Origin of the sequence: Bradyrhizobium cajani (assembly GCF_009759665.1) — a bacterium.
GTDB classification, from domain to species: Bacteria; Pseudomonadota; Alphaproteobacteria; order Rhizobiales; family Xanthobacteraceae; genus Bradyrhizobium; species Bradyrhizobium cajani.
On record NZ_WQNE01000028.1, the window covers coordinates 1 to 54788 of the forward strand.

58 protein-coding genes and 1 pseudogene (1 of these 59 running past the window's edge) are annotated in these 54788 nt (G+C 65.0%); 34 read left to right on the plus strand and 25 right to left on the minus strand.

Features of this window, described 5'->3' with window-relative positions; genetic code table 11:
• The first annotated feature begins 20 nt into the window (after nucleotides 1-20).
• Genes GPL20_RS27605 through GPL20_RS27620 form a run of 4 tightly spaced genes read left to right on the plus strand, consistent with a single transcriptional unit; the run spans nucleotide 21 to nucleotide 5190 of the window.
• Nucleotides 21-797 (plus strand): hypothetical protein, encoded by a 777-nt coding sequence (locus tag GPL20_RS27605; RefSeq protein ID WP_157333588.1) that lies wholly within the window; start codon nucleotides 21-23, stop codon nucleotides 795-797.
• Complete coding sequence (locus GPL20_RS27610) at nucleotides 787-2436, plus strand: hypothetical protein (RefSeq protein ID WP_167533243.1); 1650 nt, start codon at nucleotides 787-789, stop codon at nucleotides 2434-2436. Before GPL20_RS27605 ends, GPL20_RS27610 begins: the two co-directional genes overlap by 11 nt.
• Before the next feature lies 1 nt (nucleotide 2437).
• Complete coding sequence (locus GPL20_RS27615) at nucleotides 2438-3694, plus strand: ATP-grasp domain-containing protein (RefSeq protein ID WP_157333590.1); 1257 nt, start codon at nucleotides 2438-2440, stop codon at nucleotides 3692-3694.
• Nucleotides 3691-5190, plus strand: coding sequence for a pyridoxal phosphate-dependent decarboxylase family protein (locus tag GPL20_RS27620; protein WP_254125993.1), 1500 nt, complete (start codon nucleotides 3691-3693; stop codon nucleotides 5188-5190). Before GPL20_RS27615 ends, GPL20_RS27620 begins: the two co-directional genes overlap by 4 nt.
• An 87-nt stretch (nucleotides 5191-5277) precedes the next feature.
• On the opposite strand, the gene flbT is transcribed toward GPL20_RS27620, so the two are convergent.
• The gene (flbT, locus tag GPL20_RS27625) at nucleotides 5278-5703 is read right to left on the minus strand and encodes a flagellar biosynthesis repressor FlbT (protein WP_157333592.1); all 426 of its coding nucleotides are present in this window, start codon (nucleotides 5701-5703) and stop codon (nucleotides 5278-5280) included.
• A 328-nt stretch (nucleotides 5704-6031) separates the two neighbouring features.
• On the opposite strand from flbT, the gene GPL20_RS27630 reads away from it, so the two are divergent.
• The 4 genes from GPL20_RS27630 (at nucleotide 6032) to GPL20_RS27645 (ending at nucleotide 10494) form a co-directional block, all read left to right on the plus strand.
• Nucleotides 6032-7600 carry a flagellin N-terminal helical domain-containing protein gene (locus GPL20_RS27630; protein ID WP_157333594.1) on the plus strand — a complete coding sequence of 523 codons (1569 nt, stop codon included), beginning with the start codon at nucleotides 6032-6034 and terminating at the stop codon, nucleotides 7598-7600.
• A gap of 245 nt (nucleotides 7601-7845) precedes the next feature.
• Nucleotides 7846-9456, plus strand: coding sequence for a flagellin N-terminal helical domain-containing protein (locus GPL20_RS27635; protein ID WP_157333596.1), 1611 nt, complete (start codon nucleotides 7846-7848; stop codon nucleotides 9454-9456).
• Nucleotides 9457-9746: 290 nt separating this feature from the next.
• The gene (gene flaF / locus GPL20_RS27640; RefSeq protein WP_157333598.1) at nucleotides 9747-10115 is read left to right on the plus strand and encodes a flagellar biosynthesis regulator FlaF; all 369 of its coding nucleotides are present in this window, start codon (nucleotides 9747-9749) and stop codon (nucleotides 10113-10115) included.
• 13 nt (nucleotides 10116-10128) lie between these two features.
• A complete protein-coding gene (locus GPL20_RS27645; protein WP_254125995.1) occupies nucleotides 10129-10494 on the plus strand; it encodes a hypothetical protein in 366 nt (121 codons plus the stop codon).
• A 3-nt stretch (nucleotides 10495-10497) separates the two neighbouring features.
• Here the strand turns inward: GPL20_RS27645 and GPL20_RS27650 are convergent, their stop codons facing one another.
• The 4 genes from GPL20_RS27650 to GPL20_RS27665 all read right to left on the minus strand — a co-directional run bounded on the left by GPL20_RS27650 (nucleotide 10498) and on the right by GPL20_RS27665 (nucleotide 13019).
• On the minus strand, nucleotides 10498-10857 hold the full coding sequence (locus GPL20_RS27650) for a hypothetical protein (protein WP_157333600.1): 360 nt from the start codon (nucleotides 10855-10857) through the stop codon (nucleotides 10498-10500).
• Nucleotides 10858-11017: 160 nt separating this feature from the next.
• Nucleotides 11018-11515 carry a hypothetical protein gene (locus GPL20_RS27655; protein ID WP_157333602.1) on the minus strand — a complete coding sequence of 166 codons (498 nt, stop codon included), beginning with the start codon at nucleotides 11513-11515 and terminating at the stop codon, nucleotides 11018-11020.
• Between the two features lie 11 nt (nucleotides 11516-11526).
• Nucleotides 11527-11895: a flagellar assembly peptidoglycan hydrolase FlgJ gene (flgJ, locus tag GPL20_RS27660; RefSeq protein ID WP_157333604.1), complete on the minus strand. Its 369-nt coding sequence runs from the start codon at nucleotides 11893-11895 to the stop codon at nucleotides 11527-11529.
• A complete protein-coding gene (locus GPL20_RS27665; protein WP_157333606.1) occupies nucleotides 11895-13019 on the minus strand; it encodes a flagellar basal body P-ring protein FlgI in 1125 nt (374 codons plus the stop codon). The genes flgJ and GPL20_RS27665 overlap by 1 nt, the downstream gene beginning before the upstream one ends.
• A 269-nt stretch (nucleotides 13020-13288) precedes the next feature.
• Between GPL20_RS27665 and GPL20_RS27670 the strand changes: the two genes are divergently transcribed.
• Nucleotides 13289-13702 carry a flagellar assembly protein FliX gene (locus tag GPL20_RS27670; RefSeq protein WP_157333608.1) on the plus strand — a complete coding sequence of 138 codons (414 nt, stop codon included), beginning with the start codon at nucleotides 13289-13291 and terminating at the stop codon, nucleotides 13700-13702.
• Nucleotides 13703-13739: 37 nt separating this feature from the next.
• On the opposite strand, the gene GPL20_RS27675 is transcribed toward GPL20_RS27670, so the two are convergent.
• Nucleotides 13740-14111: a winged helix-turn-helix transcriptional regulator gene (locus GPL20_RS27675; protein WP_157333610.1), complete on the minus strand. Its 372-nt coding sequence runs from the start codon at nucleotides 14109-14111 to the stop codon at nucleotides 13740-13742.
• A 149-nt stretch (nucleotides 14112-14260) separates the two neighbouring features.
• On the opposite strand from GPL20_RS27675, the gene GPL20_RS27680 reads away from it, so the two are divergent.
• Nucleotides 14261-14872 (plus strand): NAD(P)-dependent oxidoreductase, encoded by a 612-nt coding sequence (locus tag GPL20_RS27680; RefSeq protein WP_157333612.1) that lies wholly within the window; start codon nucleotides 14261-14263, stop codon nucleotides 14870-14872.
• A 213-nt stretch (nucleotides 14873-15085) separates the two neighbouring features.
• On the plus strand, nucleotides 15086-15451 hold the full coding sequence (dksA, locus tag GPL20_RS27685) for an RNA polymerase-binding protein DksA (protein ID WP_085966600.1): 366 nt from the start codon (nucleotides 15086-15088) through the stop codon (nucleotides 15449-15451).
• 280 nt (nucleotides 15452-15731) lie between these two features.
• On the opposite strand, the pseudogene GPL20_RS27690 reads toward dksA, so the two are convergent.
• A pseudogene (locus GPL20_RS27690) lies at nucleotides 15732-16119 on the minus strand (winged helix-turn-helix transcriptional regulator).
• A 90-nt stretch (nucleotides 16120-16209) separates the two neighbouring features.
• On the opposite strand from GPL20_RS27690, the gene GPL20_RS27695 reads away from it, so the two are divergent.
• Together GPL20_RS27695 and GPL20_RS27700 are read left to right on the plus strand one after the other, a co-directional pair.
• On the plus strand, nucleotides 16210-17238 hold the full coding sequence (locus tag GPL20_RS27695) for an SDR family oxidoreductase (protein WP_157333614.1): 1029 nt from the start codon (nucleotides 16210-16212) through the stop codon (nucleotides 17236-17238).
• 78 nt (nucleotides 17239-17316) lie between these two features.
• Nucleotides 17317-18096: a 2-keto-4-pentenoate hydratase gene (locus tag GPL20_RS27700; RefSeq protein ID WP_157333616.1), complete on the plus strand. Its 780-nt coding sequence runs from the start codon at nucleotides 17317-17319 to the stop codon at nucleotides 18094-18096.
• Nucleotides 18097-18395: 299 nt separating this feature from the next.
• Here GPL20_RS27700 and flgH read toward each other — a convergent pair whose 3' ends face one another.
• The 4 genes from flgH to flgF are packed head-to-tail and all read right to left on the minus strand — an operon-like array spanning nucleotide 18396 to nucleotide 21871.
• Nucleotides 18396-19160: a flagellar basal body L-ring protein FlgH gene (gene flgH / locus GPL20_RS27705; protein WP_157333618.1), complete on the minus strand. Its 765-nt coding sequence runs from the start codon at nucleotides 19158-19160 to the stop codon at nucleotides 18396-18398.
• 3 nt (nucleotides 19161-19163) lie between these two features.
• Complete coding sequence (gene flgA, locus GPL20_RS27710; protein ID WP_167533244.1) at nucleotides 19164-20294, minus strand: flagellar basal body P-ring formation chaperone FlgA; 1131 nt, start codon at nucleotides 20292-20294, stop codon at nucleotides 19164-19166.
• A gap of 10 nt (nucleotides 20295-20304) precedes the next feature.
• Complete coding sequence (gene flgG, locus GPL20_RS27715; protein WP_157333620.1) at nucleotides 20305-21093, minus strand: flagellar basal-body rod protein FlgG; 789 nt, start codon at nucleotides 21091-21093, stop codon at nucleotides 20305-20307.
• A 16-nt stretch (nucleotides 21094-21109) separates the two neighbouring features.
• Nucleotides 21110-21871 (minus strand): flagellar basal-body rod protein FlgF, encoded by a 762-nt coding sequence (flgF, locus tag GPL20_RS27720; protein ID WP_157333622.1) that lies wholly within the window; start codon nucleotides 21869-21871, stop codon nucleotides 21110-21112.
• A 377-nt stretch (nucleotides 21872-22248) separates the two neighbouring features.
• Here flgF and fliL point away from each other — a divergent pair, with 377 nt between their 5' ends.
• From fliL to GPL20_RS27755, 6 genes are all read left to right on the plus strand, one after another.
• Complete coding sequence (fliL, locus tag GPL20_RS27725; protein ID WP_157333624.1) at nucleotides 22249-22749, plus strand: flagellar basal body-associated protein FliL; 501 nt, start codon at nucleotides 22249-22251, stop codon at nucleotides 22747-22749.
• An 18-nt stretch (nucleotides 22750-22767) separates the two neighbouring features.
• A complete protein-coding gene (gene fliM / locus GPL20_RS27730; protein ID WP_157333626.1) occupies nucleotides 22768-23970 on the plus strand; it encodes a flagellar motor switch protein FliM in 1203 nt (400 codons plus the stop codon).
• A complete protein-coding gene (locus GPL20_RS27735) occupies nucleotides 23967-24413 on the plus strand; it encodes a DUF6468 domain-containing protein (RefSeq protein WP_157333628.1) in 447 nt (148 codons plus the stop codon). The genes fliM and GPL20_RS27735 overlap by 4 nt, the downstream gene beginning before the upstream one ends.
• 9 nt (nucleotides 24414-24422) lie before the next feature.
• Nucleotides 24423-25184, plus strand: coding sequence for a MotE family protein (locus GPL20_RS27740; RefSeq protein ID WP_157333630.1), 762 nt, complete (start codon nucleotides 24423-24425; stop codon nucleotides 25182-25184).
• A gap of 102 nt (nucleotides 25185-25286) precedes the next feature.
• Nucleotides 25287-28889: a tetratricopeptide repeat protein gene (locus GPL20_RS27745; RefSeq protein ID WP_167533245.1), complete on the plus strand. Its 3603-nt coding sequence runs from the start codon at nucleotides 25287-25289 to the stop codon at nucleotides 28887-28889.
• A 381-nt stretch (nucleotides 28890-29270) separates the two neighbouring features.
• The gene (locus GPL20_RS27755) at nucleotides 29271-29558 is read left to right on the plus strand and encodes a GIY-YIG nuclease family protein (RefSeq protein ID WP_157333636.1); all 288 of its coding nucleotides are present in this window, start codon (nucleotides 29271-29273) and stop codon (nucleotides 29556-29558) included.
• A gap of 626 nt (nucleotides 29559-30184) precedes the next feature.
• Here the strand turns inward: GPL20_RS27755 and fliP are convergent.
• Together fliP and GPL20_RS27770 are read right to left on the minus strand one after the other, a co-directional pair.
• Nucleotides 30185-30946 (minus strand): flagellar type III secretion system pore protein FliP, encoded by a 762-nt coding sequence (gene fliP, locus GPL20_RS27765; RefSeq protein ID WP_254126547.1) that lies wholly within the window; start codon nucleotides 30944-30946, stop codon nucleotides 30185-30187.
• Entirely contained in the window at nucleotides 30943-31920 is a 978-nt protein-coding gene (locus tag GPL20_RS27770) for a flagellar biosynthetic protein FliO (RefSeq protein ID WP_157333640.1), read from the minus strand. The genes fliP and GPL20_RS27770 overlap by 4 nt, the downstream gene beginning before the upstream one ends.
• A 348-nt stretch (nucleotides 31921-32268) precedes the next feature.
• Between GPL20_RS27770 and flgB the strand changes: the two genes are divergently transcribed.
• From flgB to GPL20_RS27820, 10 genes are all read left to right on the plus strand, one after another.
• Nucleotides 32269-32673, plus strand: coding sequence for a flagellar basal body rod protein FlgB (gene flgB / locus GPL20_RS27775; protein ID WP_157333642.1), 405 nt, complete (start codon nucleotides 32269-32271; stop codon nucleotides 32671-32673).
• 39 nt (nucleotides 32674-32712) lie between these two features.
• A complete protein-coding gene (gene flgC, locus GPL20_RS27780; protein ID WP_157333644.1) occupies nucleotides 32713-33138 on the plus strand; it encodes a flagellar basal body rod protein FlgC in 426 nt (141 codons plus the stop codon).
• A 16-nt stretch (nucleotides 33139-33154) separates the two neighbouring features.
• On the plus strand, nucleotides 33155-33463 hold the full coding sequence (fliE, locus tag GPL20_RS27785) for a flagellar hook-basal body complex protein FliE (protein WP_157333647.1): 309 nt from the start codon (nucleotides 33155-33157) through the stop codon (nucleotides 33461-33463).
• A gap of 112 nt (nucleotides 33464-33575) precedes the next feature.
• The gene (gene fliQ / locus GPL20_RS27790; protein ID WP_011088555.1) at nucleotides 33576-33839 is read left to right on the plus strand and encodes a flagellar biosynthesis protein FliQ; all 264 of its coding nucleotides are present in this window, start codon (nucleotides 33576-33578) and stop codon (nucleotides 33837-33839) included.
• A 180-nt stretch (nucleotides 33840-34019) separates the two neighbouring features.
• Nucleotides 34020-34790 carry a flagellar biosynthetic protein FliR gene (gene fliR / locus GPL20_RS27795; RefSeq protein ID WP_157333648.1) on the plus strand — a complete coding sequence of 257 codons (771 nt, stop codon included), beginning with the start codon at nucleotides 34020-34022 and terminating at the stop codon, nucleotides 34788-34790.
• Nucleotides 34791-34801: 11 nt separating this feature from the next.
• Nucleotides 34802-35881, plus strand: a complete 1080-nt coding sequence (gene flhB, locus GPL20_RS27800) for a flagellar biosynthesis protein FlhB (RefSeq protein WP_157333650.1) — start codon at nucleotides 34802-34804, stop codon at nucleotides 35879-35881.
• Nucleotides 35882-36035: 154 nt separating this feature from the next.
• On the plus strand, nucleotides 36036-38618 hold the full coding sequence (gene cckA / locus GPL20_RS27805) for a cell cycle histidine kinase CckA (RefSeq protein WP_157333652.1): 2583 nt from the start codon (nucleotides 36036-36038) through the stop codon (nucleotides 38616-38618).
• Nucleotides 38619-38948: 330 nt separating this feature from the next.
• Nucleotides 38949-39947 (plus strand): Tim44 domain-containing protein, encoded by a 999-nt coding sequence (locus GPL20_RS27810; protein ID WP_157333654.1) that lies wholly within the window; start codon nucleotides 38949-38951, stop codon nucleotides 39945-39947.
• Between the two features lie 148 nt (nucleotides 39948-40095).
• Nucleotides 40096-40791 (plus strand): lectin, encoded by a 696-nt coding sequence (locus GPL20_RS27815; RefSeq protein ID WP_157333656.1) that lies wholly within the window; start codon nucleotides 40096-40098, stop codon nucleotides 40789-40791.
• Between the two features lie 185 nt (nucleotides 40792-40976).
• Complete coding sequence (locus tag GPL20_RS27820; RefSeq protein WP_157333657.1) at nucleotides 40977-41684, plus strand: glutathione S-transferase; 708 nt, start codon at nucleotides 40977-40979, stop codon at nucleotides 41682-41684.
• A 53-nt stretch (nucleotides 41685-41737) separates the two neighbouring features.
• Here the strand turns inward: GPL20_RS27820 and GPL20_RS27825 are convergent, their stop codons facing one another.
• The 3 genes from GPL20_RS27825 to GPL20_RS27835 all read right to left on the minus strand — a co-directional run bounded on the left by GPL20_RS27825 (nucleotide 41738) and on the right by GPL20_RS27835 (nucleotide 43517).
• On the minus strand, nucleotides 41738-42412 hold the full coding sequence (locus GPL20_RS27825) for a methyltransferase family protein (RefSeq protein WP_157333659.1): 675 nt from the start codon (nucleotides 42410-42412) through the stop codon (nucleotides 41738-41740).
• Nucleotides 42413-42530: 118 nt separating this feature from the next.
• Nucleotides 42531-42704: a hypothetical protein gene (locus tag GPL20_RS39010; protein ID WP_167533246.1), complete on the minus strand. Its 174-nt coding sequence runs from the start codon at nucleotides 42702-42704 to the stop codon at nucleotides 42531-42533.
• Nucleotides 42705-43043: 339 nt separating this feature from the next.
• Nucleotides 43044-43517 (minus strand): hypothetical protein, encoded by a 474-nt coding sequence (locus GPL20_RS27835; RefSeq protein ID WP_157333663.1) that lies wholly within the window; start codon nucleotides 43515-43517, stop codon nucleotides 43044-43046.
• A 203-nt stretch (nucleotides 43518-43720) separates the two neighbouring features.
• On the opposite strand from GPL20_RS27835, the gene GPL20_RS27840 reads away from it, so the two are divergent.
• Together GPL20_RS27840 and GPL20_RS27845 are read left to right on the plus strand one after the other, a co-directional pair.
• Nucleotides 43721-45376 carry a fumarate hydratase gene (locus GPL20_RS27840; RefSeq protein WP_157333665.1) on the plus strand — a complete coding sequence of 552 codons (1656 nt, stop codon included), beginning with the start codon at nucleotides 43721-43723 and terminating at the stop codon, nucleotides 45374-45376.
• 195 nt (nucleotides 45377-45571) lie between these two features.
• Complete coding sequence (locus GPL20_RS27845; RefSeq protein ID WP_157333667.1) at nucleotides 45572-46366, plus strand: hypothetical protein; 795 nt, start codon at nucleotides 45572-45574, stop codon at nucleotides 46364-46366.
• A 15-nt stretch (nucleotides 46367-46381) separates the two neighbouring features.
• Here the strand turns inward: GPL20_RS27845 and GPL20_RS27850 are convergent, their stop codons facing one another.
• The 6 genes from GPL20_RS27850 to GPL20_RS27875 all read right to left on the minus strand — a co-directional run bounded on the left by GPL20_RS27850 (nucleotide 46382) and on the right by GPL20_RS27875 (nucleotide 50784).
• Nucleotides 46382-47302: an SH3 domain-containing protein gene (locus GPL20_RS27850; RefSeq protein ID WP_254125954.1), complete on the minus strand. Its 921-nt coding sequence runs from the start codon at nucleotides 47300-47302 to the stop codon at nucleotides 46382-46384.
• A gap of 16 nt (nucleotides 47303-47318) precedes the next feature.
• On the minus strand, nucleotides 47319-47615 hold the full coding sequence (locus tag GPL20_RS27855) for a hypothetical protein (protein ID WP_157333669.1): 297 nt from the start codon (nucleotides 47613-47615) through the stop codon (nucleotides 47319-47321).
• A 214-nt stretch (nucleotides 47616-47829) separates the two neighbouring features.
• Entirely contained in the window at nucleotides 47830-48384 is a 555-nt protein-coding gene (locus tag GPL20_RS27860; RefSeq protein WP_157333671.1) for an inner membrane-spanning protein YciB, read from the minus strand.
• 14 nt (nucleotides 48385-48398) lie between these two features.
• Nucleotides 48399-48974: a hypothetical protein gene (locus GPL20_RS27865; protein ID WP_157333673.1), complete on the minus strand. Its 576-nt coding sequence runs from the start codon at nucleotides 48972-48974 to the stop codon at nucleotides 48399-48401.
• A 76-nt stretch (nucleotides 48975-49050) separates the two neighbouring features.
• Nucleotides 49051-49314, minus strand: coding sequence for a hypothetical protein (locus GPL20_RS27870; protein ID WP_157333675.1), 264 nt, complete (start codon nucleotides 49312-49314; stop codon nucleotides 49051-49053).
• A gap of 72 nt (nucleotides 49315-49386) precedes the next feature.
• A complete protein-coding gene (locus GPL20_RS27875; RefSeq protein WP_254125958.1) occupies nucleotides 49387-50784 on the minus strand; it encodes a carotenoid oxygenase family protein in 1398 nt (465 codons plus the stop codon).
• Between the two features lie 106 nt (nucleotides 50785-50890).
• Between GPL20_RS27875 and GPL20_RS27880 the strand changes: the two genes are divergently transcribed.
• On the plus strand, nucleotides 50891-51628 hold the full coding sequence (locus GPL20_RS27880; RefSeq protein ID WP_157333679.1) for a TetR/AcrR family transcriptional regulator: 738 nt from the start codon (nucleotides 50891-50893) through the stop codon (nucleotides 51626-51628).
• Between the two features lie 116 nt (nucleotides 51629-51744).
• Here the strand turns inward: GPL20_RS27880 and GPL20_RS27885 are convergent, their stop codons facing one another.
• Nucleotides 51745-52353, minus strand: a complete 609-nt coding sequence (locus tag GPL20_RS27885; protein WP_167533254.1) for a hypothetical protein — start codon at nucleotides 52351-52353, stop codon at nucleotides 51745-51747.
• Nucleotides 52354-52511: 158 nt separating this feature from the next.
• Here GPL20_RS27885 and GPL20_RS27890 point away from each other — a divergent pair, with 158 nt between their 5' ends.
• Nucleotides 52512-53087: an SET domain-containing protein gene (locus tag GPL20_RS27890; protein WP_157333683.1), complete on the plus strand. Its 576-nt coding sequence runs from the start codon at nucleotides 52512-52514 to the stop codon at nucleotides 53085-53087.
• Nucleotides 53088-53243: 156 nt separating this feature from the next.
• Here GPL20_RS27890 and GPL20_RS27895 read toward each other — a convergent pair whose 3' ends face one another.
• Entirely contained in the window at nucleotides 53244-53642 is a 399-nt protein-coding gene (locus tag GPL20_RS27895; protein ID WP_157333685.1) for a hypothetical protein, read from the minus strand.
• Between the two features lie 36 nt (nucleotides 53643-53678).
• Nucleotides 53679-53909: a hypothetical protein gene (locus tag GPL20_RS27900; protein WP_157333687.1), complete on the minus strand. Its 231-nt coding sequence runs from the start codon at nucleotides 53907-53909 to the stop codon at nucleotides 53679-53681.
• Between the two features lie 100 nt (nucleotides 53910-54009).
• Between GPL20_RS27900 and GPL20_RS27905 the strand changes: the two genes are divergently transcribed.
• Nucleotides 54010-54788, plus strand: the 5' portion of a protein-coding gene (locus GPL20_RS27905; RefSeq protein ID WP_157333689.1) for a helix-turn-helix domain-containing protein. 49 nt of this gene lie beyond the right edge of the window; the window shows 779 of its 828 coding nt (coding positions 1-779); the start codon lies at nucleotides 54010-54012; its stop codon lies off the right edge, out of view.

The window sequence follows — 54788 nt, forward strand, 5'->3', positions numbered from 1 at the left end:
GCCTTGGGGGGGGGGCGGAGATGTCGGACAAGATGCAGCTGGTGGTGGCCACACCGTGTTTCGGCGGGCAGGTATCGAGCATCTATGCGAGCTCGATCTTCGCGCTCCAGCGCGCGGTGCACGGCATGTCCAATCTCGATCTCAAGGTGCATTTGCGCGACGGCGACGCGCTGATCACGCGGGCGCGGGCCAATCTGGTCGCGATGTTCCTGGACGATCCCAAGGCAACGCACTTCCTGTTCATCGATGCCGACATCGGCTTCAAGCCGGAGCAGGTGTTCCGGCTGATCGAGTGCGGTGCCGACGTCGTAGCGGGCTGCTATCCGATCAAGCGGGTCAACTGGGACAAGGCGAAGCGGGCGATCCAGTCCGGCCGGGCCGACGTGCCGGCCGCCTCGCTCGACTACGTGCTCGAGATCGAGGATCCCGACCGCATCGTGGTGGTCAACGGCTTCACCCGCGTGCGTTATGCCGGCACCGGCTTTCTGATGATCCGGCGTCACGTGCTGGAGGCGATGTGCCGCCATCCCGATTACGCGGCCTTGCAATTCTTCCGCGAGCACTCGCACGATACGCTGGCGGCGAGCCAGAACCGGTTCGCATTGTTCGAATGCATGATCGACCCTGCGACGGGCACCTATCTCTCGGAAGATTTCGCCTTCTGCAAGCGCTGGACCGATATCGGCGGCGAGATCTGGGCCGACATCCAGAGTTCGCTCGACCACGTCGGGCCGTCGGTATTCCACGGCGATATCGCCTCGCAATTCGCGCCGTCGCCTGCGGCCGATGCGGCGTGAGGCTTTCGGGATGAGCACTGGCGCATCCCGTCGCCCGACCATGGAACGGGCCGTCGACGGCGGTTCGCGCTACCGCCTGCGCGATCTCTTCACGCCTCTCGATACGCTGCTCGTCTCAGGCGGAGATCCTCGGCTGGCGCTCGATCCGCGAACCCGGCTGAATGCATATGGCTGCGCGCCGTCGCCGGAGCCGGAGGTCTGGAATTTCGCCTCCTCGACCGCATCGACAATCTCGCAGGCCGCCTATGACCGTGCCGCGCTGGCGCGGGAGGAACTCGTGCACAAGTGCCTGTTCGACGAGGTCGAGATCGCCTTCGATGCGCGCTGCGAGGACATGCGCGACGAGCTGCGTGGTCATCTCCAGCTTTCGCCGCGCATCGACGTCGTGTTCTCGCCGTCCGGGACCGATTCCCAGCTCCACGCGCTATTCCTGGCGCGCGCAGTGCTCGGCGCGCCGCCCGTGACGATCGTAGTCGGTGCCGATCAGACCGGAAGCGGCGCCGCGCAGACCGCGCGCGGACATCACTTCAGTTCGATGACGGCAAGCGGCTCCGCGGTCCGCAAGGACAGCGCGGTCGCAGGACTCGCCGGCGACAGCATCGCGGTGCCGCTGCTCGAGGCCGCCAGCGAGATCGCAATGCGCGCGGATGCGGACGCCGCGGTGCTGCGCGCGGTCGAGACCAGCCTCGCGCAAGGTCGCCGCGTTCTGCTCCAGATCATGGATTCATCAAAACTGGGCTGGCGCGCGCCGAGTGCGGCCTGCCTTGACGAAATCGGGAGGCGCTGGCCGGGGAGGGTGCAGGTTGTCGTCGATGCGTGCCAGGCGCGGCTCGGACGGCGGCGGCTGCGCTCGTATCTCGACCGTGGCTACATGGTTCTGATCACCGGCTCGAAATTCTTCGGAGGTCCCGCTTTCAGCGGTGCGCTGCTGGTGCCGAAAGGGCTGTCCCGCGCGCTCGACCGGGTCGGCGAGATCGCACCCGGTTTCTTCGACTATGCCGGCCGCAGCGACTGGCCGAAGGCCTGGACGACGCTGCGATCGCGCTTCGAGCGGCGGCCGAATTTTGGTCAATGGCTGCGCTGGGAGGCTGCGCTCGCCGAGATCGGCAGCTACTACGCCGTGCCGGGCGCTTTCCGCGCGAGGGCGCTCGCCGAACTTCGGATCGGCATCGAGAGCATGATAGCGCTGACGCCGTCGTTCCGCGCCATTCGACCTGCATGCGACTCCATCGGTACCGATGACGAGGAGTTCGTCCACACGACGATCTTTCCCTTCACGCTTCATCGCGGCGGCAAGCCCGTCACGATCGCCGACACCAGCGCGGCCCATCGGGCGCTGGCGCGGGACATGAACGACGACGTCGCCGGCAGCGCGGCCGACCGGCAGGTCGCGGCCCAACGCGGCCTGGTCGGCCAGCCGGTCCGGCTGGAGCGATCGGACGTCACATCTCAGGCCGTGCTGCGCCTGTGCGTCGGTGCCCGGCTCGTGACCGATGCCTGGTCGGCGGATGTCGCGCAATCGCAGAGAAATCTACAGAACACACTCGATCGGATCGCCGATATCCTGGTGAAGATCGAACTGCTGCTTGACCGCGCCGCCGGCGCGGCGGAGCCGCATGCCCACGCCGTTGAGGTTTGAAATGCAACATCCAGCTCTATCGCCGATCGGCACGACTGCGTCGGCGCAATTTGCCGAGCGCATCGGCTTTGCGCAGTTGACGCGCCAGGCCTTCGAGGGCGTGGATCTGCACCCGTTGCGCGACCAGCTCCTCGCCAGGATTTCCGAAGGTACGGCGCAGGCGGGCGAGGGGCTCGATCTGTCGCTGATTGCCCAGCTTCTCGGCGAGAAGCAGGCGGGCCTCGCGATCCAGGCCGAGGTGCTCACCTTTCATCGTCTGTTTCGTTCGCCCTGCGCGGTCGAAAAGCCGCGCCTGCGCGTGCTCGCGCTTGCGGCCGCGATCGACATGGGCGGCAATACGCCGATCGAATTTCTGCTCGAGGACACCGACATCGAGCTGTTGACGCTCTATGTGATCGACGGCGTGGGTCTGCCCGAGCAACTGCCCGATCACGACGTCGCCATCGTCGTCGCGTCCGATTCGGAGGAGTGCCGCGAGGCACTCGCCGTCATCGAGCGCGCCGCGCCGCGCTGGCCACGGCCCTTGCTCAATCGGCCGAACCTCATCGCCAATCTCGACCGCGACAAGCTTTACCGACTGATCTCGGGTATCGCCGGTCTCGACATCCCCGCAACGGTCGGCGCGACGCGCGCGCAACTGACGGATCTGTCGCACGGTCGGATCGAATGCGCGGAGATCGTCGGCGAGCTGCGCTATCCAATGATCGTGCGGCCGCGCGGCACCCATGCCGGCGTCGGGCTCGCGAAGATCGACGACGCCGGCGCACTCGCCGCCTACCTAGCGGAGCGGGAGGAGCAGGAGTTCTTCGTCGCGCGCTTCGTCGACTATGTGAGCCCCGACGGGCTCTATCGCAAATATCGCCTCGCGATGGTCGACGGCAAACCTTACGCCTGCCACATGGCCATCGCCGATCGTTGGGACATCTGGTATCTCAACGCCAACATGGCGTTCAACGTGGAAAAGCGCGCTGAAGAAGCCGTCTTCATGCTCGACTTCGACCACGCTTTCGCGGCGCGCCACAAGAGCGCGCTCGACGAGATGAGCAGGCGCGTCGGCCTCGACTACTTCATCGTCGATTGCGCCGAGAACCAGCAGGGAGAGCTTCTGGTCTTCGAGGCCGACAACACCGCCGTCGTGCACAACATGGATTCGCCGGCCGTGTTTCCATACAAGCCGCCGCAGATGCGCAAGATCTTCGCCGCGTTCACGGCGATGCTGTCACGGCGTGCGGAAGCGGGTGCGAGGAGCGCGTCGTGAACGAGATGATCCGCAAGGCGCAGGCCGCCGTTCTTCACACGTCGCTCGATCCGCAGGACTGGAGCGAGTTTCGCGCGCTCGCCCATCGCATGCTGGACGAGACGATCGACGGCATCGCCAATGTTCGTGCGCGCCCGGTATGGCAGCCTATTCCCGATGACGTCCGCGCCGCGTTCAAGGCGGACCTGCCGCGCGAGGGAGATGATCTCGCCGAAGTCTACCGCGAATTCGTCGAGCACGTCGCGCCCTATGCGACCGGCAACGTCCATCCCGGCTTCATGGGCTGGGTGCACGGCGGTGGCACCGCGGTCGGCATGCTTGCGGAAATGCTGGCGGCGGGTCTCAACGCCAATCTCGGCGGGCGCGACCACATGCCGATCGAGGTCGAACGCCAGATCGTCGACTGGATGCGCCGCCTGTTCGCCTTTCCGGAAAGCGCGAGCGGTATCTTCGTCACGGGCACGTCGATGGCCAATCTGATGGCGGTGCTGGTGGCCCGCACCAGCGCGCTTGGCACGCTTGCGCGACAGCACGGCATCGGCAATGACGGTGCGTTGCTCACTGCTTATACGTCGCAGGCCGCGCATGGCTGCGTCTCCAGGGCGATGGACATTGCGGGGCTCGGCACCGATGCGCTGCGCAAGATCGACGTCGATTCCGATCATCGCATCGACGTCGCCGCACTGCGCGCGCAGATCGCGACCGATCGCGAGGTCGGCTTCAAGCCGTTCCTGGTTGTCGCCTCCGCCGGCACGGTCGATATCGGAGCGATCGACGACCTCGAGGCGCTCGCCCGGTTGTGCCGCGAGGAAGGAATCTGGTTTCACGTCGACGGCGCCTTCGGTGCGCTCGCGATCCTGTCACCCGAGCTCGCGCCGCTGCTCGGCGGCATCGAGCTTGCGGACTCGATTGCGCTCGACTTCCACAAATGGGGACAGGTCCCTTACGATGCCGGCTTCCTCCTGGTGCGAGACGGCGAGCAACATCGGCAGGCCTTTGCGCAGCCGGCCGCCTATCTGCGCCGCGAGGCGAGGGGGCTTGCGGCGGGCGCGGTCTGGCCCTGCGATCTCGGCCCGGATCTGTCGCGCGGCTTCCGCGCGCTGAAGACCTGGTTCACGCTGAAGACGTTCGGCACCGACCGGCTGGGGGCGGTGATCGCGCGAAGCTGTGCGCTGGCGAAATACCTCGAAGCGCGCGTCCTGGCCGAACCGCGGCTGGAGCTGCTGGCGCCGGTCAACCTCAACATCGTCTGCTTCCGTTATCGCGCCGATGATGCGGTCAATCGCGAGATCGTCGCCGACATCCAGGAGTCCGGCGTCGCGGCGCCGTCGAGCACCACGCTGGACGGCAGGTTCGCGATCCGCGCCGCGATCGTCAATCACCGCACCGAGGAGACGGACATCGATGCGCTGGTCGCGGCCGTGCTCGAGTTCGGTGGGCGGCGAAGCAGCGACAGGTTGATCGAGATCGAGGCGCCGCCGCTCGCGGCGCAGTGAGCGCGAAACGCAAGGAACGGAAACGGCCCCGGAGATGATCCGGGGCCGTTTCGTTTGGGCAAGAACGTGCCGATTGAGCGGTGGTGATCAGGCCGCTGAGCTGACGTCACCCTTGGGATGCGTGGCGGCGTACTGGTCGCGCAGCTTCTCCTCATAGGCGATCAACTTGCGGGCATCCTTCAGCGCGCGATAGAGATCGCCGCTCATGATGTTGTTGTTGATGTCCTCGATGATCGGCCAGGCGCTCGGCACGGCGGTGACGATGTCGCGCACCAGGTTGAAATAGGTGCCGTGCTGGGTCTGCGGGTCCGGCGAGATGTACATGAGCTGGACCGCCAGGTAGACCAGCTTGGCCGGCGTGTCCGCGGTCTCGGGCGTGAGGATGTCGCGCTCGCGCAGGATCGGGACGTTGTCGCCTTCGATCAGGAAACGGGCGCGCTGATCCGTGTTGGTGATCACGCAGTTGCCGACGATAATGCGTTCGTGGGGTCTGAGCTCGACCTTGAGGGCCATGCCTGTTCTCCATCAACTCTTGTTCTGATGAGCGACGGTCGCGCCCCGGCAGATAACGGTGCCGACCCTGATTTGGCGGTAATCCTTGCTGAATACGGTTAACAGCACGTAAACGCGTCCAGGGGCGCAGGAAATCACAAGCAATCTCAACGATGTGCGATCTGCCGCGCGGCCTGGCCCAGAGGCCGAAGTCGATTCAGCGGCCGTATTCCCCGGAAAGTGCTGCTTTCATTTCATCCTTTCTTAGAGCCTTGGCGGCACGGTTCCGCGGTCGCTTGGGTCAAGAAGAGCCAGGCAAGACGCGTAGCTACCAGAAAGGTAACATCATATGTCCGTCGTTCTCTCCGCATCGGTTCGTCAGAACCTGCTCTCCCTCCAGTCCACCGCCGACCTGCTCGCCACCACCCAGTCACGTCTGTCGACGGGCCGGAAGGTGAACTCGGCTCTCGACAATCCGACCAACTTCTTCACCGCCCAGGGCCTCGACAACCGCGCCAGCGACATCGGCAACCTTCTGGACGGCATCGGTAACGGCGTGCAGGTTCTGCAGTCCGCCAACACCGGCATCACCTCGCTGCAGAAGCTGGTCGACAGCGCCAAGTCGATCGCCAACCAGGCGCTGCAGCAGCCGTCGGGCTACTCCTCCAAGTCGACCTTCACCTCGGCGGTGATCACGGGTGCGACCGCCACGAACCTGCTCGGCGACCCCACCACCGCCGCCACGCTGACCGGCACTGCGACCGGCACTCTTGCGGCGGCTTCGGGCCTGACGACCGCGGCTGGCGGTAGCTTTACTGCTGGCGACACGATCATCGTCAACGGCACGACGATCAAGGTCACGGCTGCCGGCGCTGGTACTGCCACCGTTACCACGGATCCGGACGGCACCATCAATCTGAACACCACCGCGACCACGGCTGCAACCACGGACGACTTGACCAATGCGATCAAGACGGCTCTTGGCACCGGCTCCGCGGCGGCCATCGCCGGCAACCAGCTGACGATCACTGCCGGCAACACCTCCAGCAGCATCACGCTCGGCGGTACAGCGCTCGCCAAGGTCGGCCTCACCGCCGGCACAACGGCGCCGACGTCGACCTTCAGCGGTCAGACGCTGACGATCGGTGCGATCGACGGCAGCGCCGCCCAGACCATCACGATCGGCACGGGCGCCGGCCAGGTCAATACGCTCGACGCACTCAACACCAAGCTCGCCTCAAGCAACCTGACCGCCTCGCTGAGCACGGATGGCAAGCTGACCATCACCACCACGAACGATGAAGCCTCGCAGAATCTGACGAGCTCCATCATCGGCGGCACGGCGATCGGTTCCGGCAAGCTGTTCGGCGCAGGAGCCTTCGCCGCCGCGGTGAAGGATACCAACTCGCAGAACGCCCGCGCCAGCCTGATCGCTCAGTACAACAACGTGATTGATCAGATCAAAACCACCGCGCAGGATTCGTCTTTCAACGGCGTCAACCTGCTGAACGGCGACACGCTGAAGCTGACGTTCAATGAAACCGGCAAGTCGACGCTGAGCATCACCGGCGTCACCTTCGATCCGGCCGGCCTCGGCCTTGCGAAGCTGACATCTGGCACCGACTTCCTGGACAACGCTTCGGTCAACAAGGTTCTGACTACGCTCAACGCGTCCAGCAGCACGCTGCGTTCGGAAGCATCGACGCTGGGTTCGAACCTGTCGGTCGTGCAGATCCGCCAGGATTTCAACAAGAACCTGATCAACGTCCTGCAGACCGGTTCGTCCAACCTGACGCTGGCCGACACCAACGAGGAAGCGGCCAACAGCCAGGCGCTGTCGACCCGCCAGTCCATCGCGGTCTCGGCGCTGTCGCTGGCCAACCAGTCGCAGCAGAGCGTGTTGCAGCTTCTGCGCTGATACGCGACCAAAATCGCCAGTCAAGGCATCGCGGCGGGGCTTTTGCCCCGCCGTTTTTTTATGTCGTGCGTTACGGCTGGTCCTATATCCGGGAACCGTAGTGGATTAACGCATCATTAACCTTACGGCTTAAGCCGCCATTAACCTTAATTTAAAGGAGACCCCCTAAGACTGGACAAAAGTACATTCCCCGATCGGCGAGCCCCGATTCGTACAGCGTCGCGCTTCAAGAGGAAGATCCGCCAATGTCCAACATCGTTCTCTCGGCATCAGTTCGCCAGAACCTGTTGTCACTGCAGTCGACAGCCGACCTGCTTGCTACCACGCAGCAGCGGCTGGCCAGCGGCAAGAAGGTCAATACGGCGCTGGACAACCCGACCAATTTCTTCACCGCCCAGGGGCTCGACAATCGCGCCAGCGACATCAGCAATCTCCTCGACGGCATCAGCAACGGCGTGCAGGTGCTGCAGGCCGCCAATACCGGCATCACCTCACTACAGAAGCTGGTCGACAGCGCGAAGTCGATCGCCAGCCAGGTGCTGCAAAGTCCGACGGGCTATTCGCCCAAGTCCAACGTGACCTCGGCGGCGATCACCGGTGCAACCGCCAACAACCTGCTGGGCTCCGCATACACCAACAACACGGTCACGGGCGGCATCGTCAACAATGACAATACCAGCGGCGCGCAGCCGATCACTGGCGCGACCAGGCTGGTCGGCACCGCTGGCGCGGGTTCCGATAACCTGGCGACCGCCATCACCAACGGCTCTGTCCTGACGGTCGACGGCAAGACGATCACCTTCTCGACCGCGCAAACCACCTCGACCACCGACTCGTTCGGCAACGTCACGATCGGCATCGGCGCCGGCAGCACCCTGACGGTGCAGAGCGTGCTGAGCGCGATCGATGGCATCACAGGCGCCGGTACGCCCTCGACCGTCGACGGTACCGGTCATCTCGTGCTCAGCACCGGTACGAACCAGGATCTGGCGATCTCCGGCTCGGGCAACGTGCTCACGGCGCTCGGCCTCACCGCCGGCACCACCGCCCGCGTCCCGCCCCCGCTCAGCGGCAAGACGTTGACGATCGGCGCGACCGGCGGCGGCACCGCCACCAGCATCACCTTCGGCACCGGCACCGGGCAGATTTCCACGCTCAATCAGCTCAACGCGGTGCTGGCGTCGAACAACCTGCAAGCAACGATCGACCCGACGGGTCGCATCAATATCGTCACCTCCAACGATGCCGCTTCCTTGACGATCGGCGCAATTGGCGGCACGGCTGCGGCGAGCGGTCAGCCCTTCTATGGTCTGATCGCGCAGCCGCCCGTCGCGGATGCGAATTCGCAGGCTACGCGCGCCAATCTCGTCGCGCAGTACAACAACGTGCTCGCGCAGATCAACACCACCGCGCAGGACTCCTCCTTCAATGGCGTGAACCTGCTGAACGGTGATACGCTCAAGCTCGTGTTCAACGAGACGGGGCGTTCGACCTTGACCATTCAAGGCGTGACCTTGAACGACGCCGGGCTCAGCCTTGCGCCCTTGAACCAGGGCGTTGATTTCCTGGACTCGAACTCGGCGAACGCCATCCTGACGTCGCTCAATGCGGCCAGCACTACTTTGCGCTCCGAAGCGTCGACCCTTGGTTCGAACCTGTCGATCGTGCAGATCCGGCAGGACTTCAGCAAGAACCTGATCAACGTGCTACAGACCGGTTCCTCGAGCCTGACGCTTGCGGACACCAACGAGGAGGCGGCCAACAGCCAGGCGCTCTCGACGCGGCAGTCGATCGCGGTCTCGGCGCTATCGTTGGCCAACCAGTCGCAGCAGAGCGTGCTGCAGCTACTCCGCTGAGCGCGAGACCGACGAACGCGACGGATGAAACAACGGCGAAGCCAAGGCTTCGCCGTTCTTTTTGAGAGAGATCGCTAACCGTCGATTAGCCCAGATGTGCGCATGATGGATGCAACCATTTACAGTGCGCGCACTCGGATTTAGCCTTGGGATAGAGGTGGACTCCGCGACCGTATTTGTCCGGAGTGCCTCGATGCTCTCGCGTAAGCAAATCTTAAGCGGTGCTGCCTAGGGTTGGGAAATAAATCCTTAAGCCTGTCAAACGGGCCAGGAAACCTCCAGGGTGACGAATGTCGAGTTCTGCTGCTTCAGCCTATGCGCGTGTAGCCACGACCACCGCTTCTCCTCGCGACATCGAAGCGCAAACGCTGCTGAAGGCTGCCAACAAGCTGCAGGATGCGATCAACAGCGCAGATCCGCTCAGCGAGCAGACCATGCAGGCGCTGATGTTCAATCGCAAGCTCTGGACGATCTTCCTCAGCGAGGCCATGCGCGACACCAATCCGCAGCCGCTCGACGTCAGGCAGAAGATCGCCAACATCAGCGTGTTCGTGCTGAGCCAGACCGCCGCGCTCCAGGCCGCCCCGCAGTTCGATCATTTTCGTCCGCTGATCGAGATCAACCGCAACATTGCGGCCGGTCTGTCCGGCCGGCCGTAAACGGAGAGGCGCCGTGGCCGACGTCATGAGCATCCTGTCGAGCTCGTACAAGGCCGCCGGCATGTCGATTCCAAGCGCGACCAAATACGTTGCGGTCGATCCGACGCTCTATCAGGGCGCATGGGCCGGCAAGTATGCCGACGGCAAGAAATTCTCGCTCAGCATCTCGCAGATCGACGGCTTCCGCGCGCAGGTCCATTACGAGAGCGGTAGCACGTCTCAGTACCAGCAGGTGCTGATCAAGGACTCGGCGTTTCGTTTCGGCAACACCAAGTTCACGTTGACCGGCAACGGCAAGGCCCAGGTCAAGAACGTCGTCACCGATCCCGCGAGTGGCGCGACCTATATTGACTCCGCCGTCGCCACGCGCGCCACGTGAGCGTCAGGCGCTGAGGTCCGTATTGAGCGGACGCGAGGGTTCGGACTTCATATCCAGTGCATGGAAATAGGCCCGCCGGCGCAGCATCGCTTCGTCGGGGAACTGGTTGACCACAGCATCCGTCTTGTCGTTGACGATTTGGAAGACGAAGGATGCAGCCGCCTGGTCGAACACGACCTGACGCGAGACATTCTGGTTATTCGGCAAATCGTTGCGCACGGCCGCGCTGGTATCGCTCGCGGCGACGGTCTGGCTCACCGGCAAATCGGTTTGCACGGCCTCGTTCGCCGCCGAATTCGACGTCGTCACGATTGGCGCGGGGGCCGGTATCCCCACCGGCCTGATGCTGAAATCTGTACTCATGGCAGCCTCCTGGTTGCCTTACGTGAGTCAAATCCCAACCCCTCTAATCGCGCAACCATGAACCACCAGGATTGAAGACCCGGTTAGGAAACGTGCCTAACCGCGCGACGAGATCGTCGCGCGGTTTTTCGTAAAATTGTCGCTTGTTTTCGCTTGGCGCTCAGAGCGAGCGGCTGACCGCGAGCGGGGTGATGTGGCGCGGGCCAGGAGCTGCGCGACGGCCGGCGGCCGTGTAGGTGTTCGGCACGTTGCGCTTCTGGATCTCGGCATTGACGCCGCGCACGACGCTCTCGGAAACCGCATGCGCGGTCGCGAGCACGGTGAGATTGACCTGAAGCATCGCGCGGAATGCGTCGTGGTGGCGATGCAGCGTCGAGAGCAGCTCGGGCGCGGACTTCGCAAGGTGGGGCTGGTTCGCCTTCAACTGGCTGACGGCGCCGACATAGTTCCGGGACAGTTCCTGCTTCTTGCCCTCGAGCGTCATCGCCTCGCGGACCTTGCCGGCGCGCACCAGCTCGGTCTCGTGCTCGATAAGCCCGAGCAGGGCGTTCATCGCATCCATCAGGTCCTCGGCGAGCTTGCGCGCCTCGGCGCTGCCGGGCGCGGTGTTCGGGCGCTGCGCTTGCATCGGCTGACGTGAGGCGTTGAAATGGTTCATGTCGTTTGACCTTATGCCGTGCGGATCGTTTTCGCCTGCTGCATGATGAGGGTGCGGTAGACATCGGTGGCGATGCCGACGCCGCCGGCCTTGGCGAAGTTCTTGGAATACTGCTCGGTCAGCATCGAGCGCCACACGCCGGTGCCCGGCGTGTCGCCGAACGGGCCTTCGCCCTTCAGGCCCGACGTCATCTGCGCGAACATGCTGTTGAGGAACATCGCCTCGAAATCGGTGGCGATCTTCTGCGCTTTGGCCTGCTGCTGCGGCGAGACTTTTTGCAGGGCGCTCGCGAGCTCGAAGTCCGGCCGGCCGTTGCGGCTTTCCACGGAGAAGGCCGAGGAGCTGACGGCGTGCGGCGTGCTGATCATGCCGGTCTGCATCACATCACCTCGATGTCGGCTTCGATCGCGCCGGCGGCCTTGATCGCCTGGAGGATGCTGATCATGTCGCGGGGGCCGATGCCGAGGCCGTTGAGGCCGTCGACAAGCTGCTGGAGCGAGACGCCGTTCTTGACGAGGGCGAGCTTCTTGCCGTCCTCGGTGACGGTGACGCTGCTGCGCGGCGCGACCACGGTGCGGCCGCGCGACAGCGGGTTGGGCTGGCTTACCTGCGGGCTCTCGGAGATCGTGACGGTGAGATTGCCCTGCGCCACCGCGACGGTGGCGACGCGGACGTCGCGTCCCATCACGATGATGCCGCTGCGTTCGTCGATGACGATCTTGGCGGCGAGATCGGGATCGACCTGGAGCTGTTCGATCTCGGTCAGGAAGGCAACGACGTTGCCCTTGAACTCCGGTGGGACCGAAAGCTGCACCGTCGAGGGATCGATCGGCTCGGCGGTCTTGACGCCGAGATAGTCGTTGACGGCGGCTGCGATCCGCTTGGCGGTGGTGAAGTCGGCGTTGCGCAGCGCCAGGCGCACGTTCGGCAGCCGGTTGAGCGCGAACTCGATCTCGCGCTCGATGATGGCGCCGTTGGCGATGCGGCCCACCGTGGGCACGCCGCGCACGATCTTGGCCGCTTCGCCTTCGGCCTGGAATCCGGAGATCGCAAGCGAGCCCTGGGCCACCGCGTAGACGTTGCCGTCGGCGCCGAGCAGGGGGGTCACGAGCAGGGTCCCGCCCTGGAGGTTCTTGGCGTCGCCGAGCGCGGAGACGGTGACGTCCATGCGCGTGCCCTGGGTGGCGAAGGCGGGCAGATTGCCGGTCACCATCACGGCGGCGACGTTGCCGGTGCGGATGGTGGCGCCGCGGATGTTGACGCCCATGCGTTCGAGCATCGCTTGCAGCGACTGCTTGGTGAAGGGGATGTTGTTGAGCGTGTCGCCGGTGCCGTTGAGGCCGACGACGAGGCCGTAGCCGATGAGCTGGTTCTGCCGCACGCCTTCGATATTGGCGAGGTCCTTGATGCGCGAGGTCGCAGCCGCCGACGTGACCGACAGCGCCAGCGCTGACAGCGCGACGCAGGCCACCCCAACAATCCTCACCCAACGAACGCCTGGCATCCTCTGCTCCCCGAGGCTCCTCAAATCAAAGGACCATCTGCGACACTCCCATGACGAGCTGGTCCGGCGCTTTCCTTGCGAGCGCTGTGCCAACCCGGGGCAGCGGGATAGGTGGCTGAATAGGTTGAATAAATCTGTTTCGACCAGTGTCAGCGGTCGTTCGCCCTGAGGAGCGAAACTGCCGCCTGTCGGCAGATTTTGCCGGGCCGTTTACGCGCCGTTAACCATAACGCGGCGAAGCTGGTGCATCGATCACCCGGATTGCTGCGATGCGCATCTACGGACCGAACGGCACCACGCTCGGAACGCCGGCCAGCCAGGCCAGGCGGACGGGCTCCGGCACCTTCGTGCTGCCCGATACTTCGTCGGCACAGGAGACGCGCACCGCCGCAGCGCCGAAGGCCGCCGCCAACATCGATGCGCTGCTGGCACTGCAAGGCGTCGAGGAGGATCCGGTCGAGCGCCGCAAGCGTTCGGTCGCCCGGGGCAGGACCGCGCTCGACGTGCTCGACGATCTCAAGATGGGACTTCTGTCCGGCAATCTCGACGCGTCGACGGTGATGCGTCTGCGCGATGCCGCGGCCAACCTGAAGTCCTCGTCCGGCGATCCCGGTCTCGATGCCGTGCTCTCCGAGATCGAGCTGCGCGTCGAGGTCGAACTCGCCAAGGCCGGGCAGGCCTGACCGTCATCCAATCTTCCGAGGCGCTCGTGAAGCGGTGTTACGCCGCTTCCTCCTTCTGCTGTGAATCATAGCGGCGCTGGGCGGCGAGCACGTCCTTCAGGTTCTGCTCGGCCCAGTCGCGCAGGGGGTCGACCGCCGCCGCCAGCGTCAGCCCGAGCTGCGTGATCGAATACTCCACCGTCACCGGCACGGTCGCGATGGCGCGACGTCTGATCAGTCCGTCGCGTTCGAGCGATTTGAGAACCTGGCTCAGCATCTTCTGCGAAATGCCTTCAATCGTGCGGCGCAACTGATTGAAGCGCATCGGCTCCTCGCGCAGCAGCAGGAGGATCAGCACCGCCCATTTGTCGCCGACGCGATCGAGGATCTGGCGCGTGGGGCAGTTCGCTGCATAGACGTCGGGTTTCATCGTCGGGTCCTCAGATTCCGTTCTGCCGCTTGCGAACACGCAGCCGGTTACTCCAGCGTTATCAGGTAAGCACAAAGTGCTCTCTTAACACCAGCATTCTTTGCGATATCTAGTCTCCATTAGTTACTATAGAAGCAAAGGAGCCTTCCATGAAAATCGCAGTCGCCGGCGCCTCGGGTCGGGCCGGGTCGGAAATCACCAAGGAACTGTCCCGCCGTGGCCATAGCGTCACCGCCATTGCGCGCAACCCCGAGAAGATCGCGGCCTTGCCGAATGTCACGCCCACCAAGGGGGACGTGCTCGACCAGGCCGGCCTCACCAAGCTGTGGGCCGGGCATGACGCGGCTGTGAGTTCCGTGCATTTCCTCGCCAGCGACCCGCTCAAGCTGATCGGCGCGGCGAAGGACTCCAAAGTGGGGCGCTACCTCGTGGTCGGCGGGGCCGGCAGTCTGGAAGTCGCGCCGGGCGTAAAGCTGGTCACAACTGAAGGTTTTCCCGCCCAATACAAGGCCGAGGCGGAAAAGGGTTCCGCATTTCTCGACCTGTTGCGGCAGGAGAAGGACCTGAACTGGACCTTCATCTCGCCGTCGGCGCTGTTCATCGAGGGCGAGCGGACGGGCAAGTTCCGGCTCGGGACCGATCAGCTTCTCGCAGATGCGAACGGCAAGAGCTGGATCACCTTCGCCGACTACGCCATTGCGCTCGCCGACGAGATCGAGCGGCCGGCCCATGCAAGGCAGCGCTTCACGGTCGGCTACTGAGCCGTCAACCGCCCCCGGGCCTTTGCGGATAAACCTTCCTGTGCAAGGGCTTGGGGGCGCCAATCAAGCGGTCAGGGAAATATTGTCTGTCACAGGAGGCCGCTATATAAGGCCCCGCTCAGCGGACCCGTTCCGTTGCGAGTCGTTGCTTAGACAGATAGGCCGCCCTTGGAAAAGTTGAAAAACTACCGACCGACCGAAAAAGAGCCTTTCATGAACGACCGGCAGAAGGAGTACTTCCGTTTGAAGCTCCTCGCCTGGAAGGATGAGATCCTCAAGGAGTCCAAGCTCACCCTGCAAGCCCTGCAGGAGGAGAACGTGAACCACCCCGATCTCGCCGATCGGGCATCGTCCGAAACCGACCGTGCCATCGAACTGCGCGCCCGCGACCGCCAGCGCAAGTTGATCGCCAAGATCGACGCCGCGCTCCAGCGCATCGAGGACAACACCTACGGCTATTGCGAGGAGACCGGCGAGCCGATTTCCTTGAAGCGGCTCGAGGCACGGCCCATCGCGACGCTCTCGGTGGAGGCGCAGGAGCGCCACGAGAAACGCGAGAAGGTCTATCGCGACGAATAGAGTCCGAGCCGCAGCGTTGCGGCTCTTTGTTTTTGGACGCAAGGCGCCGTTTGGCGCCGCGATGATCATTTTGTCTGCCGCCTGCCGCCGCGCGTCTCAGCGCGAGCGCAATCTCGAAAAATGAATCGCAATCAATAGGCTAGAGTCCCTTCCTCCGAGCTCACGTGAGTTCGGATGAGAAACAGCCTTCACTTCGGGTGCGGGGGATTTTGCGAGTCGCGTCAACGAGATCGACTCGGATGCTGAGACACCGATCCAGCAGTATCAAGCATTGCTGCAATCAGGCCTCCTGCGACGCCGCAAGGCGTGCGTCGCCATAAAGCCTGGACCAGCTCAATATTTCCTTAAACGCCGGCAGCAGACCGTAGGCCGCCTCGGTCAGCTCTCAGAGGCTTCTCGGCGAAGGCGGTCCGCGACACCAGGCCGTCCTGCTCGAGCTCGCGCAGTTGCGTGGTCAGCATGTGCTGGGTGATGCCGCCGACCGACCGCCGCAAGGCGCCGAAACGAACCGCGCCGTTCATCAGGGCGAACAGGATCTCCAGCTTCCACTTGCCGCCGAGGGCATGGATGGCCCGCTTGAAGTCGTCGAGCAGGGCAGCGTCGGGGCTGCAATCGCAGTCGGCGTCGCAAAGGCTGGTCAGGTTTTCCATACCGGTCTCGAAATCCATTCTACTTGTCCGGAAAGAGATAGTGACCAGATGCGGCCCTGAGCAGGGTGGCGGAACCAATTCGCCGGCCCGCATCGAGGGAATTTGGCAATGAGCACTGTTCTGGTCACCGGCGGGTCCGGGTTCGTCGGCATCCATGTCGTCCTGCAACTTCTGGCCGCCGGTCACACGGTGCGGACGACGGTGCGCCGGCCGGAGCGGCGGGACGAGGTGCTGACGATGCTGCGCGAGGGTGGGGTGGCTTCGCCCCATAGCCTGTCCTTCTTCACCGCGGATCTCACGGCCGACCAGGGCTGGCGCGAGGCGGTCGCCGGCTGCGACTACGTGCTCCATGTTGCCTCTCCGCTCTCGACCAGGGTGCCCGACCACGAGGACGAGATGATCATCCCGGCCCGCGACGGCACATTGCGGGTACTGCGTGCCGCGCGCGATGCCGGCGTCAAGCGCGTTGTCATCACCTCGTCGCTGGGCGCGATCGGCTACGGCCATCCGCCACGTGACGCGCCCTTCGACGAGACCGACTGGACCAATCTCGGGGGCGCCGACGTGCAGCCCTACATCAAATCCAAGACGCTGGCCGAGCGGGCGGCCTGGGATTTCGTCGCGCGCGAAGGGGACGGGCTGGAGCTGTCGGTGGTCAACCCCGCCGGCATCTTCGGCCCCGTGTTGGGGCCGGACTTCTCCGGCTCGATCGAGATCGTCAAATCGCTGCTCGACGGCGCCATGCCGGCGGTGCCGCGGGTCTATTTCGGCGTGGTCGACGTGCGCGACGTGGCGGATCTGCACCTGCGGGCCATGACGGCGCCGGAAGCCAGAGGCGAGCGCTTCATCGCCGTCTCCGGCGAGACGATGTCGATCCTCGACATCGCCAGGTTGCTCCGGCGGGAACTGGGACCAAGGGCGCGCCGGGTTCCGCGGCTCCTGGCCCCGGACTGGGTGGTGCGGCTGGCCGCGACCCGAGTTCCGCTGTTGCAGGCGGTCGTGCCGATGCTGGGCAAGGTACGCCGCTCCACCAGCGCCAAGGCGCGGGCGGAGCTTGGCTGGAAGGCGCGCTCCAACGAGGAGGCGATCCTCTCGACCGCAGAGAGCCTGATCCGGCTCGGCCTGGTCAAGGCGTGAGGTTGCCCGTGGCTTGTCATGCCCGGGCGGGGATGCTGAAGTGCCGCCCTCGAATGGGTAGCGTGGGAGGCGGCGCCGATGGACAAGATTCTCGAAGCCGCAAAGGCGATCGCGCGATCGCGCCGCAACCATGCGCCGCTTGCGGCGCTGGAGCGTCCCCCTGCCGACGAAGCCGAGGGCTATGAGGTCCAGCGCGCCGTGCACGATCTCCTGCTGCCCCATGTCGGGCCGCTCGTCGGCTACAAGATCGGCTGCACCAGCCAGGTGATGCAGGACTATATCGGCATCCCGCATCCCTGCGGCGGCGGTGTGTTCCAGAAGGGCGTCCATGACAGCGGCGCCAAGCTCGCCGCCTCCAACTATGTCCGCGTTGGCGTCGAATGCGAGATCGCGGTGCGGCTGAAGCGGAACCTTGCCGTTGGCGAAGCACCATTCACGGCCGAATGGGTCGGTGAGGCCGTCGATGCCTATCATCCCGCCATCGAGATCGTCGACGACCGCTATGTGAAGTGGGAGACGATGGGCGCGCCGACGCTGATCGCCGACGATTTCTTCGCCGCCGGCTGCGTGCTGGGTCCGTCGGTTCCGCGCTCGTCGGTGCCGGATCTGAGGTCGGTGAAGGGCCGCGCCATCGTCAACGACGAGGAGGTGAGCCAGGGCACCGGTGCCGACGTGCTCGGCCACCCCCACAACGCGCTCGCCTGGCTCGCCAACCACCTCGCCGCCGAGGGCAAGGGTCTTCACGCGGGACAGCTCGTATTGACGGGGAGCCTGGTAAAGACGCTGTGGCTGAAGGCCGGCGACAAGGTGCGGATGGAGCTGGAGGGGCTCGGGACGGTGGAGGCGGAGTTTACGTAGCCCCTCCACGTCGTCGCGCAAGGCGGCGTGACGCATGCACGGTCTCTCCGCCGTCATTGCGAGCGCAGCGAAGCAATCCAGAGTCTCTCCGCGGTGGCAGTCTGGATTGCTTCGCTGCGCTCGCAATGACGGAGGTTGGGCTAGACTTGAATGCACCAACTGGCGGCGAAGCCGAGGGCTCACAACGATCGTCACCCAAAAATACATGCGGCCTCCGGCAGGGGAGCTACCGGAGGCCGCGTCGTACATCGTCGTTCGCGCCTAGGTTCGCGAACACGATGTGGGAGCTCGGGAGATGGTTAGAAGGGCAGCAGCACGTCCATGACCTGCTGGCCGTAGCGTGGCTGCTGCACGTCCATGATCTGGCCGCGGCCGCCATAGGCGATGCGGGCCTGTGCGATCTTGGTTGAATCGATGGTGTTGTCGCTCTGGATGTCTTCGGGGCGGACGATGCCGGCGACGATGAGCTCGCGGATCTCGTAATTGACGCGGATCTCCTGCTTGCCCTCGACCACGAGGTTGCCGTTCGGCAGCACCTGGGTGACGACAGCGGCAACGTTGGTCTGCAAGGCTTCCGCGCGAGTGACCGAGCCCTTGCCGTCGCTGGAGGCGGTGGAGTCGGCGGTCAGGATGCGGCCGGGCAGGATCTTGTTGGGTTGGGTGATCGTCTTGGCGCCGATGAAGTCGGTAATCCCGGAATCTTCAGAGTTGGTGCGGCTGCGCTGGGTCTCGTTGGAGAGGTTGGCCTTGTCGGTGATGTTCACGGTCACGGTCAGGAGGTCGCCGACCTGGCGGGCGCGCTGGTCCTTGAAGAAGGCGCGGCTGCCGTTGCGCCACAGCGAGTTCGGATTGTAGGAGGCGACTTCCGGCTTCGGCATCGGCATCTGCACCGGCTTGTAGCCGGGCTGCGTCGTCGGATTGTCGATCGCCGACAGCTTCGGCTGCTCGCCGATCTGCGACAGGCGGTCGATCGAGGAGCAGCCGCTCGCCAGCGCACAAGTCGCCAGCAGCAGGGCGGAAATCGCGACGCGACGGAGACGGAAAGCCGAACTGAACGTGGACATGACTTACTCTGACTTGGCTGGAGCTTGCGAGACGCGGACTTGCGGGATCTGGGCTTGTGCGATCTGGGCCGGAGACGTCGGGGCCTGGACCAGGCTCCGGGCGAGGGCTGCGGCAGCCGGCACTTCGTCGCGCTTGAGCGAGGAGGTCTGCTCGACCGCAGGCGCCATCGGGGCAGATTGGCTCGCGCCCTGGACGGTGACCTCGCCGCGGCCGGTGACGACGCCGGTCAGCGTGCGCTTGGATTGCAGGTTGAGGATGCTGATGGTGTCGCCCTCGGCGCCGCTCTCGATCGCCTTGCCGCGCGTGGTGAGGTAGAGGCCGGGCACCTGGTAGATGATGGTGACGCTCTGGTCGCGCTGCACGAAGTCGGGCTTGACGATGTCGGCGACGCGGATCGGCGTGCCGGCCCGCATCGGCCGGCGCAGCTGCATGCCGATGGTGCGGTCGCGCGAGGCGGGCTCGCCCGTGACCTCGGCCTTCGGCCGGCGCTCCAGCGTGACATCGGAGGATTTCAAGAGCTCGGCGCGGTCGATGTCGCGGGTCAGCACGGCCACCTCAACCGTCTCGATCGCGGTGCCGGTGAACCGCAGCTTGGTCGGTGCCGGATTGTTGTCGTTGCCGATCTCGAAGGCGATGTCGAAACGGCCGCTGCGGGCGTCATAGCGGGTTGCGACCGGCTGGAGCGCGCCGGTGTTGGAGGCATCGAGGCGCATGTCGGAGATGCCGCGGTCGAAGGTGACCGTGATGTTGGCGGCTTCCCCAAGGCCAAAGCGGCGCTCGAGCGCTGTGGCAACCGCGTTTTCGAGGTCCTTGTTGGCGAGCGTACGGGTGAGGCGGGTGACGGACACCTCCTTGATGTCGCCGGTCATCACGCCGATCACCTGCTTTGCGCGCAGCACCGACAGCACCTGCGCGACCGGCAGCGCGCCGGTGGTGCCGAGATCGGGCGAGCGATAGACCGGGATCAGCGCGGCCGAGCCGGCATTGTCGATGAGGTCGCCGATCCGCACCACGTCGGCGGTGACGGTGACGTTGGCGCGCAGCGTCGGCGCCGCGATGCCGTCGTCCGCGGCCTCTGCCGGCAGCGCCAGCGCGAAGAGGACGGAGATCGTGGCGAGCGTGGTGCGGATCATCGTCATCATCTCAGCGGAACAGCGCCGTGGTCGATTGCATCATCTGGTCGGCGGCGCTGATGACCTTGGCGTTCATCTCGTAGGCGCGCTGGGCGGCGATCAGGTCGCTCATCTCCGAGACGACGTCGACATTGGCCTGCTCCAGGCTACCCTGCGTGATCTTGCCGTAGCCCTCGGCGTTCGCGGTGCCGTCCTGCGGCGCGCCGGACGAGGGGGTCTCGGTGAACTGGTTGCTGCCGACCGGCTGCAAGCCCGCCTTGTTGATGAACCGGGTCACGCCGATCTGGCCGATGATCGAGGAGCTCGACGAGCCCGGCAGCGTCACGGAGACCTGGCCCTGCTCGCTCACGGAGATGCCGGACGCGTTGTTCGGGATGGTGATGGTCGGCTGCACCGGGTTGCCCTGCGCGGTGACGATGCGGCCCTGATTGTCCATCTGGAAGGTGCCGTCCCGGGTGTACTGGTAGGTGCCATCGGGCATCAGGATCTTGAAGAAGCCTTCGCCCGACATCGCGAGATCGAGATCGTTGCCGGTCTGCGACAGCGTTCCCTGCGTCATGCTGCGCGGCGTGCCGACGGTCTTGACGCCGCCGCCGATGTCGACGCCGACAGGCAGGATGGTGCCCTGGTCCGAGGCCTGGGCGCCGACGCGGCGGACATGCTCGTAGATCAGGTCCTGGAACGCCGCCGTCTGCTTCTTGAAGCCGGTGGTGCGCAGGTTGGCGATGTTGTTGGAGATCACCTGAACGTTGAGTTCCTGTGCCGCCATTCCGGTCGCTGCGGTGTGAAGCGCCTGCATGTCAGTTCTCCTTCAATCAGGCCGGAACGTCGGCGAGCTTTTCGATCGCCGATTTGTGGAGGTCGCTCTGCTGCTGGAGCAGGTTGGCGACGGCGGTGTAGCTGCGCATCACTTCGACCATGTGGGTCATCTCGCTGACCGCATTCACGTTCGACTTCTCGATATAGCCCTGCTGCAACGTGGACTTGGTGTCGGCCTGCTGGTTGGCCGAGCCGGCGGCATAGAGATTGGCGCCGAGCTTGGTCAGCCTGGTCGGATCGTCGAACGAGACCATGCGGATCTTGCCGCGGATCGAGTCGGTCCGCGCCGTGCCTTCGAGCACCGTGACGGTGCCGTCGGGTGCGACGTTGATGTCGTGGTCGGTCGGCTGGAAGGTGATCGGGCCGGAATTGCCGAGCACGAGGTTACCGTCGGCGGTGACGAGCTGGCCGGTGCTGTTGAGCGAGAATTTGCCGTCGCGGGTGTACAACTCGCCGCCATTGGCCTGCACCGCGAAATAGGCGCCGCCGCTGATCGCCATGTCGAGCGGATTCTTGGTCGGCTCCATCGGCCCCTGGCCGACGTCGCGGAAGGTGCCGCGGTCCTGCACATAGGAGACCCGGCGGTCGGCGCCGATGAAATTGTCCTCGCGCGCGTTCGAGTTGAGGTACTCCTCGAACAGCGAATGGTCGGCCTTGAAGCCGTTGGTGTTGGCATTGGCGACGTTGTTGGCGATGACATCCATCTGCCGTTCCAACGTCATCTGCCGTGACAAGCCGATCAGAAGCGCGTTCTGCATCGGAAATCTCCCCTGAGTGAGATCCGCCACCTCGCTCTCCCAAGCGCCTTGGCCGACCCCGTGAACGAGACCGTCAGGTTCTCCCAAACCGCCGGGTCTCGGCTCCTTCTCAGCGAAAGCCGTGCCAACACGGAAAATTACGTGATTTCAATGTCTTGACGATTTGTGGCGAGTCCCGGAGGGCGGCAGAAAGGTTCTGTTAGCCATGTTTGCCCGGCAGATTTTTCCTAGCTGAGGCCCAATCGAAAGATTCCGTTAACCATTATTACCGTAGCGTTTGCCATGAAGAGGAGCGCACTGCGCCGGGGCATTTGTATCGCGTCACTGTCTGAGGCTTCGCTCTTTCGACCCCTTTGAGAGATCCGGGCGCGGCGATCATGGCAGAGAATGAAGCGGAAGGCGGCGCAGCCGCCGATGGCGCGGAAGCCGCTCCGCCGAGGAACAAGCTCAAGCTCATCATCATGGCCGTCGGCCTGCTCGCGATCCTCGGCGGCGGGGCTGCGACCTGGTTCTTCTTCTTCCGTCATGGCGACGACGAGCATCATGCCGAGGCGGCGCCACCGCCGAAGCCGCCGGCCTTCGTCGACGTGCCCGACATGATGGTCAACCTTGCCGGCGCGCCCGGCGAGCGCGTGCAATATCTGCGGCTGAAGATCGTGCTCGAGCTGAAGGAAGAGAAGCAGATCGAGGCGATCAAGCCGACGATGCCGCGCGTCACCGACATCTTCCAGACCTATGTGCGCGAACTGCGCCCCTCCGACCTCAACGGCTCTGCCGGCATCTTCCGCCTCAAGGAAGAGCTGACCAAGCGCGTCAACGCGGCGGTCGCGCCGATCCAGGTCAGCGCGGTGCTGTTCAAGGAAGTCGTGATCCAGTGAGCATGACGGGCTAGGATCATGGCGGGGAACGACCAGGTCGACCAGGATGCAATTGCCGCCCAGTGGGAGGCCTCGCTCGATTCCGAGGATCCCGCCGAGGCCGCAAAGGCTGCCGCCGAAAACGAACTCTCCGAGACCATGGCCCTGCAATGGGCGGCCATGGTCGAGGACGGCAGCCGCGATCTCGGCAGCGGCAAGAACTCCGGCGAGCGGGTGCTGTCGCAGGAGGAGATCGACAACCTCCTCGGCTTCACCGTCGGCGACGTCACGCTCGACGACCATTCCGGCATCCGCGCGATCATCGATTCGGCGATGGTCTCCTACGAGCGTCTGCCGATGCTCGAAATCGTCTTCGACCGCCTGGTGCGGCTCTTGACGACATCCCTGCGCAATTTCACCTCCGACAACGTCGAAGTCTCGCTCGACCGCATCACCTCGGTGCGTTTCGGCGATTACATGAACTCGATCCCGCTGCCGGCCGTGCTCTCCGTGTTCAAGGCCGAGGAGTGGGAAAACTTCGGCATGGCGACGGTCGATTCCAGCCTGATCTACTCGATGATCGACGTGCTGCTCGGCGGCCGCCGCGGCACCAGCCAGCTCCGCATCGAGGGCCGGCCCTACACCACGATCGAGACCGAGCTGGTCAAGCGGCTGGTCGAAGTGGTGCTGGCCGACGCCGAGCAGGCATTCCGGCCGCTGTCGCCGGTGACCTTCACGATCGATCGGCTCGAGACCAACCCGCGTTTCGCCGCGATCAGCCGTCCAGCCAATGCCGCAATCCTGGTGCGCCTGCGCATCGACATGGAAGACCGCGGTGGCAACATCGAGCTCTTGCTGCCTTATGCGACCATCGAGCCGATCCGGGGCGTGCTGCTCCAGATGTTCATGGGCGAGAAGTTCGGCCGCGACCCGATCTGGGAGGGACATTTCGCCACCGAGATCAACCAGGCCGAGATCGCCGTCGATGCCGTGCTCTACGAGGCCGACATCCCGCTCAAGCAGCTGATGCGACTCAAGGTTGGCGACACGCTGCCGCTGGATATGCGCGCGGACGCCAACGTGACCGTGCGCTGCGGCGACGTCACGCTGACCGAAGGTCGGATGGGCCGGGTCGGCGACCGCGTCGCGATCCGCGTGACGAAACCCCTGCGCAAGCCAAGTACGACACTTGCGATGTTCGAGAAGGTGGACGAGCAGAACAAGATGATGGAGGCCCCATGAACCACTCCCTGGGAATGGCGATCGAGACGCTGGTGGCTATCCTGCTGATGCTCACGATCGGCTACTGTATCCTGCTCAACAAGCGCCTGACCCGGCTCAAGGCGGACGAGCATTCGCTGAAGGCGGTGATCGCCGAGCTGATCACGGCGACCGAGATCGCCGAGCGGGCGATCGGCGGGCTGAAGCTCGCCGTGCGCGACGTCAACGAGAACCTCGGCAGCCAGCTCGCCGCGGCGACCCAGATGTCGGACCAGCTCTACAAGCAGCTCGGCGAGGCCGACAACGTGGTGCGGCGCCTGTCCAAGATCGCGATCGCCGCGCGCCCCGTCACCAATCCGGAGGCGGTCGCCGCACCCGCGGCCAAGCCCTCGACGGCGAAGGCGGTCGCGGCTGCGGCCGAAGCCTTCTCCGAGCGCCGACGCTCCAACGGTCTTGCCGCATGAAGTCAGAGTATGAAGTCCTTTCGTAACATCCGCGTCATTCCGGTCGTCCTGGTTGCCGTCGCAGGTCTTGCCACGCTGAAGGTCGTGGGCCTCGCGATCAATGGCGGCTATGTCTTCGACTACCAGCCGAACCAGATCCGGAAATCCTGGGCGCAGGAGAATCTGAACTTCCCGACCGGCCGCGAGGACCCCGATATCACCGGATCGACCCATGGCGCGCCGAAGGAAGCGCCCAAGCCGGCCGCTCCCGAGACCAAGCCCGAGGGCACCGTGGTCAAGGTGGAGGAAGCCCAGCCGCAGGTCTCGGCTTCGGAACGCGCGATCCTGGAACGCTTGCAGGCGCGGCGCCAGGAGATCGAGGCGCGGCAGCGCGAGATCGATATCCGCGAGAGCCTGCTCAAGTCGGCCGAGAAGCGCATCGAGAACAAGGTCGAGGAGATGAAGGCGGTGGAATCCCGCATCTCCACGACCCAGGCCGAGCAGAAGGCCGCCGAAGCCCAGCGCATGAAGGGGCTCGTGACCATGTATGAGAGCATGAAGCCCAAGGACGCCGCGCGGGTGTTCGACCGGCTCGAGATGGGCGTGCTGATCGAGATCGCGACGCAGATCGCGCCGCGGAAGATGTCCGACATCATGGGACTGATGTCGGCGGAGGCCGCCGAGCGGCTGACGGTCGAGATGGCCCGCCGGGCCAATGGCGGCGGCGACCAATCCGCTTCCGCCGGCGATCTGCCCAAGATCGACGGCAAGCCGACGCAAAAGCCGAATTGAGGGCTCATACTTAAGAAGTCCTTAATTGGCAAAACCTACATTCGAGGGCAGGGGCCGGCCTTAGTGCCGGCGTGCTCCGTCGAACCGGAAGAAATGCCGCCAATGGCGCGAGAGGCTGCCGCTGGATTTGTGTCGCGAGCCCGCGCTCAGGCGCTGGCGCTGGCGCGCCATGTCCGCGAGGGCGTCGTGCTGGCAGCCTTCCTGCTGGTCGGCCTCGGCGGGACCGCCAAGGCCGCGGACGCGATCCGGGGCGAGGCGACCTTCTCGGCCGGCGGCGGTTTTGCCCGTCTCGTGATCAGGCTCGGCGAGGATGTTCCCTCCGAGGTGACGACGGCCGGCTCCATCCTCATCATCCGCTTCGACCGGCCCGTCGACGTTCCCGTCGATCGCGTTCCGGAAGGCGCGCCCGACTACGTCAACTCCGCCCGGCGCGATCCCGACGGCAGCGCCATCCGCCTGTCGCTGGCGCGGCGCGTCACCGTCAACACCATGAATGCCGGCGAGCGCACCTTCATCGACCTGTTGCCGGAGGGCTGGAAGGGACCGCCGCCCAGCCTGCCGATGGACGTGGTCAAGGAGCTCGCCGAACGCGCGCGTGCGGCCGAGCGTGCCTTGCGCGCCCAGCGTGCCGCAGCCGAGAGCAAGAAGCGTCCGCAGATCCGCGTCCGTGCCTCGGTGCAGCCGACCTTCGTGCGTTTCGTGTTCGAGATGCCCGACGGCGTCGGCGTCTCCTCCGTGCTCAACGAACAGAAGCTCACGCTCGCCTTCAACGCCAATCTCAATTTCGACCTGGCGGATGCGGTCGTCGCCGCGCCGCCGAACGTCGCCTCGATCAAGCAGAAGTCCGACATCGACCAGACCAATGTCGAGATCGCGCTGATCGGCGATTCCGACGTGCATTCCTTCCGCGACGACAAGAATTACGTCGTCGACGTCGCCTTCCAGCCGGACAAGGGCAAGACGGCGGCAACGCCCGAGGCGGTAATCGCGCAGGTCAAGCCGGCCGGCCACGGGCCTGCACCGGCCGCGGAAAAGCCGGCGGCCGAGAAGCGGGAAGTCCATCGCGACATCACGCCCCCGACCTCGGAGACGATCGCGCGCGAGGCCAGGATCGATGTGAAGCCCGAGGTGAAGCCGGAGGTCAAGCCGGAAGCGCCTGCCGCGATGCCGCCCGCCGAAGTGCCGAAGGAGACTGCGAAGGAGCCCGTCAAGGAAGCCGCGAAGGCTGCGCCCGCCGAGGTGCCGGCCGCACCGCAGCCCGCGATTGCCAGCGTCGATGCGCGCCGCGACAGTGACGGCCTGCGCGTGACGTTCCCGTTTCAGGTTGCGACCCCGGCGGCGGCGTTCCGCCGCGGCGACACGGTCTGGCTGGTGTTCGACACGCCGAAGCCGATCGACGTCGAGCCGATCCGCGCCCGGGGCGGCGCGATGATCGGCGAGGTCGGCCGCATGCCGCTTGACAAGGGACAGGCGGTGCGCATCCGTCTCACCCGGCCGCTGGTCTACTCGCTGACGACCGAGGAGGTCGGCAAGGAGACCAACTGGCTACTGACGCTTGCCGACAAGATCCAGGCGACGCCGCTGCCGCTGATGATGTCGCGCAACATCACCGATCCCGCGCTCGCCAACATCGCGATCCCGTTCGCCAATCCGGGCGTGTTGCACAAGCTCACCGATCCCGATGCCGGCGACACGCTCTACGTCGTGACCGCGCAGCGGCCGGTGCGGGGCTTCATCAAGCGGCAGGATCTCGTCGATCTGTCGCTGCTGGAATCGGCGCACGGCATCGCGATCCGGCCGAACTCCGACGAGATCGGCGTCGAGGTCGGCTCCGATAAGGTCATCCTCGGCAAGAAGGGCGGGCTGACACTATCCCCGGTCGACATCTCGGCCGAGCGCGCCCCGACCGCGGTGCGTCCGGTCTTCAGCCCCGAAGGCTGGCGCAAGGGCCAGTCGGAAAACTTCATGGCGCGCCAGAGCGAGTTGATCGCCGCGATTGCCGCCGTCGAACCGGCGCAGCGTTCGCTGCCGCGGCTCGACCTCGCACAGCTCTACATGTCACGTGCCATGTATCACGAGGCCAAGGCGGTGACCGAATTGATGCTGGCCGATCCCCTCAACAAGGAGGAGAGCGGCGCGCTGATCATGCATGCGATCGCCAGCATCCTGATCGGCCGCCCGGCGCAGGGCCTGAAGGATCTTGCCAATCCCGTGATCGGCAACAGCCACGATTCCCAGCTCTGGAAGGCGCTCGCCTATGCGCGTCAGGGCAAATGGGCGGATGCGCGCGAGAAGTTCAAGAACGTCGAATTCGCCATCGCTTCGCTGCCGCTCGACATCCAGCGCATCGTGACGATGGACGCGATGCGCGCTTCGCTCGAGGTGAAGGACTATGCCGGCGCCTCCAAGCGCCGCGGCGAGATCGAGGTGGTCGGCGTGCCGCCGGAGGCGGGGCCCGGCTTTGCCGTGCTGCGCGGCCGGCTCGCCGAGGCGCTTGGCCATGACAAGGACGCGCTGGACGACTACAGGTTCGCGGCCGCCTCGAACGATCGCCAGGCCGCAGCCGAGGCCAAGCAGCTCGAGATCGCGTTGCGGCAGAAGCGCGACGAGATCGGCAAGGAAGAGGCGCTGCGCGAGCTCGAGACGCTGTCGATGACTTGGCGCGGCGACGCGATCGAGGTCAAGACGCTCCAGATGCTGGCGCAGATGTATGCCGTGAACGGGCGCTACCGGGACGCGCTCACGGCGGCGCGCACCGCGACGAAGCTTCAGCCGAACGCCGAGGCCTCGCGCCAGGCACAGGATCTCGCCGCCGATCTGTTCACGCAGATCTTCCTGGGGCCCAAGGGCGACGAGCTGCCGCCGGTCGAATCGCTCGGCATGTTCTACGAGTTCCGCGAGTTGACGCCGATCGGCCGCCGCGGCGACGAGCTGATCCGCCGCCTGGCCGATCGCCTCGCGTCGATCGACCTGCTCGACCAGGCCGCCGAGCTGCTGCAATACCAGGTCGATCACCGTCTCGAAGGCGCCGCCCGCGCGCAGGTCGCTGCGCGCCTCGCCATGATCTATCTCGCCAACCGCAAGCCCGACATGGCGATCACGGCGCTGCGCGCGAGCCGCATCAGCGATCTCTCCGGCGAGCTCAGGCAGCAGCGGCTGCTGCTGGAGGCACGGGCGCAGAGCGACGTCGGCCGACACGATCTCGCGCTCGACATCGTCTCCAATGTCTCGGGTCGTGAGGTGCTTCGCCTCCGCTCCGACATCTTCTGGGCGGCGCGGCGCTGGCGCGAGTCCGCCGAGCAGATCGAGCTCTATTACGGCGAGCGCTTCCGCGACTTCAAGCCGCTCAATGCCGTGGAGAAGAGCGACATCATCCGCGCCGCCGTCGGCTATGCGCTCGCCGACGATTCGATCGGCCTGTCGCGCTTCCGCGAGAAATACGCGCCTTTGATGAGCGAAAGCGCCGACCGCGTCGCCTTCGACATCGCCAGCAAGCCGGCCGCCGCTTCCAGCGCCGAATTCGCCGAGATCGCCAAGCTGGCCGCCAGCGTCGACACGCTCGACGGCTTCCTGCGCGAGATGAAGCAGCGTTTCCCCGACGCCACCGCCCGCGCACCCGCCGCGCCGCAGGCCAAGGACGAGACCGATCACACCGGCTCGCTGCCCACGATCCCGGTCGTGCGGCAGATCAAGATGACGCGCTAGGAACTTTGCCGCCGCGCGAAGTGCGGCTCATGGCGGCTCCACATTCTCGTCATTGCGAGCGAAGCGAAGCAATCCAGAATCCTTCCGCGGAGACAGTCTGGATTGCTTCGTCGCAAGGGCTCCTCGCAATGACGGGGAGAGAGCTCCGGCGCGTCACGCAACGTGTGTGGAGGAAGGTCGTCGCCACATCCTCGTCATTGCGAGCGCAGCGAAGCAATCCAGAATCCTTCCGCGGAGGCAGTCTGGATTGCTTCGTCGCAAGAGCTCCTCGCAATGACAACGTAGGGCGCATCTCGCATTTTATCGCAAGGATTGTCGTCGCTGCTCGCAATCGTTGCCGGGTTGTGCTATTGTCGAGGCTCTCCTCAGCCGGGTACGATCATGAAGCAGCCTTGCGTCTACATGTTCGCCAATCGTCGCAATGGGACGATCTACACCGGCGTCACGTCCAACCCGCCGCGCCGAGCGTTTGAGCATCGTGAGGGCCTGGTGAAGGGGTTTTCGTCGAAATACGGCTGCAAGCTGCTGGTCTGGTACGAGCTGCACGCCACCATGATCGACGCGATCACGCGCGAGAAGCAGATCAAGGGCGGCAGCCGGGCGGATAAGCTGGCGCTGATCGAGAGCGTCAATCCGGACTGGAAGGATCTGTATGACACGTTGATCTAGCGGCGAACAGTCCTGTGGCGGCAGTCTCTCGCCACATCCTCGTCATTGCGAGCGTAGCGAAGCAATCCAGTCTCCTTCCGCGGGGGCAATCTGGATTGTTTCGTCGCCAGAGCTCCTCGCAATGACGGGGGGAGAGCTCCGGCGTGTCACGCAGCGTGTGTGGGGGAGGTCGTCGCCACATCCTCGTCATTGCGAGCGCAGCGAAGCAATCCAGAATCTTTCCGCGGAGGCAGTCTGGATTGCTTCGTCGCAAGGGCTCCTCGCAATGACGGGGAGAGAGCTCCGGCGCGTCACGCAACGTGTGTGTGGTGAGGTCGTCGCCACATCCTCGTCATTGCGAGCGCAGCGAAGCAATCCAGAATCTTTCCGCGGAGGCAGTCTGGATTGCTTCGTCGCAAGGGCTCCTCGCAACGACGGGGAGAGAGCTTCGGCGTGTCACGCAACGTGTGCTGTACCGGTATGTGGTGAGGTCGCCGCCACATCCTCGTCATTGCGAGCGAAGCGATCCAGAATCCTTCCGCGGAGACAGTCTGGATTGCTTCGTCGCAAGGGCTCCTCGCAATGACGGGGAGAGGCCGGAGGTTATCGTGACGGCGGAGAGGATGCGGAATCGCCCTGACTCGGCTTCACCCCCCGTAACTCTGCACAAGGCTTCCCGCCACCAGCGACCAGCCGTCGACCAGCACGAAGAAGATCAGCTTGAACGGCAGCGAGATCGTTGCCGGTGGCAGCATCATCATGCCCATCGACATCAGCACGGAGGCGACGACGAGGTCGATGATCAGGAAGGGCAGGAACAGGAGGAAGCCGATCTCGAAGGCACGCTTCAGCTCGGAGATCATGAAGGCGGGAACGAGGATGCGCAGCGCCAGCTCGTCGGGGGTGGCGGGCGGCGGCTCGCCGGAGAGATCCAGGAACAGCTTGAGATCCTTCTCGCGCACGTTCTTCTGCATGAAGCCGCGCAAGGGAACGGAGGCGCGCTGGAGCGCGTCCTCGACACTGATCTGATTCGCGACCAGCGGGCGGATGCCTTCATCGTAGGATTTTTGCAGGACCGGTCCCATCACGAAGAAGGTGAGGAACATCGCGAGTGCAATGATCACCGAGTTCGGCGGCGCCGTCGCCGTGCCCATCGCGGTGCGCAGCAGCGACAATACCACCACGATGCGCGTGAACGACGTCATCATGATCAGGATCGACGGCGCGATCGACAGCACCGTGAGCAGCGCGATGAGCTGGATCGCGCGCTCGGTGACCCCGCCGCCGCCCTGGCCGCCGCCGCCGAGATTGATGCTGATGTCCTGCGCGTGCGCCGGCATCGCGAGCCAGGCCGCGCCAATCAGGACAGTAAGGAAAAGAACTCTACGCGGGAGGGTCGGCAGCCTCACGAAGACGGCTTCGGACGGCCGAGCAGCGAGGCCATCTCGTCTTCGAGATTCTCAAAGCTGGTCTTTTCCGCGGCGGGCTTCGCAGGCGGGGCCGGTGGCGCCGGCGGCTCGCTGCGTGCCGCCCGCGGGGGAGCGGCCGGTGGCTCCGGCGCAACCGGAGGCGCGACCGTTTCACCGGCCGGACGTCGCAGCGCAGCTTCGAGCCGCTGGGCCATTTCGGCGAGATTCTGCTCGGCGCTCGAGGGCGCAGCCGGCGCGGGGGCCGGCGGCGGAACGGGTGGCGCCTGCGGAACGGGCGGCGGAGGCGGCGGCGCGGCCGCGCGCTCGGCGCGCACCGGCGGCATCTTCGGCGGCTCGCTCTGGCGCGGTGGACGCGGCATCAGCGGAGGTTCGTTGCGGGCAATGCGCGGCGGCAGCGGCTCGGGACGCGGCTCGCGCTCGGGGCGCGGTGCGATCGGCTCGGGCGGAAATCCGGGCAGCGGCGGCTCGCTGCGGCGCTCGGCCAGAGCGGGGGCGGGCCGGCGCACCTCGTCGGCGAAGGACGGGCGCGCGGGCCGCGGCGGCGGCTCGGGCATCTGAGGCTCGGGATGATCAAGCAGTTCGGGCCGTGGAGCTTCGTCGGCCCAGCCGCTGGTATCAGGCATGGGAGCAAGACGCGGCGGTTCGGCGGCGTTCGGACGCTGCGGAAGCTGGTCGCGGCCCGACGCGGCGCGGACGATGTTGGGCTCGACCACGATGTCGGTGGGGCCGCCGATCATCAGGAGGTGCTCGACATTGTCGCGCCGGACCAGCACCAGGCGGCGCCGGCCATCAACCGCGGCGGCATCGATCACCGCGAGGCGGGGCATCCGGCCGCGCTGGGTGTTGGCGCCGATCCGGTTGCCGGCGAATCGGCGAACCAGCCACGCAGCGACGCCGATCAACGCCAGAACGACGATGAACGCGACGATGAAGGTGATAGGGCTGCCTTGCATACTTGTCCCCGACAAATGGCGCTTTTCTCGTGCCTATGGTCAGCTGCGCCAACCACCGGCGTACGATGCCCCAAACTGCGATTTCTTAACGTTTCACGGCAAGTTTTGCCGTCCCCAGCTCTTAATAACCTATGAATCGCTCGATCCAAAACGACTTCTTGGCGGCTGCATCCCTCGCCAAACAGTTGGGTTAATGCCGCTTTTGGGGGCGTAGAATCACGGGAGAGGCGGATTTGTGTCCCGTGGGGGAACATGTGCGGGTGAGGTCCTTAACCAGCTGTTAACCATACACGCGGCAAATTCTGCCTAGCTTCGGACCTGGTTCGAGAGGCGGAAGGAGCCGCAACGATGTCCATCAACGACCTTCCGGTACTGACGGCGCTTCGCACCAAGATGCAGTGGCACCAGGAGCGGCAACGGGTCCTGTCCGAGAACGTCTCCAACTCCGATACGCCCAAGTTCCGGCCGCGCGACCTGGTCGAGCCGAAGCTCGACAAGACCGGCGCCGTCACCGGCTCGATGGGGCCTCTGGCCCTCGCTCGCACCAGCGCCTCCCACATGACGCCGTCGGGGGCAGCCTCCGGATTCGACCAGAACAGGAATGTGGGCTTCGAAACCCGTCCCGCGGGCAACGCCGTCAATCTCGAAGAGGAGATGATGAAGGCCGCCAGCAACCAGATGGACTACGCGGCGGCGACCTCGCTCTATTCGAAGAGCCTGCGCCTGCTCAAGACCGCGATCGGCAAGGGCTAGGGCATGATCCGGGAACGAAGGAGCTAGAGGAGGCGCATCATGGCCAATGACAGCAGCGACTTTGCCCGCTCGATGGCGATCGCGACCTCCGGCCTGCGCGCGCAGGCCGGGCGCATGCGGGTGATCTCCGAGAACATCGCGAACGCGGATTCGACGGCGCAGACCGCCGGCGGCGATCCCTACCGGCGCAAGGTGCCGACCTTCTCCTCCGCGCTCGATCGCACCCTCGACGCGCAGGTCGTCACCCTCGGCAGGATCAAGCCCGACCAGTCGAACTTCCGCGTCAGATACGAGCCGAACAATCCGGCAGCGGATGCGACCGGCAACGTCAAATATCCCAACGTGAATTCGGTGGTCGAGATGACCGACATGCGCGACGCGCAGCGGTCGTACGAGGCCAATCTCAACATCATCAGTGCAACGCGCCGGATGATCCAGCGCACGCTCGACATCCTCAAGAGCTGAACAGGACGATTAAGCCATGGCATCTCCGACAATTGCCGCCAACGCTTATGCCAACCTTGCCCGCGTGCTGGAGAACAGCGGTGCCGGCAAGGGCAGCGAACCGAACGGGCAATCGTTCGCTTCGCTGCTGAAGGATGCCGTCGGCAGCGTCATGGAGTCCGGCCGCAAGTCGGATGCACAGACGGTGGCGATGGCCGCCGGCAAGGCCAACGTGATGGACGTCGTGACGGCGGTCGCAGACACCGACGTCGCGGTGTCCACGCTGGTCTCGGTCCGCGACCGCGTGATCTCCGCCTATGAAGATATCATGAAGATGCCGATCTGACGGGGACTGTCATTCCGGGGCGGTGCGCAGCACCGAACCCGGAATCTCGAGATTCCGGGTTCTCGCTTCGCGAGCCCCGGAATGACGAAAATTACTGGAAGTGAGAAATCAAATGACCGGACCCGAGACCCTCGACGTCGCGCGCGATGCGATCTGGACCATCGTGATCGTGTCGTCGCCCCTGATGGTGGTCGGCCTCGTGGTCGGCGTCATCGTGTCGCTGTTCCAGGCGCTGACCCAGATCCAGGAGCAGACGCTGATCTACGTGCCGAAGATCTTGGCCATCTTCGCCACGATGCTGCTCGCGCTGCCGTTCATGGCCGACTCGCTCCACGCCCACATGTTGCGGATCTCGTCGCGAATCATCGGCGGCTGAGGCACAATGCGTCGTGCGGTGGATTTGACATTCGCCACGTTGTTCTCGCGACCTGCGATGGCGAATGTCAAATCCAATAGCTGCGCGACTATTGATTTTTGCGAATGCCCCCTTGGCTCCAACATTCGCAAAAGTGCCTGCCGCAGCGGCGTGCGAATGTTGGAGCCGGGGCATTCGACCATGCGCATCGACGTCTCGCTGCTGCCGGCGCTCGCCGCTTCCTTCATGCTTGCCTTCGCCCGGGTCGGCGCGATGGTGATGCTGCTGCCGGGCCTGGGCGAGACCAACATCCCGACGCGGATCAAGCTGTCGATCGCTCTCCTCCTCACGCTGATCATCCTGCCGCTGCATCGCAATGCCTATCACGTCGACATGGGTTCGCTGGCGCCGCTCCTGGTGCTGATGCTGCATGAGATCGCGATCGGCATCGTGCTGGGTGCGACCGCCCGTGTGACGCTCTCGGCGCTCCAGGTCGCGGGTGCCGTGATCGCGCAGCAGATGGGACTCGGCTTCGTCACCTCGGTCGATCCGACGCAGGGGCAGCAGGGCGTGCTGGTCGGCAACTTCCTGACCATGCTGGGGGTGACGCTGCTGTTCGCCACCGACAGCCATCATCTGGTGATCGCTGCCCTGAACGACAGCTACACGATCTTCTCGCCGGGCGAGACCGTGTCGAGCGGCGACGTCGCTTCGCTGGCAACGCGCGCCTTCGCCGCCGCATTCCGCCTCGGCCTGCAGCTCTCGGGACCGTTCCTGGTGTTCGGCCTCGTCTTCAACATCGGGCTCGGGGTGCTGGCGCGGCTGATGCCGCAGATGCAGGTCTATTTCGTCGGCGTGCCGCTGTCGATCTTCGCGGGCTTCCTGGTGCTCGCCGTGGTGATCACGGCCATGATGGGCACCTTTCTGGACTATTTCATCGGTGTCATGCACCAGATGATGCCACTCAAGTGACTGGGTGATCGATGGCGGAAGACAACGATCCCGAGAGTCAAACAGAAGACCCGACGCAAAAACGTCTCGACGAGGCGCTCGAACGCGGCGACGTCGCCAAGAGCCAGGAGATCAACACCTGGTTCATGATCGCGGGCGCCACGCTCGTGGTCTCGACCTTCTCGGGCTCGGTCGGCAGCGGCCTGTTGACGCCGATGCGCAACCTGCTCGCCAACTCCTGGATGATCAAGACCGACGGCAGGGCTCTGCTCGCGCTGATGCAGCAGATCGAATTCGCGGTGCTCGCGGCGGTCGGCGTGCCCCTGCTGATGCTGGTGCTGGCGGCCATTGCCGGCAACATGCTCCAGCACCGGCTGGTCTGGTCGACCGAATCTCTCACGCCCAAATTCAGCAAGCTCTCCCCCGCCGCGGGCTTCAAGCGCATCTTCGGCAAGCAGGCGGCGGCGAACTTCCTGAAGGGCATCGGCAAGCTGGTCGTGCTCGGCGCGGTCATGACCATGATCCTGTGGCCCGAGCGGCACCGCATGGAGGCGATGGTCAGGCTCGATCCGGCCGCCATGCTCGGCGCCTCGACGAGCATGACCGTCCACCTGCTCGGGGCAGTGGTCGCCGCACTCGCGATCGTCGCCATCGCGGATTACTTCTTCCAGTACCGAAGCTGGTTCCAGCGGCAGAAGATGTCGCTCCAGGAGATCAAGGAAGAGTTCAAGCAGTCCGAAGGCGACCCGCACATCAAGGGCAAGATCAGGCAACTCCGGCAGCAGCGCGCCAAGAAGCGCATGATGGCGGCGGTTCCCAAGGCCTCGGTGATCATCACCAACCCGACCCACTATTCGGTGGCGCTGTCCTACGAGCGCGGCATGACCGCGCCGATTTGCGTCGCCAAGGGCGTCGACAATCTCGCTTTCAAGATCAGGGAGATCGCGCGCGAGCACGATATCCCCATCGTCGAGAACGTTCCGTTGGCCCGGGCGCTCTACGCCACCGTCGATATCGACCAGGAAATCCCGACCGAGCACTACCATGCGGTTGCCGAAGTCATCGGCTACGTCATGCGGCTGAAGCGCGGATTTGGCGCCGGGCGGGGATAAAATACCCGAAAAGTACCGGAAATGGCCGTAATCTGGGAATCAGCGTACCTTTCGCCCTTGCTGCCCTTGCGCCTGCGGGTCCGATTCAGGCAGGGAGGACCCCACGCGCCCCGTAGCGCGTTGATTCTCTGCCGACAGGCTGCGCCAGCTTGAGATGACCGTCGAGACCGACCACGACCTCACACGCGAGCCCGTTACGGCGCACGAGCCGTCGCCGCGCTCGGGCAGTATCGCGCTGGTTCTGCTGGTGGCCGCCGGCCTCGTCGCCGTCGCCGTCGGGCTGATGACGCTCGGGCGCGCACAGGCGCAGCCCTATATCCTGGGCACCCTCGCCGTGCTGGCGATGGTCGGCCTGTTCAACCTGTTCGCCTTTGCCGCCGGCATCATCCGCTTCGCCGACCGCAATCTCGATGATCCCATCATCGCCCGTATCTCCGATCACGCTTTCGATGGGCTCGCGGTCACCGATCCGCGTGGCCACGTGGTCTATTCCAATGCCGCCTATCTGACCCTGACCGGCGCCTCCGGCCTGCAGGACGTGCGGCCCGTCGAGCGCGTCTTCATCGGCAATCCCGACGTCTCCGAAGCCGTGTTCCGCCTGCTCAAGGCCGCGCGTGAAGGCAAGCGGCAGCAGGAGGAGGTGCGCATCTCCGGCCAGGACGGCAGCCATGGCCGCTGGCTGCGCATGCGGGTGCGCCCGCTCGGTACCGGCAAGCGCGAGGCGAAATATGCCGTGTGGTCGATCGCCGACATCACGCGCGACCGCGAGCGCCAGGAGGACGTGTTCCAGGAGCTCCAGCACGCGATCGAATATCTCGACCACGCGCCTTGCGGCTTCTTCTCGGTCAACCCGGTCGGGGAGCTCGCTTATGTCAACGCGACGCTGGCGAACTGGCTCGATTACGACCTCGCCGAGATCGGCTCGGGCGGGTTGAAGCTCACTGACATCGTCTCCGGCGACGGCGCTTCGCTGCTCACCGCGATCGTGGCGGTGCCGGGCGAGGTGAAGACCGAGGTCTTCGACATCGACCTGCGCATGCGCACCGGCAAGACCATGCCGGTGCGGCTCTATCACAAGCTCGCCTTCGGAGCCGACGGCGCTCCGGGACCGTCGCGCACGCTCGTCATCAGCCGTGCCCGCGACGAGCGCAGCGATCCCGACCGCGCCGCCGAAGTGCGCTTCATGCGCTTCTTCGACCACACGCCGATGGCGATCGCGACCGTCGATCGCGGCGGCAACGTCGTGCGCGCCAATGCGCGCTACGCCAAGCTCGGACAGGCCCTGGGGCTCGACAGCGCCTCTAAGTCGATCTTCCGCGCGGTCAATTCGCGCGACCGGCACCTCCTGATCGCGGCCATCAACCAGGCAGCCGACGGCCAGGCCGACGTCGCGCCGGTCGAGGTCGCGCTGGAAGGCACCAAGGAGCGCTGGGGCCAGTTCTTCGTCACGCCGGTCGATGCGGCCGAGAACGAGGCGGAAGCGGCCATCGTGCACATGCTCGAGACCACCGAGCGGCGCGCGCTGGAGAACCAGATCAACCAGTCGCAGAAGATGGAGACGGTCGGCCAGCTCGCCGGCGGCATCGCCCACGACTTCAACAACGTGCTCTCCGCCATCATGATGGCGAACGACTTCCTGCTGAACGCGCACAAGCCGACCGATCCGTCGTTCCAGGACATCATGCAGATCAAGCAGAACGCGACGCGCGCCGCGACGCTGGTGCGGCAGCTGCTGGCGTTCTCGCGGCGGCAGACGCTGCGGCCGCAGGTGCTCGATCTCGGCGATGCGCTCTCCGATCTCACCATGCTGCTGCGCCGGCTGATCGGCGAGAAGGTCAAGCTGGACCTCATCCACGGCCGCGACCTCTGGCCGGTGAAGGTCGACGTCTCCCAGTTCGAGCAGGTGATCGTCAATCTCGCGGTGAATGCGCGCGACGCCATGCCCGACGGCGGCAAGCTGATCATCCGCACCGCCAATGTCAGCAGCGACGAAGCGGGCAAGCTCGCTTACAAGGGCATGCCGGCGGCCGAATATGTGCGGATCGAGGTCGCCGATACCGGCACCGGCATCCCTGCCGATATCCGCGACAAGATCTTCGAGCCGTTCTTCTCGACCAAGGAGGTCGGCAAGGGCACCGGCCTCGGACTGTCCACCGTCTACGGCATCGTCAAGCAGACCGGCGGCTTCATCTACGTCGATTCCGAGCCGGGGCAGGGCACCTCGTTCCACATCTTCCTCCCGCGCCACCATGCCGAGGTCGAAGCGCAGGTCGAGCAGCCTGCGGTGCCGGTCAGCCCAACGAATGGCGCCGCGAAGGATGCCGCGCCTGCGGCGGAGGCCAAGCCGCGCACCGATCTCACCGGGCAGGGCACCATCCTGCTGGTCGAAGACGAAGAGGGCCTGCGCGCGCTCAATGCGCGCGGCCTGCGCTCGCGCGGCTACACCGTGGTCGAGGCCGAGAACGGCGTCGAGGCGATGGAGATGCTGGAGGAGCAGGGCGGCGCGATCGATCTCGTCGTCTCCGACGTCGTGATGCCGGAGATGGACGGCCCGACGCTTCTGAAGGCGATGCGCGAGAAGAATCCCGACATCAAGTTCATCTTCGTCTCCGGCTACGCCGAGGACGCCTTCGAGAAGAGCCTCCCCGAAGGCCAGCAGTTCGACTTCCTGCCAAAGCCGTTCACGCTCAGCCAGCTCGTGGCGGCGGTGAAGGAGACGATGACGAAGGCGGGGTGAGGTTAGGGGCGGTGTGCTGTTCCTCCATTCTCCGTCATTGCGAGCGCAGCGAAGCAATCCAGAGGTTTCCCGCAGAAGCAGTCTGGATTGCTTCGTCGCAAGGGCTACTCGCAATGACGGTGGTGAGAGAGTGTGCCCCAATGACGAGGAAAAAGCGGAATTCCCGTCGTAAACCCGCCGGTAACCAGCAACCACGGCTCCCCCGCGCGTCCGGCCAAACCCCGGGCAAATATGGGCTTTTGCCACATCCCCGCGACTGAGGGCCGCAGCCAGAAGTCCCGAAACCGTCTTCACTTTTCGGGAAGTCTGCCCATCTTAGGGCACGTCCCCATGCCGGGGATTTGGGAAACGCACATGAATTTCTCGCAACGCTCTCGCAGTCTCTTCAAGACGATCGCCGTCGTGCTGGCGCTTGCGCTGCCGACCGCGCTCGCGATCTCGTCAGCCGACGCGCGCGTCGGCGGCGGCATGTCGTCGGGTTCACGCGGCTCGCGGACCTATTCGGCTCCGCCCTCGACCACGACCGCGCCGGGCTCGACCTCGCAGTTCAACCGCACCTACACCCAGCCGGGCGCGGGCATGAATTCGGCCGCGGCCGCGCCTGCGCGCGGCGGCCTGTTTGGCCGCGCCGGCGGCTTCATGGGCGGCTTGGCGGCCGGCTTCCTCGGCGCAGGCCTGCTCGGCATGCTGTTCGGCGGCGGCCTGTTCGGCGGTCTCGGTGGCCTGTCCTCGATCATTGGCCTGATCATCCAGATCGCGCTCGTGGTGCTGGTGGTGCGGCTGGCGATGTCGTGGTGGCAGCGCCGCCACACGCCGCAGGCGGCATACGCCAATGCCAGCGCTGACGCCGGTGCCGGTCCGGGACCGCAGACGAACTATCGCAGTGGCCTCGGTGGCGGCTTTGGCTTCGGCGCCAACAATGCGCCGCTCGAGATCAAGCCGGACGACTATGAGGCGTTCGAGCGTCTGCTCGGCGAGGTTCAGTCCGCGTGGTCGAACGAGGACGTGGCCAAGCTGCACACGCTCGCGACGCCGGAGATGGTCTCCTATTTCGAGCAGGACCTTGGCCAGAACCGTGCACGCAACGTCGTGAACAAGGTCACGAATGTGAAGCTGTTGCAGGGCGACCTCGCGGAAGCCTGGCGCGAAGGCGAGACCGAGTACGCCACGGTGGCGCTGCGCTTCGCGCTCACCGACAAGACGGTGGATCGCAACACCGGCACGGTCGTCGCCGGGAGCGAGCAGCCGGGTGAGGCAACTGAGATCTGGACCTTCGCCCGCCGCCCGGGCGGCAGCTGGGAACTGTCGGCGATCCAGCAGACCAACTGATCGCAGGCGACATGAGAAACCGGGGCGTCGTGCTTGTTGCACGGCGCCCTTTTCTTTTGGGGGCGTCTCGCATCGCGGCATCGGAATAAGCGGGCGCGCGTCGGGTTGAAATCAGGCGGCCAACGACAAACACAACTGGGAGGACAGGATGATCCGCATCGAGAGATCCGTAACGGTTCCAGGCCTCGCGCTCGCCATGGCTGGATTTGGAATGGCCTTGCTTGCGGCACCATCGGCGCAAGCGCAGTCGGCCGACATGACGTTCTTCGTGACCTCCAGCGGCCCTGGCAAGGGCGCCGATCTCGGCGGCCTGGAGGGTGCCGATGCGCAATGCCAGAAGCTTGCGCAAGCCGGCGGTGCCGGTGCCAAGACCTGGCGCGCCTATCTCTCGACGCAGGCCGCCGACGGCAAGCCGGCCGTCAATGCCCGAGACCGCATCGGCAAGGGACCGTGGCAGAACGCCAAGGGCGCGGTGATCGCCAAGGACGTCGCCGACCTGCACGGCGCGTCCAACAATCTCACCAAGCAGACCGCGCTCAGCGAAAAGGGCGAGGGGGTCAATGGTGCCGGCGACCAGCCGAACCGGCATGACATCCTCACGGGATCGCAACCGGACGGCACCGCGTTTGCCGGTCCGGACGATCGCACCTGCAAGAACTGGACGTCGAGCACGCAGGGCGCCGCGATGGTCGGCCATTTCGATCGCCGGGGTCTGCGCGACGACGAGCCGTCGAAATCCTGGAACAGCTCTCACCCCTCGCGCGGTCCGGACGGCGGCTGCTCGCAGGCGGATCTGAAGAGCACCGGCGGCGACGGCCTGCTCTATTGTTTCGCGGCGAATTGAGACTGAGCTCTCTCCACGCGTCATTGCGAGCGAAGCGAAGCAATCCAGAGTCTTTCCGCGGCGGCAGTCTGGATTGCTTCGCTTCGCTCGCAATGACGTTGTGACACGGTTCCGTCTCGCTCTGACGGAACTTTCGGCCGCGTGTTACATTGGTCGCCTCGCTCCCACGCTCACGGACCTCTCCCATGAAATACGAGCTCTATTACTGGCCCGAGATCCAGGGGCGTGGCGAATATGTGCGGCTGGCGCTCGAGGAGGCGGGAGCGGCCTACGTCGACGTCGCGCGCGGTCCGCGCGGCACCAGCGCGATGATGAAGATGATGGACGGGCACAAGGGCACACCGCCCTTTGCGCCCCCGTTCCTGAAAGCCGGCAAGCTCGTCATCGGCCAGACCGCGAACATCCTGCTCTTTCTTGGCGCCCGCCACGCTCTCGCGCCGAAGACCGAAGGCGGCAGGCTCTGGGTGCATCAGCTTCAGCTCACGATCACCGACCTCGTCGTCGAGATCCACGACACCCATCATCCGCTCGGCCCCTCGCTCTATTATGAGGATCAGAAGCCGCCGGCGAAGAAGCGCACGGCCGACTTCTGGAGCGAACGCGTGCCGAAATATCTCGGCTATTTCGAGCAGATTCTCGCCGACAGTGGCGGCACCTATGTCACCGGTCGCAGACTGACTTACGTCGATCTCTCGCTATTCCAGATCGTCGACGGACTGCGTTATGCTTTCCCCAAGCGCATGAAGGCGTTCGAGACGGACATCCCGAGCCTTGTCGGCCTGCATGAGCGCATCGCCGCGCGGCCGAACATCAAGGCCTATCTGGCGAGCGAGCGTCGCATTCCCTTCAACGAGCAGGGCATCTTCCGCCGCTATCGCGAGTTGGATGGCTAAAGCGTTTTCCGCGAGGCGTGTCGCCGCATTGTTCGGGAGCGTGAAGCGCGCGCTCACCAGACGCCCGGCAGCAGACGGTAGCGCACCCGCGCCGCATAGTCGGCATAGCCCGGCAGGCCCTCGCGCAGCGTGCGCTCCTCGATGCCGATGCGGACCGCGAACAGGACGAGGAACAGCGGCACCATCGCCAGTCCCCACCATGAGCCCAGCAGCAAAGGCACGCCGGTAAAGAACAGGATCATCCCGCTATACATGGGATGGCGGACATGCGCGTAGGGTCCCGTCGAGATCACGTGCTGCGCGCGCTCGGCTTGCAGCTTCACCACCGGCGCGGCGAACGAGTTCTCGCGGAAGACCCACATCGTGAACAGTGTCGAGGCCAGGAACAGCACGAGACCGAGCGCCTGCAACCCAGCCGGGATGTCGGAGGCTTGAAGGCGCCGGTCGATGCCTATCAGCGCCAGCCAGGCCAGCATGGCGACGATGAAGACGGTCATGAACAGTTTGTCCGCGGCGGGCTGATCCCGTTGCAGGACCGGCCGCAGACGCTCGGCGAGCAGCGCCGGATCGATCCGGTAGAGCCACCAGCCGCAGAGCGGTCCGAGCAGGGCGGATGTGACGAGGAGCACCCAGGCCGACGGCCAGTGCAGTGTTCCGGCGGACGCGAACAGCAGCGCGCCCATTCCGACGACGAAGATCGTGTTCTGCAACAGCAGTCTTGCGATCATGCGCAGAGTTCCGGCTCAACTGCCGCACGATCGTGGTCCCGCTATCCGGCAAAGATGCGGCCGGACGCGCAAAAAGCCCGATCGACCGGATCGGGCGTTTCATCCTGCCGCGGCCTGATCAGGCGAGCTGATCGATCCGCGTGCCCTGTCCCGGCGGCAGCGGCGCGGGCGGCTGCGGCTTATAGGTCGGGTCGGTATCGGTGGTCTTGGTCTGATCGTCCTGCTGCTTGGTCGTGTCGTAGTTCGGTACCACGATCGCGATCGGCGGCGGCGCAACGGTAGAAACCTTCATCCGCAAATCCTCACACATGGAAACAATTGAGCCTGCCCCGCAAGGAGCGAAATTTCCTTCAAGGCAATCGTTAAAATGCGAGGGATCGGGTGCGGTGTGGGTGCTGTTCTCGTGCCTCATCGCAGCGTGTCGGAGAGATGACGAGACCTCTCCTCGTCATTGCGAGGAGCCCTTGCGACGAAGCAATCCAGTCTGTCTCCGCGGAGGGATTCTGGATTGCTTCGCGGAGCCTGTCATCGGGCCGCGCTTCGCGCGGACCCGGTGGCTCGCAATGACGGAATATGTGGCCGCTGCGTCGCAGAACATCCGCGTCAGCAGCAAGAGCGAGATGCGCCCCGTCTACTCGTCCTTGCCGCGCGTGATCGCGATGGATGCGTCCGTCTTGGTGCGCGTGCATTCCATGTTGAGGCGGCGGTAGCGCATGCTGATCTTGTCGCCGCGCAACAGTCCCATCCGCTTCAGGCAGCGTGTGGCGCCCGTCGTGGTGTCGTCCTTGGTCACGGTGAAGACGATCGCCGCCATCGACCCGACCAGTGCAAAGAACTCCGGCGAGGGCTTGCGATCGCCCTTGGCATAGAGCTCGATGGAATATTTGTCGCCACGGCAACCCACGGACAATTCCTTGGCTGCCGGGTGCGTCAGGTACACGACGTTGGCGGCCCGGAAATTCACTTTGAGGCGGTCGACCTGGTTCGCCAGCTCCTTGGCGCTGTCATCGCAGCGATCGGCGCGGGCGGGCGAGGCGAGGGTCACAAGGCCGGTGATGGCGGCGGCGACCAGGATCGCGCCGCGGACGTTCAAGTTCAATGTCATGATAAAAAGCCCCTTATGGGGGCGCATTGAAGCGTCGGTGGGGGCGTAGCGCAAGGGCGGCCGCCGGCATTTCCACGTGCTCTGCCAATGCCCGAACGCGGGCTCCTATGCGCATCGCTCCCTTTCTTTTCCCCCAAAAATACGCTTAGAACGGTTCTATGCTGAGAGGCCCGCGAGGGCTCCAAAACCCCGAGATTCGCCCCATGAACGCTCCCACCGCCTTTCCCGACCCGTCAAAACCCGTTCCGCCTTACAAGCACACCCCGCTGTTCCCGCTGGGCAAGGACGAGACGCCTTACAAGAAGATTTCGTCCGACGGCGTCCGGGTCGAGAAGGTCCTGGGGAAGGACATGCTGGTGGTGTCGCGCGAGGCGCTGCGGGCGCTGTCGGAGGCGGCGTTCGGCGACATCAACCATTATCTGCGCCCGGGCCACCTGAAGCAGCTCCGCGCGATCCTCGAGGACGGCGAGGCGAGCCCCAACGACAAGTTCGTCGCGCTTGATTTCCTCAAGAACGCCAACATCGCCGCTGGCGGCGTGCTGCCGATGTGCCAGGACACCGGCACCGCGATCATCATGGGCAAGAAGGGCTGCAACATCATCACCGACGGCGACGACGAGGCCGCGCTGTCTGAAGGCGCGCGCGATGCTTACCTGCGCCGCAATTTGCGCTACTCGCAGGTTGCACCGCTGTCGATGTACGAGGAGAAGAACACCGCCAACAACATGCCGGCGCAGTGCGAGATCTACGCCGAGGGCGACGACGCCTACAAGTTCATGTTCATGGCGAAGGGCGGCGGCAGCGCCAACAAGAGCTTCCTGTTCCAGGCCACGCCCTCGGTGCTGACCAAGGACCGGCTGCTCGCGTTCCTCAAGGAGAAGATCCTGACGCTGGGCACGGCGGCGTGCCCGCCCTATCACCTCGCCATCGTGATCGGCGGCACCTCGGCCGAGCTCTGCATGAAGACGGTCAAGCTCGCTTCGGCCCGCTATCTCGATGCGCTGCCGACCCACGGCTCGCCCGACGGCAACGCCTTCCGCGACGTCGAGATGGAGAAGGAAATCCACAAGATGACGCAAAGCCTGGGCGTGGGCGCGCAGTTCGGCGGAAAGTATTTCTGCCACGACGTGCGCGTGATCCGCATGCCGCGTCACGGTGCTTCTCTTCCGATCGGACTTGGCGTGTCGTGCTCGGCCGATCGCCAGGTGCTCGGCAAGATCACCAAAGACGGCGTCTATCTCGAAGAGCTCGAGCACAACCCGGCGCAATACCTGCCGCAGGTCGAGCAGTCGCTCGGCGGCGAGGTCGTCAAGATCGATCTCAACCAGCCGATGAAGGATATCCTGGCGACGTTCTCGAAGTATCCGATCAAGACGCGGGTCTCGATGACGGGCACCATGATCGTCGCGCGCGACTCCGCGCATGCGAAGCTGCGCGAGCGCCTGGAGAAGGGCGAGCCGCTGCCGGACTACTTCAAGAACCATCCGGTCTACTACGCCGGCCCCGCCAAGACGCCCGAAGGCTACGCTTCCGGCGCGTTCGGACCGACCACGGCGGGCCGCATGGATTCCTTCGTCGACCAGTTCCAGGCCGCCGGCGGCTCGATGGTGATGGTGGCCAAGGGCAACCGGGCGCCTGCCGTGCGCGAGGCCTGCAAGAAGTATGGCGGCTTCTATCTCGGCTCGATCGGCGGCGCCGCGGCGAACCTCGCCGAGCACTGCATCAAGAAGGTCGAGGTGCTCGAATATCCCGAGCTCGGCATGGAAGCGATCTGGCGCATCGAGGTCGTCGACTTCCCGGCGTTCATCATCATCGACGACAAGGGCAACGACTTCTTCAAGGAGTTGAACCTGGGCTAGGCCCTCCGCCGGTTCCGGCAAGGGCGAGCTACAGCGGTTGGCAGGGCATATCCGGCCCGGCGCCGTCCTGGCGTCGGGTAGGACGCAATGACGCGCGGCGGTTCGAGCCGATTGCTGCCTTGGGTTGCGCTGACTTTACCGAACGTTAACCAGCTCGGGTGCTCCTATTGCATGTAAGCAAAAGCGGAGCAACCGATGCGTGTAGGTGCGGCGGCCTTTGTTCAATCCGAGCTCATTGCGCTCCAGATATTGTCGAGTTCATCGGGCGGTGCCCGGTCGGAGACGTCGGCTGGCTCGTCGCGCGCAGCCTCCGCCTCTGACGGTTTTGCCGCATCGGGCGCAACCGGCGGGGCGAGCGCCCTGCTGACCTATTCAGCGTCGGGCGCGCTGCCGGATGGCGGCAACGCGATCGCCGCCATCAAGGCGATGGCCAAATCGAGCATCTTCCAGAATGCGGCCCAGGGCCATGCGGACGATCAGGTTCGCGCACTCGTTCGTGACGGCAAGCTCGCTGAGCTTCCCGCACTCGACGAGGCGCAATATGCGAGCCTCAGCAAGAGCGAGCAGAACATCTACGGCGTGGTTCGCACCTTGCAGGGCCTGTACGACGCAATGCCCAAGACGATCGAACAGGCGCTGTCGGATCGCGTCAAGTTCGTGATCGACACCTATCCGGAGTCCATTGCGCGCATGCAGGACCAGCTTTCAACGGTCAGTCCGGCGGAGGCAGAGCTCATCAAGAAAAACATTGTCGGGTACCAGGATGAGCTCAAGGCAGCCCAGGAGGGCCGCATGCAGATCCATGCGGTGAAGGACTCCAGCCTGGTGACGGCAACGGAAGAGTTCAGCGCCAGCGGCGGCGAGTTCGGCTGGAGTGGCAGAGGCGTGTCGGTGCACGCCGACATTCCGGCGTTGCAGAATGCTTACGGCACCAAGAACGTTCTGCCCGGCGACAGTCCGTATTTCGGGACCTATGTGATCACCTGGTGATGCGGCCGCACCGCCTCAGCTGCAATTCGTGACCTGGTTGGAGCACAGCGCGCGCCACCAGCCGCGGACGCCGTCATGGCTCTCGACGAGGCCCCAATATCCGCTGCAGGCGAGAAGGCGCTTCGGCCCGCCGTCGGCGTCGATCGGGCCGCCGAGCTCGCGCTGCGCCGGCATCCATCTGGCATCGACGAAGGGCGCCTGGAACAACCCGCCTGCGCGTGCGTAGCCATTGGCGTAGTTCGCGCCGACCTTGTTGGCCGCGACCCAGCCGCGCCCGGCAAAGGGCTTTGGCGCATTGCGCGGATATCTCTTCTCGTCCTCGTAGTCCTTGCCCGGCGGCTTGACGCCTTCGATCAGAAACCAGCCGTCCTTGAAGCCGATGATGCGGAATTCGGTGAGCCAGCCGCCGTCGGGCGTGTTCTCGGCGCCGCCGAGCTTGAGCCGATAGGGCGGCGGCAGGGTGCCGAGCACGCGCGCCTTCACCGAGGGCTCGGCGCGCACATTGAGTCCGTTCGGATCCTTGTCGATGGACCAGGCGCCGAGATCGCAGGGCTCGGTGCCCTCGGGCAGCGTCGCGCGCCTGGCGGCGAGATCGGCGTGCAGCTTTGCGAAATCGGTGTCGTCGTTGTTCGGATCGGGATCGGTGCGCGGCTTCAACTCCGCCGATACGGCGCGCGTTGCATCCGGCGTCAGCGTGAGCACAAGGGCCTGACGCGCCGCGAACACGCTTGCCGGAGTCTTCGGATCGTTCGATGTCGCCGGATAGACGGCAAGATAGCCCGTCGAACCATCGGTTCGATAAGCGGTGCCGGCGACATAGCCCGCCGGCACCAGGGCGAGCGCGCTTGCTCGCCACGCCGGTTCGATGTCATCCGCGCGCGTCGCTTGCGTCGCGACACACAGGATCGTTGCCGCGATGAGACGGAGTGTGCGCACGGTTCGCAGTGCGGCCTTACGCCCGCGCGCCCGTGAACGGGAAGCTGCCCATCGGGCCGATGCCCATCTCGCCGCTGATGCTGTCGCCGGCGACGGTGCCGGTGAATTCGAGCGTGAGCGGCATCGGGTTGGTGATCGAGACCTTCCAGGAGACGTTGTCGCCGGAGACGGTGCCGTCGAAAATCTCGGCGGTATTACCTTCCGCACCCTGCGTGCCCGTGAGCGCGCCGTCGGCAGCCTTGAGGCTCAGCGTCGCCTGGCGCTCGCCCATCGGCGTCGTCATGGTCAGATTCCAGTTGCCGTCTACGGCCATTCCCGTCTCCCGAACAAAATCCCGGCGGGCCGCGACGATCCGCGGCCAGTCCTGTGGCGAGCCTATAACCCAACTCGGCGCGCCTGCCTAACCCTGCATTGGAGGCATGGAAACATGATCCGGACCCGGAGGGCCGCGTTAGCGCAAAGTGTGTCGCGGTTTTCCGAAAAAGTTCATGCTCAATCAGCAACGTAAAGCGCGGTCACATCGCGCTTTAGGCGCGGGCGGCAGCGCGCATGCGGCTGCCGACGAGAAGGCGGAAGGCAACGTACTGAATGGCAAATGCGGCGATCTTCGCGCCGACCAGGACCACCGAAATATAGAAGGCCCACAGCTTCATGTCTCCGGTCATGGCGACGGCGACGGTCCCCGCGGCGAGCACGAACATCAGCGCGGCCCAGGCATAGCCCGCGACGGTGACGTATTCCGGAATCGTTTCGGTCACGACCGGCGGCAGATATCGCAGCATCCAGCCGCGCTTGAGCATGATGAAGCCGATCGCGACATGTCCGATCGCCGGCTTTGCCAGCACGAAGCGCGGGTCGTGGGTGAGCAGCGTCGCGCCGCCGAGCACGATGACGAGGCCGAGGCTTGCCCAGGTCATGTAGCCCAGGGGATGGCCCTTGATCCGTGCCCAGACCACCTGGCCGATGGCGCCGAGGATGGCGACTGCGGTCGCGAGGATGACGTTGTCGGTCGCGAGGTAGATCACCAGGAAGACGATGGTGGAGAGGAAGTCGGAGACGAGCCGGCGGAATACGTCTTTCATCGTCTGTCCTGTCTTCAATGTGGGTGGGGCAGTGCGTCGGCCGGCGTACCGTACTTGATCTGGCGATACTCGGGGTACCACTTTGTGAAGTAAAGCGCGCTGTTGCGGGCGGCGAAGGCGACGGCAAGGCTCGACCACAGCGGCAGGCCGGGGATGTAGAGCAGCACGAGATTGGCCGCCGCCATCAACAGCGCGGCCGCGGTCCAGGCTCCGGTGATGATGTAGTTCGCATGGAGGAAACCGGGCATCGCCGCGGTCTCGGCCGGGACCGATTCAAGCGCATATTGCAGCGTGAAGGGATGGCGGACCAGCATCGAGCCGAGCGAGATGACGAAGATGCCGATATCGACCGACAGCTTGACGCCGAGCGTGCCCAGCGCCGGGGCGGCCAGTGCGAGATAAAGACCGATCGCGGCGAACACGATCGCCGATCCCACGGCCAAGATCTTCACCGAGCGGCCGCGCACGACATCGAGCGCGACGGTGGAAAGGCAGATCGCGGAGGCCGCGAACACGCTGATAGTGGCCGACGTCACCAGCATCAGGAACGTGTAGACGCCGTAGGGGGCAAGGATCAGGAAAAGCGTCATGGGCCGCCTCGGTCAGGCCAATCTTTACGATGTAAAGATCGGTAGTCCAGTCGCGATGCCGGGTCAAGCGAAATCTTTACAGTGTCAAAATGATGTAGGCGGCCTGCAAAAGCTGAATTGCAGCAGTCGCCTGCTCGGATGCTTCTTCGGCGATTTCGGCCCAGGGCAGGCGGGAGAGAATCGGCAGCGTGCAGGCGATCAGAAAGCCGGCGAATAGCAGGATGCCGCCGTTGAAGATGGGCTGCCCGCTCTGCCGCAGTTGGATCACCCGCGGTGTAAGCGCGGCGCAGGTCAGGGCGAGGACGGCGAGGCAGTCCGCGGTGATCGAGGGCATGTGCATGAGAGACCTCTCTGGTGAGATTGCCGATGTCATTCCCGAGCGCGACTTCGTCGCGGCCTGGAATGACGGCAGCTACGCCGCCCCCACCCAATTGCCGTGAAAGCCATCCGGCACGCGATGGCCGAGTTGCACCAGCGCGACGGGCCCTGCCTCGACATCGGTGGCGTTGAACACGGCGAGGTCGCTGCGGTTCTCCCGCGCGCGCCAGACCACGGCGAGCAGCCAGCCGTCGCCTTCAGGCGCATCCTTGGATCGTTCGACGAACACGGGCTCGGAGATGGTGTCGCCGGTCGGCAGCAGGTAATGACCGAGCCTCCGGCCGTTGCCGTCGACATGGACGATGCCCGACAGCGCGCCGAACATCGGCAGCCTCGGATTGGCGCAGGCGTACCAGCCGTGGCGGCTCTTCAGCCCGGCACGGCGATCGTCGATGCGGGGGAATTCGCCGGTGAGATCGTCGAGATAAGTCTGCTGGAAGCGGTCGGTATTACCCGAGAGATCGAACGTCCAGCGGCAGTGGCGGGCGCGCGACTTCTCCGGATCCGTCGGCCGTCCGTCCGGATGCGGAAACAGCGGCGCTTCCTCGAACTGCATGACGTCGGCGATGATGCGGTTGCCATCCTCCCACGCATTCATGACGTGGAAGACGTAGCAGGCCTCTGCACGGAACCAGACGATGTCCTTGGCGGTGCCGTTGCGCTTCATCACGCCGACATAGGCGCCCTTGTCCGGCTCCCAGGCATAGGGCGGCTTGCCGCTCATCGCGCGCTCCATGCTGCCGGTGATCGGCAGGATCGGAAACAGCACGTGGTTCTCGGTGACGATGAAATCGTGCACCATGCTGGCATAGGGCGCCTCGAAGCGTTCGAAGCGCGTCGCCTTGCCGGAGGCATCGATCGAGCCGTAGGAGAGGGCGGGCGTCAGCGGTCCTGCGGCGTTGTAGCCGAAGAAGACGAGCTCGCCGGTCGCGGGATCGATCTTCGGATGCGCGGTGAAGCTCCCGGCGATGCGGCCCTGATAGTTGTGGTAGCCGCGCGTCGCGAGCGTGCCAGGCTCGATCTCGGTCGGCAGGTGCGCTTCCTCCAGCGCGAGCAGCTTGCCGGCATGGAAGATGATGTTGGTGTTGGCGACGCCACCGTCGGTGAGATCAGCCGGTGCATCCGGCAGCTTGCGGCCGAAGCCGCCGAACAAGGCGCGGCCGGCATCGTGCTCGGCGAGCCATTTCGGTGTGCGGACCCAGCGGTTGCGGTAGCTGGCGCGGCCGTTCTCGATATGGAAAGCGTGCAGCATGCCGTCGCCGACGAACCAGTGCGCGCCGGGAGCTTCGAACTGCGGATTGGGGCCGTTGCGGTAGAGCGTGCCGTTCAGCTCGCGCGGCAGTTCGCCGATGACCCTGAGGAACGGCGCGTCGGCCTCGAACGGGATCGGCGCGATGTTGTTGCGGCGCTCGGCGATGGCGTCATGCTGCACGGCCATTCTCCCTATCTTTACAGCGTAAAGATCAAATAAGGCCAATCGCGCCGTCAGTCAAGCGAAATCTTTACACTGTCAATATTGCGTCATATAGCTTGGGTCCATGGGCAAGAGCGAAACAAAGACCGAAGCGGTGCGTCTTGCGCGCACTCCGAAAAAGACCTCAACGGCAGCGAGCGAGCAGACCCGCTCCGCGCGTCGCCCGGCGACCGCGAAAGCCGAGGCACCCTATCATCACGGTGCGCTGCGCGAGGCGCTGCTCGAAGCCGCCGAGCGGGTGCTGGAGCGCGACGGGCTTGCCGGCCTGACGTTGCGCGCGGTGGCCCGCGAAGCGGGGGTATCCCACGCGGCGCCGACGCATCATTTCGGCGATCTCACCGGTCTGCTCAGCGAGCTCGCGGCGGTCGGCTTCCGACAGTTCAACGCCGCGATGGCCTCGGCCAGCGATGCCGCCACCACGCCGCTCGCCTGTGCGATGGCGCGGCCCAAAGCCTATGTCGCCTATGCGCAGGCCCATCCCGGCATGTACGGCATCATGTTCCGTACCGAGCGGCTGGATTATTCCAGACCCTCGCTGCACGAGGCGGCCGAAGCCTCCTTCGCCGGACTTGCCAATGCCATCGGCGCGATGCGGCAGGAGCAGATCAGCAGCGACGCGCTGACGCTCGACCAGGCCGCCGCGATCGCGCGCGCCTGGTCAATGGTGCATGGCTTCACCACGCTTCTGCTCGACGGACGGCTCGAGGACATCCTGGAGCGGCTGCCCGAGGGGACGACGGCCGAACGGCTGTTCGAGGCGATGCTGACGGCGCCCATCACGGGGAAGCTGCCGGGCCACTGATCAGCCGGGAAAGGGCTAAAGCGCGATGAGATTGGGATGAATCGTCATCGCGCTTTAGGTTGTTGTTTGAGCATGATCTTTTCGGAAAACCGCTTCGCACTTTTCCGGATCTTGCTTTAGCGCATCGTCGCAAGCTCGACCGCGCGGCCGCGGGCGCCGATGATCTTCACCTCATCCTTGCCGCAACTGAAGCTGCTGGCGAACTCGTCCGCCGCCTTGCGCGCGAGGTCATTGGCGTTCGGATTGGCGACGGCGTCGACATAGGCGACGTGGCAGACCGGTCCCGGCGGCAGTCGCGTCACGACCAGCATGGCCTTGGTGTTCGGCCGTCCCTGCTTGTCGAGGTCGGAGCCGTCGGCGATGTGCCAGCGCTGGATGATCGCAAACGGCCGTGTGCCCGCGGCGCGCCATTCGACCGTGGTCTCGGACGAGTTGAACGGGGCGAACCAGACCTTTGCCGCCGGTTCCTCTTCCGCAACCTTGCGATTGCGGCCGACCGAGACGATTTCGCGAAGATCGTCCTCGGCAATCAGCACCATGAGGCCATTCTTGCCAGGACAGATGCGCGTCGTGCTGCCGTCGAGCTCGCTGGGCTTGCCGATCCGGCGGCAATCCCTGGCAGCGGTCGAGGTGTAGGTGCTGCCCATCGATTGGGCGCCGACGCGATGAAGACCGGTGCACAGGAGCAATGCAGCCAGGGACAGGGTTGCGATACGGATCACCATCGGTGCTGGATGCAACGGAACCTGCTCCATCAGACGCCTTGATTGTGGGCAAGGTTCAAACAGTCTCGCCAGACACCTGACAGCGGCGCGGAATCGTTCTAGAAGAGCGGCTTCGCTTTAAGCCGCTCCGGCCTCGTTCGCGTCCTCGTTTTCTGATCATGCCAGCCACATCCTCGCACAAACCCTATCGCGTCGGCCGTTCCAAGACCGGGCTCGGCCTCTTCGCCACCAAGCCGATCAAGAAGGGCACCCGGATCATCCGTTATTTCGGACCGATCCTGGACTCGCGGATTCCGGAACATGACGAGATCGAGAACAAGTATCTGTTCGAGCTCAATGGCCGCTGGACGATCGACGGCTCGGTGCGCAAGAACCTCGCTCGCTACATCAACCATTCCTGCCGGCCCAACGCCGAGTCCGACGTTCGGCCGCGCGAGCGCAAGGTCTTCATTCGCGCCATCAGGAACATCGAGCCGGGCGACGAGATCAACTACGACTACGGCACCGACTATTTCAAAGCCTATCTGAAGCCGATCGGCTGCAAATGCGCCTCCTGCGAGAAGAAGCGCAAGAAGTTGCGCGCCGAGGCGAGGGCCGAACGCGCCAAGGTGAAGGAGCGCGCCGAGCGCAAGGCCGAGAAGGCGGGCGCCAAGACTCCGAAGAACAAGGCGGCCAAAACGAAGAAACTCAACGGCCACGCCCTCGGCAAGACCAACGGCCGGGCGCGGGCTTAGCACCAGGTCGAGCGTCCAACTCCGCTGTCATGCCCCGGCTTGACCGGGGCATCCAGTACGCCGCAGCCTGTCCGCATACGTCTACGGCCTCTGGAATGCTGGGTCGCCCGGTCAAGCCGGGCGACGACTGAGGGTGGTGAGGGGACGAGTGCAGCCTTACGCCGCCACCGCGCTCCCGCTCTTCCGCAACCCCACATATTGCAGCTCGGCGAACACGCCGGTGGCGATTGCTTGCGCCACGACCATCAGCTCGCCCGCGAGGTTCGGCGACACCGCGCCTGAAAGCAGCAGTGCGATGCTGCCGACCGTCCAGGCCGCATTGCCGACGACGACGAGCAGGACGAGCGGCTTCGGCATGGCGGCGCGCGAGGCGAGCCAGCCGACCAGTGCGGTGTAGGCGATCAGGAACAGGCCGGTTTCGCGCAGCAGTGCTTCGGGCAGGTCGAACAGCGAGGCGAACGCGCCGGCGCCGAGGGTGAAGCCGAGTGCGGCAACGCCGCTGAAGATGGCGTCGGCGAAGAGCGCGCGGCGCAGGAAGGTGGATGCTTCGATCATCGTGGTCTCCATGGTTGGGGTAGGCTCGGGTGAAACTCAGTGCCGTCCGCGCCACCAGGCGCGGAGCAGACGGGCGAGGCGGAACGGGCAGAGGCTCCTGCCGACGCCGTGCTCGAAGGCGATGACCTGCGCGACGACATAGTCGCCGGTCGAATGAACCAGCGGCTCCGGCATGTTGAGGCTGCGCGCCAGCATCCGGGTTGCGAACGCCATGGCCCAGGGCACGAGGTGGTCTGCGATGGTCCGGTAGAGCAGCAGCGCGATCATGGTCATCTCCTGTTGGATCAAAGATGAGCCGGCGCGAGGGCGAATTCGATTACCTCGCGGGTAATGGAAGCGACGAAATCCGCATGCTAGATTTTCGATCATGAACGCACATGCATCCACGGCACATGCCGAACGCAGCCAGCCGGTTCATGTCGGCGACCATTTGCGCGAATGGCGGCAGCGCCGCCGCATGAGCCAGCTCGATCTGGCGGGCGAGGCGGAGATCTCCGCGCGCCATCTGAGCTTCGTCGAGACCGGCCGCGCCGCGCCCTCGCGCGACATGGTGCTGAGGCTTGCCGAGCGTCTCGACGTGCCCTTGCGCGAACGCAACGTGCTGCTGGTCGCGGCCGGCTATGCCCCCGCGTTCCCGCAGCGCCCGCTGGAGGATCCCGCCTTGAAGTCAGCCCGCCAGGCGATCGATCTCGTGCTCAAGGCACACGAGCCCAATCCTGCGCTCGCGGTGGATAGGCATTGGAACCTGGTCTCCGCCAACCGCATGGTGGCGCCGCTGCTCGACGGCATCCCGCAGCGGCTGCTCGGCCAACCCTTCAACGTGCTGCGGCTCGCCTTTCATCCCGAGGCGCTGGCGCCGCGCACTGTCAATCTCGCGGAATGGTGCGGGCATCTGCTGGAGCGGCTGCACCGGCAATGTGAGGCGACGGCCGATCCCGAGCTGATCAAGCTCTACAACGATCTCAAGAGCTATCCCATTCCGGCCCGGTCGGCGCCGCTGTCGAGCGACAATGTCGCAATCCCTTTCAAGCTGCGCCACGGGGGCGAGATATTGAGCTTCTTCTCCACCACCATGGTGTTCGGCACGCCCGTCGACATCACCCTGTCGGAGCTGGCGCTGGAAACCTTCTTCCCGGCGGATGAGCG

Bases quoted from the DNA above. Each gene is read 5' to 3' on its own strand.
- GPL20_RS27605 (WP_157333588.1), top strand. From the start codon at position 21: ATGTCGGACAAGATGCAGCTGGTGGTGGCCACACCGTGTTTCGGCGGG.
- GPL20_RS27610 (WP_167533243.1), top strand. From the start codon at position 787: ATGCGGCGTGAGGCTTTCGGGATGAGCACTGGCGCATCCCGTCGCCCG.
- GPL20_RS27615 (WP_157333590.1), top strand. From the start codon at position 2,438: ATGCAACATCCAGCTCTATCGCCGATCGGCACGACTGCGTCGGCGCAA.
- flbT (WP_157333592.1), bottom strand. From the start codon at position 5,703: ATGGCCCTCAAGGTCGAGCTCAGACCCCACGAACGCATTATCGTCGGC.
- GPL20_RS27630 (WP_157333594.1), top strand. From the start codon at position 6,032: ATGTCCGTCGTTCTCTCCGCATCGGTTCGTCAGAACCTGCTCTCCCTC.
- GPL20_RS27635 (WP_157333596.1), top strand. From the start codon at position 7,846: ATGTCCAACATCGTTCTCTCGGCATCAGTTCGCCAGAACCTGTTGTCA.
- flaF (WP_157333598.1), top strand. From the start codon at position 9,747: ATGTCGAGTTCTGCTGCTTCAGCCTATGCGCGTGTAGCCACGACCACC.
- GPL20_RS27650 (WP_157333600.1), bottom strand. From the start codon at position 10,857: ATGAGTACAGATTTCAGCATCAGGCCGGTGGGGATACCGGCCCCCGCG.
- GPL20_RS27655 (WP_157333602.1), bottom strand. From the start codon at position 11,515: ATGAACCATTTCAACGCCTCACGTCAGCCGATGCAAGCGCAGCGCCCG.
- flgJ (WP_157333604.1), bottom strand. From the start codon at position 11,895: ATGCAGACCGGCATGATCAGCACGCCGCACGCCGTCAGCTCCTCGGCC.
- GPL20_RS27665 (WP_157333606.1), bottom strand. From the start codon at position 13,019: ATGCCAGGCGTTCGTTGGGTGAGGATTGTTGGGGTGGCCTGCGTCGCG.
- GPL20_RS27670 (WP_157333608.1), top strand. From the start codon at position 13,289: ATGCGCATCTACGGACCGAACGGCACCACGCTCGGAACGCCGGCCAGC.
- GPL20_RS27675 (WP_157333610.1), bottom strand. From the start codon at position 14,111: ATGAAACCCGACGTCTATGCAGCGAACTGCCCCACGCGCCAGATCCTC.
- GPL20_RS27680 (WP_157333612.1), top strand. From the start codon at position 14,261: ATGAAAATCGCAGTCGCCGGCGCCTCGGGTCGGGCCGGGTCGGAAATC.
- dksA (WP_085966600.1), top strand. From the start codon at position 15,086: ATGAACGACCGGCAGAAGGAGTACTTCCGTTTGAAGCTCCTCGCCTGG.
- GPL20_RS27695 (WP_157333614.1), top strand. From the start codon at position 16,210: ATGAGCACTGTTCTGGTCACCGGCGGGTCCGGGTTCGTCGGCATCCAT.
- GPL20_RS27700 (WP_157333616.1), top strand. From the start codon at position 17,317: ATGGACAAGATTCTCGAAGCCGCAAAGGCGATCGCGCGATCGCGCCGC.
- flgH (WP_157333618.1), bottom strand. From the start codon at position 19,160: ATGTCCACGTTCAGTTCGGCTTTCCGTCTCCGTCGCGTCGCGATTTCC.
- flgA (WP_167533244.1), bottom strand. From the start codon at position 20,294: ATGATCCGCACCACGCTCGCCACGATCTCCGTCCTCTTCGCGCTGGCG.
- flgG (WP_157333620.1), bottom strand. From the start codon at position 21,093: ATGCAGGCGCTTCACACCGCAGCGACCGGAATGGCGGCACAGGAACTC.
- flgF (WP_157333622.1), bottom strand. From the start codon at position 21,871: ATGCAGAACGCGCTTCTGATCGGCTTGTCACGGCAGATGACGTTGGAA.
- fliL (WP_157333624.1), top strand. From the start codon at position 22,249: ATGGCAGAGAATGAAGCGGAAGGCGGCGCAGCCGCCGATGGCGCGGAA.
- fliM (WP_157333626.1), top strand. From the start codon at position 22,768: ATGGCGGGGAACGACCAGGTCGACCAGGATGCAATTGCCGCCCAGTGG.
- GPL20_RS27735 (WP_157333628.1), top strand. From the start codon at position 23,967: ATGAACCACTCCCTGGGAATGGCGATCGAGACGCTGGTGGCTATCCTG.
- GPL20_RS27740 (WP_157333630.1), top strand. From the start codon at position 24,423: ATGAAGTCCTTTCGTAACATCCGCGTCATTCCGGTCGTCCTGGTTGCC.
- GPL20_RS27745 (WP_167533245.1), top strand. From the start codon at position 25,287: ATGGCGCGAGAGGCTGCCGCTGGATTTGTGTCGCGAGCCCGCGCTCAG.
- GPL20_RS27755 (WP_157333636.1), top strand. From the start codon at position 29,271: ATGAAGCAGCCTTGCGTCTACATGTTCGCCAATCGTCGCAATGGGACG.
- GPL20_RS27770 (WP_157333640.1), bottom strand. From the start codon at position 31,920: ATGCAAGGCAGCCCTATCACCTTCATCGTCGCGTTCATCGTCGTTCTG.
- flgB (WP_157333642.1), top strand. From the start codon at position 32,269: ATGTCCATCAACGACCTTCCGGTACTGACGGCGCTTCGCACCAAGATG.
- flgC (WP_157333644.1), top strand. From the start codon at position 32,713: ATGGCCAATGACAGCAGCGACTTTGCCCGCTCGATGGCGATCGCGACC.
- fliE (WP_157333647.1), top strand. From the start codon at position 33,155: ATGGCATCTCCGACAATTGCCGCCAACGCTTATGCCAACCTTGCCCGC.
- fliQ (WP_011088555.1), top strand. From the start codon at position 33,576: ATGACCGGACCCGAGACCCTCGACGTCGCGCGCGATGCGATCTGGACC.
- fliR (WP_157333648.1), top strand. From the start codon at position 34,020: ATGCGCATCGACGTCTCGCTGCTGCCGGCGCTCGCCGCTTCCTTCATG.
- flhB (WP_157333650.1), top strand. From the start codon at position 34,802: ATGGCGGAAGACAACGATCCCGAGAGTCAAACAGAAGACCCGACGCAA.
- cckA (WP_157333652.1), top strand. From the start codon at position 36,036: ATGACCGTCGAGACCGACCACGACCTCACACGCGAGCCCGTTACGGCG.
- GPL20_RS27810 (WP_157333654.1), top strand. From the start codon at position 38,949: ATGCCGGGGATTTGGGAAACGCACATGAATTTCTCGCAACGCTCTCGC.
- GPL20_RS27815 (WP_157333656.1), top strand. From the start codon at position 40,096: ATGATCCGCATCGAGAGATCCGTAACGGTTCCAGGCCTCGCGCTCGCC.
- GPL20_RS27820 (WP_157333657.1), top strand. From the start codon at position 40,977: ATGAAATACGAGCTCTATTACTGGCCCGAGATCCAGGGGCGTGGCGAA.
- GPL20_RS27825 (WP_157333659.1), bottom strand. From the start codon at position 42,412: ATGATCGCAAGACTGCTGTTGCAGAACACGATCTTCGTCGTCGGAATG.
- GPL20_RS39010 (WP_167533246.1), bottom strand. From the start codon at position 42,704: ATGAAGGTTTCTACCGTTGCGCCGCCGCCGATCGCGATCGTGGTACCG.
- GPL20_RS27835 (WP_157333663.1), bottom strand. From the start codon at position 43,517: ATGACATTGAACTTGAACGTCCGCGGCGCGATCCTGGTCGCCGCCGCC.
- GPL20_RS27840 (WP_157333665.1), top strand. From the start codon at position 43,721: ATGAACGCTCCCACCGCCTTTCCCGACCCGTCAAAACCCGTTCCGCCT.
- GPL20_RS27845 (WP_157333667.1), top strand. From the start codon at position 45,572: ATGCGTGTAGGTGCGGCGGCCTTTGTTCAATCCGAGCTCATTGCGCTC.
- GPL20_RS27855 (WP_157333669.1), bottom strand. From the start codon at position 47,615: ATGGCCGTAGACGGCAACTGGAATCTGACCATGACGACGCCGATGGGC.
- GPL20_RS27860 (WP_157333671.1), bottom strand. From the start codon at position 48,384: ATGAAAGACGTATTCCGCCGGCTCGTCTCCGACTTCCTCTCCACCATC.
- GPL20_RS27865 (WP_157333673.1), bottom strand. From the start codon at position 48,974: ATGACGCTTTTCCTGATCCTTGCCCCCTACGGCGTCTACACGTTCCTG.
- GPL20_RS27870 (WP_157333675.1), bottom strand. From the start codon at position 49,314: ATGCACATGCCCTCGATCACCGCGGACTGCCTCGCCGTCCTCGCCCTG.
- GPL20_RS27880 (WP_157333679.1), top strand. From the start codon at position 50,891: ATGGGCAAGAGCGAAACAAAGACCGAAGCGGTGCGTCTTGCGCGCACT.
- GPL20_RS27885 (WP_167533254.1), bottom strand. From the start codon at position 52,353: ATGGTGATCCGTATCGCAACCCTGTCCCTGGCTGCATTGCTCCTGTGC.
- GPL20_RS27890 (WP_157333683.1), top strand. From the start codon at position 52,512: ATGCCAGCCACATCCTCGCACAAACCCTATCGCGTCGGCCGTTCCAAG.
- GPL20_RS27895 (WP_157333685.1), bottom strand. From the start codon at position 53,642: ATGATCGAAGCATCCACCTTCCTGCGCCGCGCGCTCTTCGCCGACGCC.
- GPL20_RS27900 (WP_157333687.1), bottom strand. From the start codon at position 53,909: ATGATCGCGCTGCTGCTCTACCGGACCATCGCAGACCACCTCGTGCCC.